This is a genomic window from Nocardioides litoris, from assembly GCF_006346315.1.
In the GTDB taxonomy this organism is placed as follows: domain Bacteria; phylum Actinomycetota; class Actinomycetes; order Propionibacteriales; family Nocardioidaceae; genus Nocardioides; species Nocardioides litoris.
This window is the reverse complement of sequence record NZ_VDMR01000005.1, coordinates 55,338-112,437: the sequence shown is the minus strand read 5'-3', so window position 1 is coordinate 112,437 and position 57,100 is coordinate 55,338. Positions and strand designations below refer to the sequence as shown.

51 protein-coding genes (2 of these 51 only partly in view) are annotated in these 57,100 nt (G+C 73.7%); 22 read left to right on the top strand and 29 right to left on the bottom strand.

Annotation, left to right across the window (positions count from 1 at the left end):
• Positions 1-1,917, top strand: the 3' portion of a protein-coding gene (locus FJQ57_RS16590; protein ID WP_139982461.1) for a serine/threonine-protein kinase. The gene continues 351 nt to the left of window position 1, outside the view; the window shows 1,917 of its 2,268 coding nt (coding positions 352-2,268); its start codon lies beyond the left edge, outside the window; the stop codon is at positions 1,915-1,917.
• Entirely contained in the window at positions 1,911-4,274 is a 2,364-nt protein-coding gene (locus tag FJQ57_RS16585) for a serine/threonine-protein kinase (RefSeq protein ID WP_139982459.1), read from the top strand. Before FJQ57_RS16590 ends, FJQ57_RS16585 begins: the two co-directional genes overlap by 7 nt.
• A 33-nt stretch (positions 4,275-4,307) precedes the next feature.
• On the opposite strand, the gene FJQ57_RS16580 is transcribed toward FJQ57_RS16585, so the two are convergent.
• Complete coding sequence (locus FJQ57_RS16580; protein WP_139982457.1) at positions 4,308-5,591, bottom strand: adenylosuccinate synthase; 1,284 nt, start codon at positions 5,589-5,591, stop codon at positions 4,308-4,310.
• Positions 5,592-5,709: 118 nt separating this feature from the next.
• On the opposite strand from FJQ57_RS16580, the gene FJQ57_RS16575 reads away from it, so the two are divergent.
• A complete protein-coding gene (locus tag FJQ57_RS16575; protein WP_246081865.1) occupies positions 5,710-6,624 on the top strand; it encodes a diacylglycerol/lipid kinase family protein in 915 nt (304 codons plus the stop codon).
• A gap of 29 nt (positions 6,625-6,653) precedes the next feature.
• Positions 6,654-8,357, top strand: a complete 1,704-nt coding sequence (lysS, locus tag FJQ57_RS16570; protein ID WP_139982455.1) for a lysine--tRNA ligase — start codon at positions 6,654-6,656, stop codon at positions 8,355-8,357.
• A gap of 153 nt (positions 8,358-8,510) precedes the next feature.
• Here lysS and FJQ57_RS16565 read toward each other — a convergent pair whose 3' ends face one another.
• From FJQ57_RS16565 to fbaA, 3 genes are all read right to left on the bottom strand, one after another.
• Positions 8,511-9,548, bottom strand: coding sequence for a type IV toxin-antitoxin system AbiEi family antitoxin domain-containing protein (locus FJQ57_RS16565; protein ID WP_139982453.1), 1,038 nt, complete (start codon positions 9,546-9,548; stop codon positions 8,511-8,513).
• A 196-nt stretch (positions 9,549-9,744) separates the two neighbouring features.
• Positions 9,745-10,161, bottom strand: coding sequence for a DUF3151 domain-containing protein (locus FJQ57_RS16560; RefSeq protein WP_139982451.1), 417 nt, complete (start codon positions 10,159-10,161; stop codon positions 9,745-9,747).
• 66 nt (positions 10,162-10,227) lie between these two features.
• Positions 10,228-11,259: a class II fructose-bisphosphate aldolase gene (gene fbaA / locus FJQ57_RS16555; RefSeq protein ID WP_139982449.1), complete on the bottom strand. Its 1,032-nt coding sequence runs from the start codon at positions 11,257-11,259 to the stop codon at positions 10,228-10,230.
• Between the two features lie 66 nt (positions 11,260-11,325).
• Between fbaA and FJQ57_RS16550 the strand changes: the two genes are divergently transcribed.
• Genes FJQ57_RS16550 through FJQ57_RS16540 form a run of 3 tightly spaced genes read left to right on the top strand, consistent with a single transcriptional unit; the run spans position 11,326 to position 12,866 of the window.
• Positions 11,326-11,811, top strand: coding sequence for a DUF2867 domain-containing protein (locus FJQ57_RS16550; protein ID WP_139982447.1), 486 nt, complete (start codon positions 11,326-11,328; stop codon positions 11,809-11,811).
• 33 nt (positions 11,812-11,844) lie between these two features.
• The gene (locus tag FJQ57_RS16545; protein WP_139982445.1) at positions 11,845-12,360 is read left to right on the top strand and encodes a hypothetical protein; all 516 of its coding nucleotides are present in this window, start codon (positions 11,845-11,847) and stop codon (positions 12,358-12,360) included.
• The gene (locus tag FJQ57_RS16540; protein ID WP_139982443.1) at positions 12,357-12,866 is read left to right on the top strand and encodes a SigE family RNA polymerase sigma factor; all 510 of its coding nucleotides are present in this window, start codon (positions 12,357-12,359) and stop codon (positions 12,864-12,866) included. Before FJQ57_RS16545 ends, FJQ57_RS16540 begins: the two co-directional genes overlap by 4 nt.
• A gap of 95 nt (positions 12,867-12,961) precedes the next feature.
• On the opposite strand, the gene FJQ57_RS16535 is transcribed toward FJQ57_RS16540, so the two are convergent.
• Positions 12,962-13,603 (bottom strand): TrmH family RNA methyltransferase, encoded by a 642-nt coding sequence (locus tag FJQ57_RS16535; RefSeq protein WP_139982491.1) that lies wholly within the window; start codon positions 13,601-13,603, stop codon positions 12,962-12,964.
• 111 nt (positions 13,604-13,714) lie between these two features.
• Between FJQ57_RS16535 and FJQ57_RS16530 the strand changes: the two genes are divergently transcribed.
• Positions 13,715-14,491 (top strand): DedA family protein, encoded by a 777-nt coding sequence (locus tag FJQ57_RS16530; RefSeq protein ID WP_246081864.1) that lies wholly within the window; start codon positions 13,715-13,717, stop codon positions 14,489-14,491.
• A gap of 38 nt (positions 14,492-14,529) precedes the next feature.
• Here FJQ57_RS16530 and pyrE read toward each other — a convergent pair whose 3' ends face one another.
• Positions 14,530-15,069 (bottom strand): orotate phosphoribosyltransferase, encoded by a 540-nt coding sequence (pyrE, locus tag FJQ57_RS16525; RefSeq protein ID WP_211349010.1) that lies wholly within the window; start codon positions 15,067-15,069, stop codon positions 14,530-14,532.
• An 18-nt stretch (positions 15,070-15,087) separates the two neighbouring features.
• On the opposite strand from pyrE, the gene FJQ57_RS16520 reads away from it, so the two are divergent.
• Positions 15,088-16,257 (top strand): pyridoxal phosphate-dependent aminotransferase, encoded by a 1,170-nt coding sequence (locus FJQ57_RS16520; protein ID WP_139982441.1) that lies wholly within the window; start codon positions 15,088-15,090, stop codon positions 16,255-16,257.
• A 501-nt stretch (positions 16,258-16,758) separates the two neighbouring features.
• On the opposite strand, the gene FJQ57_RS22635 is transcribed toward FJQ57_RS16520, so the two are convergent.
• The 3 genes from FJQ57_RS22635 to clpB all read right to left on the bottom strand — a co-directional run bounded on the left by FJQ57_RS22635 (position 16,759) and on the right by clpB (position 23,572).
• Complete coding sequence (locus FJQ57_RS22635; protein ID WP_170219476.1) at positions 16,759-19,590, bottom strand: lamin tail domain-containing protein; 2,832 nt, start codon at positions 19,588-19,590, stop codon at positions 16,759-16,761.
• Between the two features lie 134 nt (positions 19,591-19,724).
• A complete protein-coding gene (locus FJQ57_RS16505) occupies positions 19,725-20,891 on the bottom strand; it encodes a hypothetical protein (protein ID WP_139982439.1) in 1,167 nt (388 codons plus the stop codon).
• A gap of 86 nt (positions 20,892-20,977) precedes the next feature.
• Positions 20,978-23,572, bottom strand: a complete 2,595-nt coding sequence (gene clpB / locus FJQ57_RS16500) for an ATP-dependent chaperone ClpB (RefSeq protein WP_139982437.1) — start codon at positions 23,570-23,572, stop codon at positions 20,978-20,980.
• A 214-nt stretch (positions 23,573-23,786) separates the two neighbouring features.
• Between clpB and FJQ57_RS16495 the strand changes: the two genes are divergently transcribed.
• From FJQ57_RS16495 to FJQ57_RS16485, 3 genes are read left to right on the top strand one after another with little or no spacing between them, the layout of a single operon-like run.
• A complete protein-coding gene (locus tag FJQ57_RS16495) occupies positions 23,787-24,545 on the top strand; it encodes a hypothetical protein (RefSeq protein ID WP_139982435.1) in 759 nt (252 codons plus the stop codon).
• A gap of 54 nt (positions 24,546-24,599) precedes the next feature.
• On the top strand, positions 24,600-25,205 hold the full coding sequence (locus FJQ57_RS16490) for a hypothetical protein (RefSeq protein ID WP_139982434.1): 606 nt from the start codon (positions 24,600-24,602) through the stop codon (positions 25,203-25,205).
• Entirely contained in the window at positions 25,202-26,704 is a 1,503-nt protein-coding gene (locus FJQ57_RS16485) for an ATP-binding response regulator (protein WP_139982432.1), read from the top strand. Before FJQ57_RS16490 ends, FJQ57_RS16485 begins: the two co-directional genes overlap by 4 nt.
• Here the strand turns inward: FJQ57_RS16485 and FJQ57_RS16480 are convergent.
• Positions 26,647-26,925 carry a hypothetical protein gene (locus FJQ57_RS16480; RefSeq protein ID WP_139982430.1) on the bottom strand — a complete coding sequence of 93 codons (279 nt, stop codon included), beginning with the start codon at positions 26,923-26,925 and terminating at the stop codon, positions 26,647-26,649. The two genes, FJQ57_RS16485 and FJQ57_RS16480, sit on opposite strands and share 58 nt — an antisense overlap.
• A 50-nt stretch (positions 26,926-26,975) precedes the next feature.
• On the opposite strand from FJQ57_RS16480, the gene FJQ57_RS16475 reads away from it, so the two are divergent.
• The 3 genes from FJQ57_RS16475 (at position 26,976) to FJQ57_RS16465 (ending at position 30,984) form a co-directional block, all read left to right on the top strand.
• On the top strand, positions 26,976-27,647 hold the full coding sequence (locus FJQ57_RS16475; RefSeq protein WP_139982428.1) for a DUF2510 domain-containing protein: 672 nt from the start codon (positions 26,976-26,978) through the stop codon (positions 27,645-27,647).
• Positions 27,648-27,712: 65 nt separating this feature from the next.
• Positions 27,713-28,450 carry an HAD family hydrolase gene (locus FJQ57_RS16470; RefSeq protein ID WP_139982426.1) on the top strand — a complete coding sequence of 246 codons (738 nt, stop codon included), beginning with the start codon at positions 27,713-27,715 and terminating at the stop codon, positions 28,448-28,450.
• Complete coding sequence (locus tag FJQ57_RS16465; RefSeq protein ID WP_425465430.1) at positions 28,447-30,984, top strand: glycoside hydrolase family 65 protein; 2,538 nt, start codon at positions 28,447-28,449, stop codon at positions 30,982-30,984. Before FJQ57_RS16470 ends, FJQ57_RS16465 begins: the two co-directional genes overlap by 4 nt.
• Positions 30,985-30,997: 13 nt before the next feature.
• Here the strand turns inward: FJQ57_RS16465 and FJQ57_RS16460 are convergent, their stop codons facing one another.
• Together FJQ57_RS16460 and FJQ57_RS16455 are read right to left on the bottom strand one after the other, a co-directional pair.
• Positions 30,998-31,399 carry a sigma factor gene (locus FJQ57_RS16460; RefSeq protein WP_211349008.1) on the bottom strand — a complete coding sequence of 134 codons (402 nt, stop codon included), beginning with the start codon at positions 31,397-31,399 and terminating at the stop codon, positions 30,998-31,000.
• 455 nt (positions 31,400-31,854) lie between these two features.
• The gene (locus tag FJQ57_RS16455) at positions 31,855-32,796 is read right to left on the bottom strand and encodes a GlxA family transcriptional regulator (protein ID WP_139982422.1); all 942 of its coding nucleotides are present in this window, start codon (positions 32,794-32,796) and stop codon (positions 31,855-31,857) included.
• 108 nt (positions 32,797-32,904) lie between these two features.
• On the opposite strand from FJQ57_RS16455, the gene FJQ57_RS16450 reads away from it, so the two are divergent.
• Positions 32,905-33,216: a putative quinol monooxygenase gene (locus FJQ57_RS16450; protein WP_114332294.1), complete on the top strand. Its 312-nt coding sequence runs from the start codon at positions 32,905-32,907 to the stop codon at positions 33,214-33,216.
• Positions 33,217-33,849: 633 nt separating this feature from the next.
• A complete protein-coding gene (locus FJQ57_RS16445) occupies positions 33,850-35,175 on the top strand; it encodes an ISL3 family transposase (protein ID WP_139982420.1) in 1,326 nt (441 codons plus the stop codon).
• A 17-nt stretch (positions 35,176-35,192) separates the two neighbouring features.
• Here FJQ57_RS16445 and FJQ57_RS23045 read toward each other — a convergent pair whose 3' ends face one another.
• The 6 genes from FJQ57_RS23045 to FJQ57_RS16415 all read right to left on the bottom strand — a co-directional run bounded on the left by FJQ57_RS23045 (position 35,193) and on the right by FJQ57_RS16415 (position 42,175).
• Positions 35,193-36,161 (bottom strand): Abi-alpha family protein, encoded by a 969-nt coding sequence (locus FJQ57_RS23045; protein WP_211349006.1) that lies wholly within the window; start codon positions 36,159-36,161, stop codon positions 35,193-35,195.
• Positions 36,162-36,241: 80 nt separating this feature from the next.
• On the bottom strand, positions 36,242-37,126 hold the full coding sequence (locus FJQ57_RS16435; RefSeq protein ID WP_139982418.1) for a universal stress protein: 885 nt from the start codon (positions 37,124-37,126) through the stop codon (positions 36,242-36,244).
• Positions 37,123-38,607 (bottom strand): amino acid permease, encoded by a 1,485-nt coding sequence (locus tag FJQ57_RS16430; protein WP_139982416.1) that lies wholly within the window; start codon positions 38,605-38,607, stop codon positions 37,123-37,125. Before FJQ57_RS16430 ends, FJQ57_RS16435 begins: the two co-directional genes overlap by 4 nt.
• Positions 38,608-38,845: 238 nt before the next feature.
• On the bottom strand, positions 38,846-40,162 hold the full coding sequence (locus FJQ57_RS16425) for a DUF445 domain-containing protein (protein ID WP_246081863.1): 1,317 nt from the start codon (positions 40,160-40,162) through the stop codon (positions 38,846-38,848).
• Positions 40,163-40,262: 100 nt separating this feature from the next.
• A complete protein-coding gene (locus FJQ57_RS16420; protein ID WP_139982414.1) occupies positions 40,263-41,705 on the bottom strand; it encodes a hypothetical protein in 1,443 nt (480 codons plus the stop codon).
• Positions 41,702-42,175, bottom strand: coding sequence for a hypothetical protein (locus FJQ57_RS16415; protein ID WP_139982412.1), 474 nt, complete (start codon positions 42,173-42,175; stop codon positions 41,702-41,704). The genes FJQ57_RS16420 and FJQ57_RS16415 overlap by 4 nt, the downstream gene beginning before the upstream one ends.
• Before the next feature lie 116 nt (positions 42,176-42,291).
• Between FJQ57_RS16415 and FJQ57_RS16410 the strand changes: the two genes are divergently transcribed.
• Positions 42,292-44,148, top strand: coding sequence for a DUF6020 family protein (locus FJQ57_RS16410; protein ID WP_139982410.1), 1,857 nt, complete (start codon positions 42,292-42,294; stop codon positions 44,146-44,148).
• Here FJQ57_RS16410 and FJQ57_RS16405 read toward each other — a convergent pair.
• Entirely contained in the window at positions 44,030-44,464 is a 435-nt protein-coding gene (locus FJQ57_RS16405) for a GtrA family protein (protein ID WP_139982407.1), read from the bottom strand. The two genes, FJQ57_RS16410 and FJQ57_RS16405, sit on opposite strands and share 119 nt — an antisense overlap.
• Before the next feature lie 29 nt (positions 44,465-44,493).
• Positions 44,494-45,465 (bottom strand): glycosyltransferase, encoded by a 972-nt coding sequence (locus tag FJQ57_RS16400; protein WP_139982404.1) that lies wholly within the window; start codon positions 45,463-45,465, stop codon positions 44,494-44,496.
• A 931-nt stretch (positions 45,466-46,396) separates the two neighbouring features.
• Between FJQ57_RS16400 and FJQ57_RS16395 the strand changes: the two genes are divergently transcribed.
• A complete protein-coding gene (locus tag FJQ57_RS16395; RefSeq protein ID WP_139982401.1) occupies positions 46,397-47,683 on the top strand; it encodes an HNH endonuclease in 1,287 nt (428 codons plus the stop codon).
• A gap of 132 nt (positions 47,684-47,815) precedes the next feature.
• Here the strand turns inward: FJQ57_RS16395 and FJQ57_RS16390 are convergent, their stop codons facing one another.
• The 9 genes from FJQ57_RS16390 to FJQ57_RS16350 form a co-directional block, all read right to left on the bottom strand.
• On the bottom strand, positions 47,816-48,238 hold the full coding sequence (locus FJQ57_RS16390) for a heat shock protein transcriptional repressor HspR (protein ID WP_246081862.1): 423 nt from the start codon (positions 48,236-48,238) through the stop codon (positions 47,816-47,818).
• Positions 48,239-48,373: 135 nt separating this feature from the next.
• Positions 48,374-49,567, bottom strand: coding sequence for a molecular chaperone DnaJ (gene dnaJ / locus FJQ57_RS16385; RefSeq protein WP_139982395.1), 1,194 nt, complete (start codon positions 49,565-49,567; stop codon positions 48,374-48,376).
• Positions 49,568-49,608: 41 nt separating this feature from the next.
• Positions 49,609-50,241, bottom strand: a complete 633-nt coding sequence (grpE, locus tag FJQ57_RS16380; protein WP_246081861.1) for a nucleotide exchange factor GrpE — start codon at positions 50,239-50,241, stop codon at positions 49,609-49,611.
• Positions 50,238-52,103, bottom strand: a complete 1,866-nt coding sequence (dnaK, locus tag FJQ57_RS16375) for a molecular chaperone DnaK (protein ID WP_139982392.1) — start codon at positions 52,101-52,103, stop codon at positions 50,238-50,240. The genes grpE and dnaK overlap by 4 nt, the downstream gene beginning before the upstream one ends.
• A gap of 211 nt (positions 52,104-52,314) precedes the next feature.
• Positions 52,315-52,719: a GNAT family N-acetyltransferase gene (locus FJQ57_RS16370; protein ID WP_211349005.1), complete on the bottom strand. Its 405-nt coding sequence runs from the start codon at positions 52,717-52,719 to the stop codon at positions 52,315-52,317.
• 41 nt (positions 52,720-52,760) lie between these two features.
• Positions 52,761-53,183, bottom strand: coding sequence for a hypothetical protein (locus FJQ57_RS16365; protein WP_139982389.1), 423 nt, complete (start codon positions 53,181-53,183; stop codon positions 52,761-52,763).
• Positions 53,184-53,193: 10 nt separating this feature from the next.
• Positions 53,194-53,418 carry a hypothetical protein gene (locus FJQ57_RS16360; RefSeq protein WP_139982386.1) on the bottom strand — a complete coding sequence of 75 codons (225 nt, stop codon included), beginning with the start codon at positions 53,416-53,418 and terminating at the stop codon, positions 53,194-53,196.
• Positions 53,415-54,008 (bottom strand): hypothetical protein, encoded by a 594-nt coding sequence (locus tag FJQ57_RS16355; RefSeq protein ID WP_139982383.1) that lies wholly within the window; start codon positions 54,006-54,008, stop codon positions 53,415-53,417. Before FJQ57_RS16355 ends, FJQ57_RS16360 begins: the two co-directional genes overlap by 4 nt.
• 9 nt (positions 54,009-54,017) lie before the next feature.
• Positions 54,018-54,911, bottom strand: a complete 894-nt coding sequence (locus tag FJQ57_RS16350; protein WP_139982379.1) for a LysR family transcriptional regulator — start codon at positions 54,909-54,911, stop codon at positions 54,018-54,020.
• Between the two features lie 72 nt (positions 54,912-54,983).
• On the opposite strand from FJQ57_RS16350, the gene FJQ57_RS16345 reads away from it, so the two are divergent.
• The 3 genes in view from FJQ57_RS16345 to FJQ57_RS16335 are tightly spaced (at most 40 nt apart) and all read left to right on the top strand, a layout consistent with a single transcriptional unit that may run on beyond the window.
• Positions 54,984-55,700 carry an aspartate/glutamate racemase family protein gene (locus tag FJQ57_RS16345; RefSeq protein WP_139982376.1) on the top strand — a complete coding sequence of 239 codons (717 nt, stop codon included), beginning with the start codon at positions 54,984-54,986 and terminating at the stop codon, positions 55,698-55,700.
• 40 nt (positions 55,701-55,740) lie between these two features.
• Complete coding sequence (locus tag FJQ57_RS16340) at positions 55,741-56,715, top strand: M28 family metallopeptidase (protein WP_139982373.1); 975 nt, start codon at positions 55,741-55,743, stop codon at positions 56,713-56,715.
• On the top strand, positions 56,712-57,100 hold the start of the coding sequence (locus tag FJQ57_RS16335) for a CapA family protein (RefSeq protein WP_139982370.1). It continues 748 nt past the right edge of the window; only the first 389 of its 1,137 coding nucleotides appear in the window; the start codon lies at positions 56,712-56,714; its stop codon lies off the right edge, out of view. The genes FJQ57_RS16340 and FJQ57_RS16335 overlap by 4 nt, the downstream gene beginning before the upstream one ends.

The following is a 57,100-nucleotide window of genomic DNA, read 5'->3' as shown; positions in this document are numbered from 1 at the left end:
TGCGCGCAGGTCGCCGACGCCCTGCACGACGCCCACCGGGTCGGTGTCGTCCACCGCGACGTCAAGCCCACCAACGTGCTGGTCCGCGAGCGCGACGACCCGGGCGACGACCTGCACGTCTACCTGTGCGACTTCGGCATCGCCCGCACCGCCACCGACGGGCTGACCCAGGCCGGCGCCGTCGCCGGCACCTGGAGCTACCTCTCGCCGGAGTGCGGGCGCGGGGCACCGGCCTCCCCCGCCTCCGACGTGTACGCCGTGGGCTGCCTGCTCTGGGCCGCGCTCACCGGCCTGCCGCCCTACCGCGGCACCGACGTGCAGATCGCGGTCGCCCACCAGCGGGCCGCGGTGCGCCAGCTCCCGGCCGTCTCGCCCGCGGCCGAGGCCGTCAACGTCGTGCTGCGGCGCGCGATGGCCAAGGACCCCGCCGAGCGGCACCCCGACGCCGACGCCCTGCGCCGCGACCTGCTCGACGCCGCGGGTCGCCCCGGGGGCGACGCGGCCGCCCCGGCCGTGCCCGCCGGCGAGCCCGGCACCCTCGAGCTCCTGCCCACGCCGGTCCCCGGGCCGCCGCCGCTGCGCCCGCCGACCCCGACCCCCACCCCGACCCCGACGCCCACCCCGGGCATGCCGCCGCCGCCGTACGGCGCCCCCGCCGGCCCGGGTGGCTCCGGCGGGGCGAGCAGCCCCCGCCGCCGCCGTACGGCGCTCGTGGCCGGTGTCGCCGCGCTGGTGCTCGTCGGGGGCGGCACGGCGGTGGCGGTCGTCGCACGCGGGGGCGGGGACGATCCCGACCCGGGCCCGACGACGCCCACGACGGTCGGCGGGAGCGACGGTGTCCCGTCGCCGCCGCCCTCGTCCGCGGGCGCGCCGCCGGTGACGGCGGACGGGCCGATCGCCGGTGACCTCGACGGCGACGGGTTCGGCGACCTGAGCCTCGACGTGCAGCCGGCCACGGGCGACCAGCAGACCACCACCTGGCGCTCCAACGGCACCGACCGGTTCGTCGACCCGCAGACGCAGCCGCTGCAGGAGACGAGCCGGTTCACCCGCTTCTGGCGGCTGGCCGGGCAGCTCGACGACGACGGCACCACCGACGTCCTCCGGTTCGAGCAGCCCGACAAGGGGGCCGACGTCTCGGTGACCGGGACCCTGAGCGGGGGTGGCACCGTCGAGGCCACCCTGCCGGGTCGCGGGCGCCCCCTCGACGTGCGCGACGGCCTCGACGACGTCGACGGCGACGGGCTCGACGACCTCGTGGTCCGCAGCCTCGTCGACGACGACACCGGCACGGTCGAGATCACCACCCAGCTCTTCGACGGGTCCACGTTCGGCGAGCCCAGCGACCCGGTCACGGTCGAGGGCGAGGTCGCCTTCGCCCACGGCCAGCTCGACGACGACGGCCGGGTCGACCTCGTCAGCGTCCGCCTCGGTGACTCCGACTCGGTCACCCCGCTCACCGTGACGGTCCGGCCGGGCGACGGGGCGGGCGGGTTCGGCGACCCGGTGGTCGGCGAGGCCTCCCTGTCCGGCGGCAGCGGGTCGGTGCTGACCGGCGACATCGACGGCGACGGGCTCGAGGAGGTCGTCATCGGCGACCAGGACTCCCGGTTCATCACCATCTCGGCGCTGGACCTCACCGACGGGGTGATGACGACCCGCGCCGGGCTGGGCACCATCCGCTACGACCCGGCCACCTCGCTGGGCTCCGACCTGGCCGCCGTCGACGTCAACGGCGACCGGCGCGAGGACCTGGTGTCGGTGGGCCTGGTGCAACCCGGCAACAAGGGGCGCGCGATCGTCGCGGTCTCCGACGGCCAGAGGTTCGTCGCCAGCCGCTGGCTGGCCTGGGGACAGTCCCTCGAACCCGACGACGAGACCGGCAGGCTCGAGATCCTGGAGGAGACCAGATGGTGAACCCGGCAGCCCCGCCCCCCGGCGCGGGATCGACCTTCGGCCCCTACCGCATCGACTCCGTGGTCGGCGTCGGCGGCATGGGCGTCGTCTACCAGGCGACCGACCAGCGCCTGGGCCGACGCGTGGCGCTCAAGGTGGTCATCGGCCACCTGGCGCAGTCGTCGTCGTTCGTCGAGCGCTTCCAGCGCGAGGCCGCGGCGCTGGCCAAGCTGGAGTCCCCGCACGTCGTGCAGATCTTCGACCACGGCGTGCAGGACGGCACCCCCTTCATCGCCACGCAGTACGCCGCCGGCGGCGAGCTCGGCAAGCTGCTCGCCGAGCGGGGCGCCATGCCCCGCGCCCTGGCCGCCGAGCTGTGCTCGCAGGTCGCCGACGCCCTCAAGGACGCCCACCGGGTCGGTGTGGTCCACCGCGACGTCAAGCCGGCCAACGTGCTGCTGCGCGACGACCGGCTCGACCGCGTCCACGTCCTGCTGTGCGACTTCGGCGTCGCCCAGACCGAGGGCAGCCCCCTGACCGAGCCCGGCTCGGTGCCCGGCACGTGGAGCTACCTCGCCCCCGAGCGCATCGACGGCGACCCGGGGTCGGTCGCCTCCGACGTGTACGCCGTCGGGTGCCTGCTGTGGGAGACCCTGACCGGCCGGCCGCCGTACTCCGGCTCCGACGTCGAGATCGCGATGGCCCACCACGACGCCCCGGTGCCGCAGCTCGACGGCGACGACGAGTTCAGCCGCCGGACCAACGAGGTGCTGGTCAAGACCCTGGCCAAGGACCCCGCCGACCGCTACCCCACCGCCGCCGCGCTCCGCGACGACCTGCGGGCCCTGGCCAGCGCCTCGTTGCCCGGCGGCGCCAAGACACCCACCCCGACACCCACGCCGGTCGACCCGCGGCACAGCGAGCCCACCCGGCTGCCCGGCGCCGCGATGGCGCCGCCGCCCCCGCCGCCCCCGGGCCAGCCGGGCCAGCCGGGCCAGCCGGGCCAGCCGGGCCAGCCGGGCCAGTTCGCGAGCAGTGCCTACGGCAGCCCCTACGGCGGCCCGCCCCCGGCGCACGGCGGTCCGGGCGGCCCCGGCCAGGGCGGCCCGCCCCCGGGCTGGGGCGGCCCCGGCGGCCCCGGCGGCCCCGGCGGCTCGCGTGGCAAGCGGACGGCGATCATCGTCGGCGCGGTGGCCGCGGTGCTGCTCCTGGTCATCGGCGGGGTCGTCTTCGCCGCGACCCGCGGCGGTGACGAGCCGGAGGCCGACCCCACCGACCCGCCCTCGACGAGCGAGACCGAGGGCACCGACCCGAGCACGACCGAGTCGCCGACCGACGAGACCGACCCGACCGATCCGGCTCCCCCGACCGAGCCGCGCCCGATCACCAACGACGTGACCGGCGACGGTCTCGGCGACTTCGTGATGCTGACCCTGGACGGCATGTTCGTGCTGCCCTCCGACGGCTCCGCCCTCGGCCAGCCGGAGCGGCAGGGCGGGGTGCGGACCCTCGTCGGCGTCAGCGGCGACATCGACAACGACGACGTCCCCGACGTGCTCCGCGTGCAGGACGAGCCGCCGCTGATGACGGTCTCGATGACCAAGGCCGGCGCGCCCACCTCGCCCATCGCCACGCCCGAGAACGAGCTGACCAGCAGCGCGCTCGACCTCGGGTACGCGCTGGCCGACGTCGACGGCGACGGCAACCTCGACCTGGCGCTGCTGACCCGCACCTCCGAGACCGAGGTGCAGGTCGACGTCGCCGCGGGCGACGGCACGGGCGCCTTCGCGCCCCCGACCACCTGGTACGCCGGGCCGAGCGGCGAGACCAGCATGCTCGCGCTCGACGCCGACGGTGACGGCGACGACGACCTGGTGTTCCTGGTCTACGACCGCGACACCACCGAGCTGAGCGTCCAGCTGCTCGAGTCCGACGGCAGCGCCGCCTTCACCCCCGCCGGCTCGCCCCAGAACCCCGACGAGGCCGGCTCGACCATCCGCACGATGGACGTGGGCGACCCCGACGGCGACGGTCGGCTCGACCTCATCGGCTTCAGCGGGTTCGGGCCGGTCATCACGGTGCTGACCTGGAACGGGTCGTCGTTCGACGCCGCCATCTGGTTCGACGACACCGACAACTTCGAGGCCGACAAGGACACGGTCGGCGACGTGCAGATCACCGACCTCAACGGCGACAACGCCGACGACATCATCACGGTGGCCTCCGACGACAACTTCGACGAGCTGATCGGCCTGGCCTACCTCAGCGACGGGGAGGGCAGCTTCACCGAGACCGACTCGTTCTCGGCCGCCATCCCGCCGGGTGCGGCCGAGACGTCGCAGACGCTGGTCAACCAGACCTACAACCCGCTGCGCTGACCCGTCCTGGCCGTCCCGGGCCCGCCGGGACGGTCAGAGCAGGTCGTGCCGCACGATCGTCGCGGCTCGCGACGGACCGACGCCGACCACCGAGATGCGGGCACCCGACATGGCCTCCACGGCCTCGACGTAGGCCTGCGCGTTGGCGGGCAGGTCGTCGAAGGTGCGGCACTCGGAGATGTCCTCCCACCAGCCGGGGAGGTACTCGTAGATCGGCGTGGCGTGGTGGAAGTCGGTCTGGTTGACCGGCATCTCGTCGTGGCGGACCCCACCCACGTCGTAGGCGACGCAGACCGGCACCTGCTCGAGGCCGGTCAGCACGTCGAGCTTGGTGAGCACGAAGTCGGTGACGCCGTTGACGCGGGCGGCGTAGCGGGCGATGACGGCGTCGTACCAGCCGCAGCGACGCGGCCGGCCCGTGGTGGTGCCGTACTCGGCGCCGGTCTTGCGCAGGTGCTCGCCGCTGTCGTCGAACAGCTCGGTCGGGAACGGGCCCTCGCCGACGCGGGTCGTGTAGGCCTTGACGATCGCGATGACCTGGTCCAGGCGGCGCGGCGGGATGCCGGACCCGGTGCACGCCCCCGCGGACGTGCACGAGGACGACGTGACGAACGGGTAGGTGCCGTGGTCGACGTCGAGCAGCGTGGCCTGGCCGGCCTCGAGCAGCACGACCTCGTCGCGGTCGAGGGCCTGGTTGAGGAGCAGGCCGGTGTCGCAGACCATCGGCTCGAGCCGGTCGGCGTAGGCCAGCAGCTCCTCGACGATCTCGTCGACGCCCGGGGCGCGGCGGTTGTAGATCTTGGTCAGCACCTGGCCCTTGAGGTCGAGCGCGCCCTCGACCTTCTGGCGCAGGATCGAGGCGTCGAAGAGGTCCTGCACGCGGATGCCGATGCGGTTCATCTTGTCGGCGTACGTCGGGCCGATGCCGCGCCCGGTCGTGCCGAGCCGCCGCGAGCCGAGGAACCGCTCGGTCACCTTGTCGACGGCCTTGTTGTAGCTGGGGATGACGTGGGCGCTCGCGCTCACCTTGAGCCGGCTCACGTCGACCCCGCGGGCGGCGAGGTCGTCGAGCTCGCGGAAGAGCACCTCGACGTCGATGACGACGCCGTTGCCGATGACGGGGGTGACGTTGGGGCTGAGGATGCCGCTCGGCAGCAGGTGCAGGGCGTACTTCTCGTCCTCGATCACCACCGTGTGGCCGGCGTTGTTGCCGCCGTTGAACTTCACGACGTGGTCGACCCGGCTGCCGAGCAGGTCGGTCGCCTTGCCCTTGCCCTCGTCGCCCCACTGGGCGCCGATGATCGCGATGGCGGGCATGCACTGCTCCTCGAAGTTCCCTGGAGAAAACGGACGAAGGCCCCGGCAACAGCGTCCGGGGCCCTTGCGACGACACGCTACCAAGAACAGCCGGGAGGGTGTCGGCTACGTTGCACGGGTGGACCCCCTCCTGGTGATCGCCAACAGCGAGGCCGGCACGTCCGACCGGGAGCACCTCGAGGAGGCGCTGGCCGTCCTGCGGCCGCACGCCTCGGTCGAGGTCGAGGCCACCTCGTCGCCGGGCGAGCTCGACGGGGTGCTGCACCGGGCCGGGTCGCGGACCATCGTCGTGGCCGGTGGCGACGGCTCGCTGCACGCCGTGGTCTCCGCGCTGCACAAGCGCAACGAGCTCGGGCGCAACCACCTCGGCCTACTGCCCCTCGGCACCGGCAACGACTTCGCCCGCGGCGTCGACCTCCCCCTGGATCCGGCCGAGGCCGCGCAGGCGCTGCTCGACGGCACGCCGCGACCCATGGACCTGCTGGTCGACGAGACCGGCCAGGTGGTCGTCAACAGCGTGCACGTCGGTGCGGGCGCCGCCGCCAGCCGGCGGGCCGACCGGTGGAAGAAGCGGCTCGGCAAGGTCGGGGTGGGCAAGGTCAACCTCGGCAAGCTCGGCTACCCGATCGGCGCCGCGCTCACGGCGTACGACCCGCCGCTGCTGCGGCTGCGGGTCGAGGTCGACGGCGAGGTGGTCGTCGACGTCGACGAGCAGGTGCTCATGGTCGCGGTCGGCAACGGCACCTCGGTCGGCGGCGGCGCCGAGCTGACCCCCGACGCCGACCCCGGCGACGGCAAGGCCGACGTGCTCGTCTCGCGAGCCACCGGGCCCCTGGCCCGCCTCGTGTACGCCGCCAAGCTCGGCCTGGCCTCGCACACCGAGCTCGAGGAGGTCGCGGTGCTGCGCGGCACCCGCGTGTCGGTGAGCGGCGAGGAGTTCTGGATCAGCGCCGACGGCGAGATCGACGGGCCCGAGCGGCACCGATCGTGGGAGCTGCACCGGGCGGCGTACCGGATGGTGCTGCCCGCCTGAGCCGGCCCGCGGGTCGATAGCGTGGACCCGTGGCACGCTCCAGGGGCAAGAACGACGACGGCGACCCGACCGACTGGGTGACCCGGGCGGCCGACGCCGCGATCCGGCAGGCCGGCGAGGGCGCGGAGCTCATCACCTGCGCCTCGGGCGCGAGCCCGTCGGGGCCGGTGCACCTGGGCAACCTGCGCGAGTTCCTCACCGTGCACTTCGTGGCCGAGGAGGTACGCCGGCGCGGGCTGCCCGTGCGGCACCTGCACAGCTGGGACGACTACGACCGCTTCCGCAAGGTGCCCGCCGGCGTCGACCCGTCGTGGAGCGAGCACATCGGGCGGCCGCTGAGCGACGTGCCCGACCCGGGTGGGTGCCACGAGTCCTGGGCCGAGCACTACAAGGAGCCGCTGGTCACCTCGCTGCGCGAGATGGGCGTGGAGATGGAGGAGGTCTCGCAGACCTCGATGTACCGCGCCGGCCGCTACCGCGAGCAGGTGCTGCACGCCGTGCGCCACCGCGAGGAGCTCGAGGCCGTGCTGGCCCGCTTCCGCACCAAGGCGCCCGCGACCGGGGCCGACGACGAGGACGCCGCCGGCGGCGCGGGCCGCGAGGACGGTGGCGCCGCGGCGGGCTTCGACCTGGGACGCTTCCCCTACAAGCCCTACTGCCGCCAGTGCGGCCGCGACACCGTCACGGTCACGGCGTACGACGACGAGACGACCGACCTGTCCTACACCTGCTCCTCGTGCGGCTTCACCGGGGTCACCAACCTGGCCACGCAGGACGAGGGCAAGCTGGTGTGGAAGATCGACTGGCCGATGCGCTGGGCGTTCGAGCAGGTGCACTTCGAGCCGGGCGGTGACGACCACGCGACCCCGGGGTCGTCGTACACCGTGGGGCAGGAGGTGGCGCCGGTCTTCGGCTGGCGGGCGCCGTCGTTCGTCGCCTACTCCTTCGTCGGCGTCGCCGGCATGACCAAGATGTCGTCCTCGCGCGGCGGCGTGCCGACGGCGGCCGACGCGCTGCGGATCCTCGAGCCGCCGATGCTGCGCTGGCTCTACGTGCGGCGCCAGCCGCGCCAGAACTTCACCATCGACCTCGGCGCCGAGGTCGTCCGGCTGTACGACGAGTGGGACGCCCTGGGCCGCAAGGCCGCCACCAAGCGCGACGTGGCCACGCTCGCGTGGGAGCGGTCGGTCTCGACCGCCGCGGTGGGCACGCTGCCGACGGCGCCCGTGACGGTGCCGTTCCGGCTGCTGTCGTCGGTGGCCGACGTGACCGCGGGCTCTCCCGACCTGATGGCGCGCGCCGTGGCGGGGTCGGGCTTCGCGCTGTCGTCGCTCGACGACCTCGAGCCGCGGCTGTCGCGGGCCCTGGCCTGGGTGGCCGACCAGCCCGAGGAGGACCGCACCACGGTCCGCACCGAGCCCGACGCGGCCCGCCTCGCCGCCCTGACGGAGGACGAGGGGCGGTGGCTGGCCCAGCTGCTCGACCGGATGCCCGACGAGCTCGACCAGGACGGCATCACCACGCTGGTCTACGGCGTCCCCAAGCTCGGTCGCGGCCTCGGCCTGGACGACCCGCCGACCGAGGAGGTCAAGGCCGACCAGAAGGCGTTCTTCGGCCTGCTCTACGAGCTCCTCGTCGCCGCCGAGCGCGGCCCGCGCCTGCCCACCCTCTTCCTCGCCCTCGGCGCCGACCGGGTGCGGTACCTGCTCGGCGGGACTCCCCCGGGGGCCTGACCGGGCGGGCCGCAGGGTCGGAGGCCGGCCGGCAGCGCACTTACTGACCGTCAACAGCACTGGCTGACGGGTAGACCTGTCAGGTAGTGCTCCGGACGGTCAATAAGTGCGCCGGCGCCGGGGGCGAAGACGACGACGCCGTACGACGCCGGCTCACCTCTCCCGGTCGCGGCGGCCGTGCCGCTCGCGCAGCTCGGCGGCCTGGCGGGCCAGGCGCGGGTGCAGGTCACGCCCGAAGCGTCGCTCGGTCGTCAGGTAGTCCGCGCGGAGCCGCGCCTGTGCGGCGGCCCGTCCCGGCCCGAAGAAGTCCTCCCAGGTGATCTCGGAGAGCCCGAGGTCCTCGTCGCGGATGGCCCGCTGCCGCCGCTTGTCGTCCAGCGCGACCTCGGTCGGCGACCTGGTCGCCACACCCCCGTCCGCGACCGGCACGAGCTTGATGCGCCCGAAGACCTCGAAGACGTGGTTGCCCACCCGCAGGTCGCACCAGTACAGCCGCCCGCCGGGCAGGATCGGGAACTGCTGGTCGACCTCACCGATCCCCATCTCCTGGAGCAGGTCGCGCGCCAGGCTCTCCGCGGCGCTCTCGGCGCGCGGGTCTGCGCGCTGGATGGCCGATCGCACGCCGCAGATGCCCGGCCAGTGCGCCATCGGGAGGGAGGCCTCGATGAGGCGGGCCTTGGAGGAACCGTGGCGCAGCGCCCAGTCGGCTGCCACGAGCGCGGCCAGCTCTCCGTGCTCGCGTCCGAGGTCTGCGACCGTGCGCGCAGCGTCGAGGTGGCGCTCGCCGAGGCTCGTGGTCACGAGCTGGTGGTCGGCGTACGGCGCGTAGTGGTGGGCGATGCCGTGCCGCGTCCAGGCGGTGCCGTAGCCGGGGCGAGTCAGGTGGGCGTCGCTGCTGCGGGCGTCGATCAGCGGCATCCCCATGACGAGGGCCGCCGAGTCGTGGCTCATCACCCAGGTGCGTTGCTTGCTCATCAGCGCGGCGCGCGCTCGCAGGAGCGGCCGGCCGACGTGCTCGTCGAGGCTGCGCCACAGCTCGCCGTCGGCGTACACGCCGCGGACGAGCCGCACCAGGTCACCGCTCCGGCGCAGCTGGGTCGCCTGCGCAGGCCGCAGCCCCGACTCGAGCACCTGCGCGTGGGTGACCAGCCCGCCCTGCGCGGCCATCGTCGATCTCAGACGCGTGTTCACGCCGCGCACCCTGCCGCGCCCGGCGACGACCCACACCTTCCGTTGCGGCCCCTGTGGATGACGGGTCCGGCGCGGCGCTGCGGTGACCGGGCCGGGGGCAGACTTACTGACCGTAGGCAGCACTACCTGACGGGTGTACCCGTCAGGTAGTGCACCCGACGGTCAGTAAGTGCCCCGCCGTCCCGCCCGCCGGGGGTCAGCCGAGGAGCTCGGCGTGTGCCGTGGGGCTGGAGTCGCGCAGGAACTCCGAGCAGCGCTCCCACTCGTCGGTCTCGCCGATGGCGCGGGCGGCCTTGGCGAGCAGGGAGAGGCAGACCAGGAAACCGCGGTTGGGCTCGTGCTCCCACGGGACGGGGCCGTGGCCCTTCCAGCCGTTGCGGCGCAGCAGGTCGAGGGAGCGGTGGTAGCCGACGCGGGCGTAGGCGTAGACGGTGACCGGGTCGAGCTCGCTGGCCACGGCCTCGGAGGCCAGCGCCGCCCAGGCGACGGGCGAGGCGGGGAAGGCGCGGACGGCGTCGACCGGCGAGGTGCCGGACGACAGCGCGTCGGTCGCGGGGTCCGCGGGCAGGTGGGTGGGCGGCGGGCCGGCCATCAGGTCACCGAAGGAGCTCATGCCCCCATCATGACCGGCCGCCGCCTCCCGTGACCGGGGAGCCCCCGACGTCGGGTCAGCGTCGGGTCAGGACAGGGCCTTGCCCGCCGAGCGCAGGTTCTCGCAGGCCTCGACGACGCGGGCGGCCATGCCGGCCTCGGCCGCCTTGCCCCAGGCGCGCGGGTCGTACTGCTTCTTGTTGCCGACCTCGCCGTCGACCTTGAGCACACCCTCGTAGTTGCTGAGCATGTGGTCGGCGACGGGGCGGGTGAAGGCGTACTGGGTGTCGGTGTCGACGTTCATCTTCACGACGCCGTAGTCGACGGCCGCGCCGATCTCCTCGGCCGAGGAGCCCGAGCCGCCGTGGAAGACCAGGTGGAAGGGCTTGGAGCCCTCCTCGAGGCCGAACTCGCGCACGACCGCCTCCTGGGCCTCCTTGAGCACCTCGGGGCGGAGCTTGACGTTGCCGGGCTTGTAGACGCCGTGCACGTTGCCGAAGGTCAGCGCGGTCATGTAGTAGCCGCGGTCGCCGTGGCCGAGCGCGCGGGCGGTGGCGATGGCGTCCTCGGGGGTGGAGTAGAGCTTGTCGTTGATCGCGTTCTCGACGCCGTCCTCCTCGCCACCGACCACGCCCACCTCGATCTCGAGGATGATCTTGGCCGCGATGCACTTCTCGAGGAGCTCCTCGGCGATGGAGAGGTTCTCCTCCAGCGGCACCGCGGAGCCGTCCCACATGTGCGACTGGAACAGCGGCGCCTGACCACCCTTGACGCGCTCGGCGGAGAGGTCGAGCAGCGGGCGGACGAAGCCGTCGAGCTTGTCCTCCGGGCAGTGGTCGGTGTGCAGCGCGATGCGCACGGGGTAGTTCTTGGCGACCTCGGCGGCGTACGACGCGAAGGCGACCGAGCCGGCGACCATGTCCTTGACCGTGGGGCCGGAGAGGTACTCCGCACCACCGGTCGAGACCTGGATGATGCCGTCGGACCCGGCGTCCGCGAACCCCTTGAGGGCGGCGTTGAGGGTCTGCGACGAGGAGACGTTGATGGCCGGGAACGCGTAGGCGCCGGACTTGGCGGCGTCGAGCATCTCGGCGTACTGCTCAGGGGTGGCGATCGGCATGGCCCGACCCTAGGGCATCACCCCGGGTGGTCCCGGGCTGTCCGTGGCCGCCCGTAGCCTCCTCGCATGCGCCGAGGCCGGACCCTGCACACCACCCGCCGCTCGGCCGTCGTCACCCTCCCGCCCGAGGAGACCTGGGCCGTGGTGGCCTCCGGCGAGACCGGCTCGCAGTGGTACGTCGACGCACTGCCGCTCCGGGTCCGGCGGGCCATCGACCGGGTCGCCCTCGGTCCGGCGCTGCGCCGGCCGCCGCCGGGCCGGCCGCTGCTGCGGTCCGGCGACCTGGTGGGGTTCTGGCAGGTCACCGAGGCCGACCGCGCGACCCACCGGCTCGAGCTGGTGGCCCAGCTGCGCTCGCCGGGGCGGGTCACGATGCGGGCGCACGTCGAGCCGCACCCCGACGGGTCGCGGCTGCACCTCGCCGTCACCCTCGACCCGCGCGGCCTGGTCGGCCGGGTCTACGAGCTCATCGACCTCCCCGCCCGCGAGACCGTGATGGAGCTGCTCATGCTCCACCTGCTCACCGTGCTGCGACGCGCCGGCGGTCGCTGACAACCCCCGAGCCGCGGCTTCCGTACTCCAGGCATGAGCGACCATCGCCACGACCACGACAGCCGCGACCTGCGCGACCTCCTCGACGCCTCCTTCGGCGACGGCCCGCCCCCGCCCGCACCCGCCGACCGGCTCGTCCCCGCCCGTCGGGCGCTGCGGCGGCGTCGTAGGGCGCTGCTCGGCGGCGCGGCCGCGGCCGTCGCGGCCGCCGGGCTCGGCGCGACGCTGCTGACCGGACCCGGCGCGCCGACGGCGGCCGACCCCGCCTCGGGCACGCCCTCCGCGACGACCACCCCCAGCCCGGAGGCATCGACGGAGGACACCCCGGCGGCGCCCCCGACCATCCCGCTGCCGCCCGACGCTCCCCCGGGCACGGCCCTGGCGCAGTGCCTCGCGGCCCTGTCCACCCTGCGCGACCTGAACGGGGTCCCCTTCGAGTACGACGCCGATCGCGACCAGCTCGTCCTTCCCCGCGACCTGTCGCTCGAGGCGCTCCGCCTGGTGCAGGAGAGCGGCGTCGACCCCGACTGCGCGCGAGCGGAGCGGTGAGCACCGGCCGGCGCGACGCAGAGTTCACCGAGTTCGTCGCCGCCCGCCAGGTCCACCTGCGCCGGGTCGCCTACGCCGTCTGCGGCGACTGGCACCGCGCCGACGACCTGCTGCAGACCGCGCTCACCAAGCTGTACGTCGCGTGGCCGCGCCTGCGCCGCGACGGCCGCGAGGAGGCCTACGTGCGACGGATCATCGTGCGGGCCGACATCGACGAGCACCGCCGCCCGTGGCGCCGGGAGCGGGCCGGGCTCGACGGGCACGACGGCCCGGCGCGTGCGCCGCTGCCGGTCGAGGAGCGCTCGGCGCTCTTCGAGGCGCTCCAGGCGCTGCCGCCGATGCAGCGGCGCACGGTCGTGCTGCGGCACTGGCTCGGGCTCTCGGTCGAGGAGACGGCGGCCGAGCTCGGCATCGGCGAGGGCACCGTCAAGAGCCACACCTCCCGGGGCATGACCGCGCTGCGGGCGGCGCTCGCGACGGAGCAGGTGGACCAGACCGGCCTGTGAGCTCCGGGCGGCTGGGCCGTCGACAGGCGGAGCCCGGTGCCGCCGCTGACCCGCCGACCCGCCGACCCGCCGACCGACCGGCCGGCGACGGGCGGTCAGCCCCGCCAGGTCCCGCCGCCGTCGAGGTCGGCGTGCGCACGGACCCACGTGTGCATGGCGATCGCGGCGGCGGCGCTGGCGTTGATGGACCGCGTCGAGCCGAACTGGGCGATCGAGAACGTGCCCGCGCACGCCTCCCGTGCGCCGTCGGAGAGCCCCGGGCCCTCCTGGCCGAACAGGAAGCAGATCGAGCGCGGCACGTCCATCGTCTCCAGGTGCGCTGAGCCGGGGAGGTTGTCGATGCCCCACAGGGGCACGTCGCCGAGGTGGGCCGCCAGGTCGGCGACGGTCGGGTGGTGGCGCACGTGCTGGTAGCGGTCGGTGACCATCGCGCCGCGCCGGTTCCAGCGCCGCTCGCCCACGATGTGCACCTCGGCGGCCAGGAAGGCGTTGGCCGAGCGGACGATGGTGCCGATGTTGAAGTCGTGCTGCCAGTTCTCGATGGCGACGTGGAACCCGTGGCGCCGGGTGTCGAGGTCGGCGCGGATCGCCTCCAGGCTCCAGTAGCGGTAGCGGTCGACGACGTTGCGCCGGTCACCCTGCGCGAGCAGCGCGGCGTCGTACACCTCCGAGCCGGGGCCGGTCGGCCACGGTCCCTCCCACGGGCCGACGCCGACCTCCGGCGGGCCGTGCGGCATCGGGTCGTACGGCGCCCGGCCGGTCTCCCCGGCCTCGGGGTCGGATCCCCGGGAAGCACCAGGGTCGCGGCGGGGCACGCGCCAGACCCTAGGACAGGTACTGTCGGGCAGGTGAGCGTGCCGCCCTTGAGCACCACCCTGGTCCCCCTGCTGCTCGGGATCAAGTGGATGGAACCCGAGTGGCTCCTCGACAACTTCGGCGGGGCGCTGATCTGGCTCAGCCTGGCGATCGTCTTCGTCGAGTGCGGGCTGTTCTTCCCGTTCCTGCCGGGCGACACCCTGCTGTTCGCGCTCGGGCTGTTCATCGCCGGGCAGCAGATCCACGTCTTCGGCATCGACACCCCGATCATCGAGCTCTGCTTCGCGCTGCTGTTCCTCTCGATCGCCGCCTTCCTGGGCAATGTCGTCGGCTACGAGATCGGGCGCAAGCTCGGTCCACCGCTCTACGAGCGCGACGGCAGGATCCTCAAGCGCAAGTACATCGACAACACCGACCGGTTCTTCGACAAGCACGGCAACAAGGCCCTGGTCATCGGCCGGTTCGTGCCGTTCGTGCGCACCTACATCACGGTGGTCGCCGGCGTGACGGCCATGGAGCGCCGCCGGTTCTTCCAGTGGAGCGCCGTCGGCGCCGTGGCGTGGGTCTTCTCGATCACCCTGCTCGGCTACTTCCTCGGGCGCTCGTTCCCGCAGATCGGCGAGAACATCGACTACGCGATGATCGCCATCCTGGTCTTCACCGTCGCCCCGCTGCTCTACGAGGGCGTCAAGCACCGCCGTGAGCTGAAGCGCCACGGCGGGTCGCCCGAGGCCGAGTCGCCGTCGTCGCCGTCGTCGCCGTCGTCGCCGTCGCCCTCCTCGCAGGACGCCGACGGCGCCAAGGCCTGACGGACCGGGCCCTGGGCCCGGGGCCGACGAATCTCCGCCTACCGACCGCCCGCGACCGCGTCGAGGTCGGCGCGGGTGAGGACCGAGCGCACCTCGAGGCCGACGTCGGCCAGCGGGTCCTCGCCGGCGGGGCTGCGGTCGATCGCGCAGACCACGACCTCGACGATCGCGCCGGACTCCCGCAGCGCGCGGGTCGCGTCGCGCACCGCGCCGCCGGTGGTGATGACGTCCTCGACCAGGGTCACCCGCCTGCCGTCGTACGACGGGCCCTCGGCGAGCCTGCAGGTGCCGTAGGTCTTGGCCTCCTTGCGCACGAACAGCGCCGGGGTGCCGGTGATCGCGCTGACGACGGTGGCGATCGGGATGCCGCCCATCTCGAGGCCGCCGAGCAGGTCGGTGTCGTGCGGGAGCAGCTGCACCATCTCGCGGGCGACGCGGCCCAGCAGGAGCGGGTCGGCCTCGAAGAGGTACTTGTCGAAGTAGGTGTCCGAGACCTGGCCCGAGCGCAGGGTGAACTCCCCGTGCAGGCGGCAGGTGGCGTCGATGTCGGCGGCGAGCGAGTCGTCGGTCGTGGTCACCGGGCTAGTGTCCCAGGGGTGATCGCGACCCGCCTGCGAGGCATCCCGCCCACGATCTTCGCCGAGATGTCTGCGCTCGCGGTGCGCACCGGGTCGCTCAACCTGGGACAGGGCTTCCCCGACGTGGACGGGCCGGCCGAGGTGCTGGAGGCGGCCCGGCACGCGCTGGTGCACGGCGCCAACCAGTACGCCCCCGGCACCGGCATCCCGGCGCTGCGCCAGGCCGTGGCCGAGCACCAGCGCCGCCACTACGGCATCGAGCTCGACCCCGACACCCAGGTCGCGGTCACCACCGGCTGCACCGAGGCCGTCGCGGCGGCGCTGCTCGGCCTCGTCGAGCCGGGCGACGAGGTGGTCGTGCTCGAGCCCTACTACGACTCCTACCTGGCGATGATGCAGGTCGCCGGCGCGGTACGCCGCCCGGTCACCCTGCGCTGGCCCGACTTCCGCCTCGACGTCGACGAGCTGCGCGCGGCGGTGACGCCGCGGACCCGGTTCGTCCTGCTCAACACCCCGCACAACCCCACCGGGGCGGTGCTCTCGCGCGCCGAGCTCGAGGCGGTGGCCGCGCTGGCGCGCGAGCACGACCTCGTCGTCATCACCGACGAGGTCTACGAGCACCTGGTCTTCGACGGCCCGGGCGAGCCGGCCCACGTGCCGATCACCACCCTGCCCGGCATGGCCGAGCGCACGCTGACGCTCTCCAGCATCGGCAAGTCCTACTCCCTCACCGGCTGGAAGGTCGGGTGGGCCACCGGGCCGGCCCACCTCGTGCAGGCCGTGGTCGCGGCCAAGACCTGGCTGACCTACACCTCCGGCGCACCCCTGCAGCCGGCCGCCGCGGTCGCGCTGCGCGACCACGGCGACTGGCCGCTGGCGCTCGCCCGCGACCTGCAGGAGCGCCGCGACCTCCTGCTCGACGTGCTCACCGCGGCCGGCCTGCCGACCTCGACGCCCCAGGGCACCTACTTCGCCACCTCCGACGTCTCCGCCCTCGGCTGGGACGACGGGATGGCCTTCTGCCTCGCCCTGCCCGAGCGGGCCGGCGTGGTCGCGGTGCCCGCGCAGGCCTTCTACGACGACCCGCACGGCGCGGGCCGGCACCTGGTGCGCTGGGCGTTCTGCAAGCAGCGTGAGGTCATCGCCGAGGCCGGCGACCGCCTGGCAGCCGCCGACCTCCGCGCCTGAGCCTCGCGGCACCCCGCCGTCGGCATGGTCGCGACCGACGGTGGTCGAGGAGGGACTAAGTCCCGTCTCGAGACCACCTGACCGCAACGGCCCGCCTGGTCTCGAGACAGGCGCCAGCGCGCCTTCCTCGACCACCGTGGGGCCCGGCGCCGCCGTCCTCGACCCCGTGGGGCCTGGTGCCGTGGACCCGACCGACGGTGGTCGAGGAGGGACGGAGTCCCGTCTCGAGACCACCTGACCGCAACGGCCCGCCTGGTCTCGAGACAGGCGCCAGCGCGCCTTCCTCGACCACCGTGGGGCCCGGCGCCGCCGTCCTCGACCCCGTGGGGCCTGGTGCCGTGGACCCGACCGACGGTGGTCGAGGAGGGACGGAGTCCCGTCTCGAGACCACCTGACCGCAACGGCCCGCGTGGTCTCGAGACAGGCGCCAGGGCGCCTTCCTCGACCACTGTGGGGCCCGGTCAGGGCGCCTTCCTCGACCGCCGTTGGGCTGGATCGACCTCAGCGGACGACACGCAGCCGCACGACGACGCGGCGCGGGCCGACCTTGACCACGACCTTCTGGTCCCGGGCGGGCGCCTTCGCGCGGACGGCGGCGTTCCACGTGGTCAGGCCGCCGGCGAGGGCGCCCGGCTTCATCGCCCGGCCGCGGGCCGTGGCGTTGACCGACGCGCGGAGGGGGCCGACGACGCGCGGCCGCGGGGAGGCGGCGAGCAGGGCCTCGAGGCGGTAGCGGTCACCGCGGCGCACGACGTACCGGCCGTCGGCGGTCAGGCCGCGGGCCCCGACGACGCGGACGGCGGGCACCCGCCAGCTGACCGACGTGCCGGCCTCGTGGCCCGCCACGTCGGTGGCGTACGCCGTCACGGTGGTGACCAGGCCGCGGCGGACGACCTCGAGGTCGCAGGACGCGACGCCCGACAGGGCGTCGGAGGCGACGCAGCGCGGGGTGGGCGCGGCGAGCGGGTAGGTCGCGCCGGGGCGGACGCCGGTGATGCGCACCGTCGGGTCGTCGAGGTCGACCATCACGTCGTCGACGACCACGGTGGTCGCGCCGCCGTCCTCGGCGGTCACGGTGCGGGTGACCCCGGCGCTCTCGTCGGAGCGGTCGAGCACGACGGGCTCGGGGCAGGTCACCGGCGAGCCCTGCGGGGTGCAGGTGAAGGTCACCGTCACCGGCTCGCTCCACCAGCCCTCCGCGGTCGGCGGCACCTCGGAGGACAGCACGAAGCGGGCCAGCGGGTCCTGGCGCTGCACGGTGGCCGCGCTGCCCGCGAGCACCTCGCTGCCGGCGTACGTCGCGACGACGGTGCGGGTGGCGCCGGGCGGGACCGTGTGGGCGAGCGTCGCCACGCCGCCGACGAGCGGCGCCGTGCCGACCGCGGTGCCGTCGACGGTGAAGGCGACCTCACCGGTGACCGGGGCCGCGCCCTCGGCGGTGGGGGCCACGGTGGCCCGCAGCACGGCGGGCCGGACGACCAGCGTGGTGGTGGAGGCCGCGGGGGTGGCCGAGCACGTCAGGGTGCCGCGGCGCAGCGCGTGGCCGCCGGTGCTGGCGTCGTCGGACCAGAAGACGGGCTTCAGGCCGTCGACGCACTCGGCATCGGGGGTGGTGGTGAAGCCCTCGTTGTTGAGGTCGGGCATGCCGGCGGGGCGCTCGACGTACCGGGTGGCGGCGAAGGCGCCGTCCTTGACCTCGAACAGGCCCGACCGGCCGGCGCAGGTGTCGTCGCAGACGACCCACAGCCGCTGGGCGCCGGCCTCCCAGTGCAGCTCCATGACGGCCTTGAAGCCGCTGGCGAAGGAGGTCACCCGGGTGAAGGCGTTGCTGCGCTGGTCGAGGGCGTAGGCGATGACCTGGCCCGTCTGCTCGACGCCGACGAGGAACAGGCCGGTGCCGTGGCCGGCGTAGCGCGACGGGTCGTAGGCGGCGCCGGTGGCCTGGTCCCGCAGGCCGCGGGCCACGAGGTAGGAGTCGGGCACCCAGGCGATGGCCTCGAGGCCGGCGTTGGCGCCGAGGCCGGGGAGGTCGGCGGAGAGGTCCCAGTCGTTGGTCGGACGCAGGTCGGTGCCGGTGCCGGTGGTCTCGTAGCGCAGCACGGCGGGGCGGCTGGTGCCGCTGACGCTGTTGTTGCGCTCCGAGGCGACGTACGCCCCGCCGGCCGGGCCGGCCGCGGTGAAGGTGAGGCCCTCGGCGTCGACGTCACCGGTGCCGTCGGCGTAGCGGAGCAGCTGGCCCGTGGGCCGGTCGCTCGCCGGGGCGTACCCGCCGTCGCCGGTCGGCGCGAGGCGGAACAGCGCACCGGCCCCGTTGCGGACCGCCCACAGGGTGCCCGGGGCCCTGGTGCCGCTGGGCTCGTAGGCCAGGCCGCTCAGGTTGGAGGCGAAGGTGCCCTGCGGGTCGGCCGTGGTGACCGACGGGCCGCCCGGCCAGGGCTGGGCGTCGATGTCGCCCGGGCAGAGGTTGGCCGCGCCCCGGGTGGGTCGCTGGGTGGTGGCGAACGGCCCGGTGCCGCTGGGGCAGCGCCCGTACGACGTCGGGGCGTGGCTGGTCCACGTGTAGGAGTCCAGCAGCGTGGTGCCGTCGGCGGCGTGGAGCCGCACGCTGTCGGAGGCGCCCAGGCCGAACCCGCCCCCGACGCTGTCGACGTCGACGACCAGCAGCCCGCCACCGCCGGCGACCGTGGTGCCGGCGGGCAGGGCCAGGCTGTGGCTGTCGTCGCTGTCCCGCAGGCGCAACCCGCTGGCGTCGTACGCCGCGGCGCCGGTGTTGACCAGCTCGACCCAGTCGCCGGGCGTGCCGCCGTCGGACTCGACCTCGTTGATCTTCAGCAGCGACGAGCAGTCGTTGGCCGCGCCCTTGGTCGAGGACGTGGTGGTGCGGAACGCGCCGGTGCCGTCGGGGCAGCGGCCGTAGGTCGTGCCGGTGGCGTGCGCGGTCCAGATGTGGCTGTCGATCAACGTCGTGCCGTCGCTCTCGAGCAACCGGGCGGAGTCGGCCGAGCCGAGGCCGAAGCCACCGGGCACGTCGACGTCGATCGCGTAGAAGGCGCCCGGGGCGATCGTGGTGCCGTCCGGGATGGCGAGGGTGCGGGAGTCGTCGTTGTCCTTCAGGCGCAGGCCGCTCGCGTCGACCGGCTGCGTGCCGGTGTTGACCAGCTCGATCCAGTCGACCGGCGTGCCGCCGCTCGACTCGACCTCGTTGATCCGCAGGTCGGTGACCGCGGCCGAGGCGGGCGCAGCCACGCCGACGCCACCGACGACGGCGAGGGTCGCGCCGGCCAGGGCCGTCGCGAGCAGGGTGGGCAGGACAGGACGGCGTGGTGCGCGCACGTGGGTTCCTCAGGCTCAGGGGGCCGCCGAGTCGGCACAGGAGGTCGGGCCGGGGTGGAGCGAGAGGAGCCTCGGGGCAAGCGGCGACCGGTCGGTGAACGGGTCGCCAACGAGCGGCGGAGCCTGGGCGTCGGTCAGGCGCCGGGCGGCGGGGGCGGCGGCCCCTGCTGGTGACCCTGCTGCTGGTGGCCCTGCTGCTGGTGCTGCTGGTGCTGCTGCCAGGCCGGGACCCGGTGGCCGGTGAACCAGTGCACGACCTCGCCGCGCAGCAGCACGACGGCGACCCAGACGGCGGCGACCCCGACCACCAGCGGGACGACGAGCAGGAGGCCGATGAGGCTGGCCGCCGCGGCCGCGAAGGAGGAGACGACCAGGCCGATGCGGGCGGCGTTGCTGCCGCGCAGGGTGCGCACGGCCAGCACGATGGCCACCACGGCCCACACCGCGAAGACCCCGAGCATGGCCAGCACGGCGACGACGACCGGGCCGGGCTCGAGCTCGGCGTACATCCGGTTGCGGGCGATCTCGTCGCGCACCTGCTCCTCGAGCGCGGAACGGTCGGCGATCGCGCCCAGCGCGGCGGTGAGCATGGCCACCGCGACCGCGGCGGAGCAGGAGATCGTCACGACCGCCGCCGCGACCACCTGGGACGGGCGCCGGGTGGGGTCGGGGGCGGTCGCGCCCCCGGTGGCGCCCGGGGGCGGGGGCGGCCACGCCTGGCCAGCGGGGGCCGACGTCGGGGCGGCAGGAGTGGATGGGCTGGTCGGGCTGGTCGGGCTGGTCGGGCTGGTCGGGCTGGTCGGGCTGGTCGGGCTGGTCGGGCTGGTCGGGGATGCCGTCGAGGGGGTGGCGAGGGCGGCGGGCCGGGGCGCCTCGCGCCCGGCGAACCAGTCGCGGGCCGGCTGGAACCACAGCATCGTCACCGCGACGGCGACGATGATCGGGACGACGTCGGCGGCCGGGACCGCCGTGGCGACGAGGAGCGGCGCCAGGATGCTCAGGGCGAGGCGGGCGCTGCGCTGGCGCTGGAGCACCTGCCAGCCCAGGATCGCCGCCGCCATGCCCGCGCCGCCGGCGACGACCGCGAGCACCCGCAGGAGCGACTGCACCTGGTCGGCGTCGATGCCGAGGCCGTCACCGGGTGGGGTCGAGACGAACTCGCGGGCCGCCTCCTGGGCCTCGATCGAGCCGAGCCCCGCCATCTCCTGGAACGCCATGAGCACGATGAAGACCGATCCCGCGAGGATCGCCCCACCGCACAACGTCACCTGCGGGGGGCGCGGCAGTCGCTTGTCGGCCATGCCGAGCAGTCTCCCAGAGGGGTGTGCACCGACACTGACCCGTCGTGGATCCACGACGGGTCAGCGCTGGGGTCAGGCGGAGCGGGTCAGGCGGAGAGGGTCAGGCCCCCGCCCTCGGGCGCCAGGTCGACCGTGACCGTGGCGCCGTCGGCGACCTGGCCGCCGATGAGGGCCTTGGCCAGCGGGTCGCCGATCGCGCTCTGGATGAGCCGCCGCAGCGGCCGGGCGCCGTACGCCGGGTCGTAGCCGGTCTCGGCGAGCCACCGCTTGGCCGCCTCGGTGACGTCCACGCCGACCCGGCGGGCGGCGAGGCGCTTGCCGAGCAGGCCGAGCTGGATGTCGACGATGTGGGTCAGCGCCTCCTGCGTCAACGCCTCGAAGACGACGATCTCGTCGAGCCGGTTGAGGAACTCGGGCTTGAAGCTCTGCCGGACCGTGGCCAGCACGGAGTCCTTCTTCTTGTCCGGGTCGAGCAGCGGGTCGATCAGGTAGGTCGCGCCGAGGTTGCTGGTCAGGATGAGCAGCGTGTTGCGGAAGTCGACCGTGCGGCCCTGGCCGTCGGTCAGCCGGCCGTCGTCGAGCACCTGCAGCAGGATGTCGAAGACCTCGGGGTGGGCCTTCTCGACCTCGTCGAGGAGGACGACGCTGTAGGGGCGACGGCGCACGGCCTCGGTGAGCTGGCCGCCCTCGTCGTACCCGACGTAGCCGGGAGGGGCGCCGACGAGGCGGGCGACCGAGTGCTTCTCGGAGTACTCGCTCATGTCGATGCGCACGATCGCGCGCTCGTCGTCGAAGAGGAAGTCGGCCAGCGACTTGGCCAGCTCGGTCTTGCCCGTGCCCGTGGGGCCGAGGAACAGGAACGAGCCGGTGGGGCGGTCCGGGTCGGCGATGCCGGCCCGCGAGCGGCGCACGGCGTCGCTGACCGCGACCACGGCGTCGCGCTGCCCGATCAGGCGCTCACCGATGACGTCCTCCATGCGCAGCAGCTTGGCCGTCTCGCCCTCGAGCATCCGGCCGGTCGGGATGCCGGTCCAGGCCTCGACGACGTCGGCGATCTGCTCGGCGCCGACGGCCTCGCCGACCAGCGGGTCGACCTCGGTCTCGGCCTCGGTTGCCTCGGCCTCGGCGATCTGCTTCTCCAGGGCGGGGATCCGGCCGTAGAGGATCTCGCTGGCCTTCTCGAAGTCACCGATGCGCTGCAGTCGGTCGGCCTCGATGCGCAGCTCGTCGAGCTGCACGCGCAGCTCGCCCTCGCCCTCGCGGGAGGCCTTCTCGCGCTCCCAGCGGGCCTCGAGGGAGCGCAGCTCTTCCTCCTTGTCGGCCAGGTCGGCGCGCAGCACCGCCAGCCGTTCGACCGAGGCGGCGTCGTCCTCCTTGTCGAGGGCGAACTCCTCCATCTTGAGCCGGTCGACCTGGCGGCGGAGCTGGTCGATCTCCTCCGGGGACGACTCGATCTCCATCTTCAGCCGCGAGCTGGCCTCGTCGACGAGGTCGATGGCCTTGTCGGGCAGCTGGCGGCCGGTGATGTAGCGGTCGGACAGGGTGGCCGCGGCGACCAGGGCGGCGTCGGTGATGCGGACCTTGTGGTGCGCCTCGTACTTCTCCCGGATGCCGCGCAGGATCTGGATGGTGTCCTCGACCGACGGCTCGCCCACGAAGACCTGCTGGAAGCGGCGCTCGAGCGCGGGGTCCTTCTCGACGCGCTCGCGGTACTCGTCGAGCGTCGTCGCGCCGATCATGTGCAGCTCGCCGCGGGCCAGCATCGGCTTGAGCATGTTGCCCGCGTCCATGGCGGAGTCGCCGCCGGCGCCCGCGCCGACGACGGTGTGCAGCTCGTCGATGAACGTGATGACCTGGCCACCGGCGTCCTTGATCTCCTCCAGGACGGCCTTGAGGCGCTCCTCGAACTCGCCGCGGTACTTCGCGCCGGCCACCATCGCGGCCAGGTCGAGGCTGAGCACCCGGCGACCCTTGAGGCTGTCGGGCACGTCGCCGTCGACCACGCGCTGGGCCAGGCCCTCGACCACGGCGGTCTTGCCGACGCCGGGCTCGCCGATCAGCACCGGGTTGTTCTTCGTACGACGCGAGAGCACCTGCACCACGCGGCGGATCTCGCTGTCCCGGCCGATGACCGGGTCGAGCGCGCCCTCCTCGGCCAGCTGGGTGAGGTCGACGGAGTACTTCTCCAGCGCCTCGTAGGTCGACTCCGCGTCCTGGCTGGTCACGCGCCGGTTGCCGCGGAAGGCGGTCAGTCCCTCGCGCAGGCCCTGCTCGGTCAGCCCGGCGTCGGCCAGCAGCCGCTGGGCCGGGGACTCGGTGCCGGCGAGCGCGATGAGGAGGTGCTCGGTGGCGACGTAGTCGTCCTTGAGGGAGGCGGCGAGGTCGATGGCGCCCGCCAGCACCCGGGTGAGCGCGGGCGAGGCCGTGGGGGTCTTGACGGTGGAGCCGCTGGCGCGCGGCAACGAGGCCAGGGCCGACTCGGCGGCCGCGGCGAGCGGTCCGGCGTCGATGCCGGACTTGGTGACGAGGGTGCGGGCGGCGCCCTCGGGGTCGCGCAGCAGCGCGACCAGCAGGTGGAGCGGCTCGGTCGCGCTGTGGCCCGACGTCGTGGCCGCCAGCTGGGCGGCCTCGATGGCCTCGCGGCTGCGGGTCGTGAACTTCTCGGCCGAGAACTGGGACATGGGCACTCCTGCGGAGGTGGAACGGATGCGTCGACAGGTGCAACGTCAACAAAGTTGAGCCTGTTCCGCTCAAGTCTGCCTCATGCATGCCCGCGGGGGTGATTTCGGCGGAAAACCCCGCGGAGCGGCGTGGGGGCGCCCTACCGTCGACCCCGGGACCACGCCACCGGGGAGGGTGGCGCGGAGGGAGACCCTGCCGGAGGGAAGGGACGCGGTGACAGCGATGTCGGCCGCGGTCGGCGCGAGCCTGCTCGCGCACGGACTGCACGTGCTGATGGTGCTGCTGGGCCTGTGGGGCCTGGCCGCGCTGCTGGTGCCGCACGCCCTCGCCCGGCTGGGAGCGGCTCCTGCGCCGGTGGCCGACGAGCACCGTCACCGCGTCGACGCACTGCGGGCGGCCGTCACCGCCGGCGCCCCCGGGCTCCCGCTGGGCCCGCTCTCGGACCCGGCCGCGCCGGGCCCGTCCGCCACAGCGCCGCGGACGGGACCCGGCCGGGTCGGGACGCTGCACGTGCCGCTGGCCGTGGTGGCCTCGGCCGCCGCTGCGGGCGTGCACGCCGCGGTGGCGCCGCCCCACCTGCGCGAGCAGGCCGCGCTCGGCCTGCTCTTCCTCCTCGCGGCCGCGACCCAGCTGGCCTGGGCCGCCCTGGCCCAGCGCCCGACCGTGGGCCTGCTGCGCGCCGGCGTGGTGCTGCAGCTGGCGATGGTCGCGACGTGGCTGGCCAGCCGCACCACCGGCCTGCCGTGGGAGCCGCTCGCGACCCGGCACCCGGTCGGCCCCTGGGACGTCGTCTGCGTCGCCTGGGAGCTCCTCGCCGCCGCGGCCTGCCTGCGGGCGGTGGCCGCGGCCGAGGGCGGTCCGCTCCCCCGGCACACGGCGGGATGGTGGGGCTGGCACCCCGCCGTCCGGGCCGCGGTCGGCGCGGCCGGCGTCTCGCTGGCCCTGCTGTCGCTCCTCGGAGCGCCCTCATGACCCCGCGCACGACCCTGTGCGCGGCCCCCCACCCCCACACCGGCAGGACCCCTCATGACCTGGCAGATCGGGATGGCGGCCAACGCCACCATCATGGTCGCGTACCTGTTGATCAGCTTCGCGATCGTCGTCCCCCTCGCGCGCAGCGGACAGCTGCGCTCCAACCCCCTCGGGGCCGCGACCGCGGCGATCTTCTTCACCTGTGCCGTCCACCACGGCACCCACGCCGTGCACATGCTGATGCCGACGTTCGTCGCCGGTGACGAGCGGGGGCTGGCCATGCGGGCGGCGTGGGGCTGGCCCCTGACCGTGTGGGACATCGTCGGCGCCGCCGTGGCGCTGTACTACTGGTCGCTGCGCCGCAGCTACGCCTCGATGGTCAAGGGCGCCGCGCTCTTCGAGGACCTGCGCAAGCGCGAGCAGCAGGCCCTGGAGCTCAACGACTCCGTGCTGCAAGGCCTGGTGGTGTCCAAGATGGCCCTCGACCTCGACGACGTCGACCGGGCCCGCGAGGCCCTCGACAGCTCGATCGCGTCCGCGAGCCGGATGATCACCGACCTGCTGGGCAGCGAGCACTTCTCGATCAAGCTGCTCCGCAGCTCGGCCGCGACGGTCGAGGGAGCGGTCGACGGCGCCCCACCGGGTGGTGACCGCGGATGAGGCCCGAGCCGCGCACGCAGCCGCTGACGGTCGTCATCATCGACGACACCCCCGACCTGCGTGACCTGCTGCGGATCGCGCTGACCCGCGGCGGGTTCGAGGTCGTCGGCGAGGCCGGCGACGGCGCCCAGGGCATCGACGCCGTCCGGCTGCACCGGCCCGACGTCGTGCTGCTCGACCTGGCCATGCCGGTCAAGGACGGCATCGAGGCGCTGCCCTCGATCCGCCGGCTGTGCCCGCAGGCCAAGATCGTCGTGCTGTCGGGGTTCGGCGCCCAGCAGATGTCGGCCCGGGCCGTCGCCGCCGGGGCCGACGGGTACGTCCAGAAGGGGGCCCCGCTCAACACCATCCTCGACTACGTCCGCGACATCGCGGGCGACGCGCGCCGCCCCGTCCGCGGGTTGACCGTCGTCCCGGCCTCCGACCCGGACCCCGCCGTCCCGCACGCCGACCTGCTCGACGCCCCGTCCGAGGTCGCCGGCGCCGCGGCCGGGGCCGGCGGTCGCGGTGTCGCCAGCGGCCCCGGGCCCGACGCGGGCCCGGTCGTGCCGGAGGGCGCGGCCTCGGCCTTCGAGGTGCTCCGCATGGCGCCGTACGGCGTCGTGGAGGTGGCCGACGAGCCGATGTTCCGGGTGGTGCACGTCAACCCCGTCGGCGCCCGGCTGGTCGGCACCGACACGCCGGGGACCCCCCTCAGCGCGGTGGCGCCCGAGCTGGCCGCCCTCGTCTCCTTCCACCGGCTCGACGCCGATGCGACGTTCGAGACCTCGGTGCCGGGCGGGCGGGTCAAGGCCTCGCTGCGTCGTACGGGTTGGTCGGTGATCGTCTACCTCGACTCCACGGCCGAGGACGTCGGCCTGCTGCGCCGCGCGATCGCGACCACCGCCCACGAGGTGCGCGGCCCGGTCGCGGTGCTGTGCGGCATCGCCGAGACGCTGTCGTGGGAGGGCGGCGAGGGCGTCACGCCGGAGCAGAACCAGCGCCTCCTCGGCTCCGTGGCCCGCCAGGCGCGCATCCTCGACCGGATCACCGCCGACCTGCTCACCACCGCCCAGATCCAGCGCGGCACGCTGCGCGTCGACGTCCAGGACGTCGACCCCCGCGTCGTCGTCCAGGGCGCCGTCGACGACCGGTGGGACGTCGACGTCGTCGTCGACGACTCCCGCAAGGTGCGGGCCGACCCCCTCCGGCTCGAGCAGATGGTGACCAACCTGCTGAGCAACGCCCACAAGTACGGCGCCGAGCCCTACACCGTGCACGTGCGGCCGCACGGCGCGCAGGTCGCGATCGACGTGGTCGACCACGGCGACGGCGTCCCGCCCGAGTTCGCCGGACGGTTGTTCTCGGAGTTCGCGCGCGCCCAGGGCGCCGTGGCCACCGGCACCGGGCTCGGGCTGTACGTCGTCCGCACCCTCGCGCAGGCCCAGGGGGGCGCGGTGACCTACGCCCCGCTCCCCGAGGGCGGGTCCGTCTTCACCATCACGCTGCCGGCCGCCTGAGCGGCGGCCTGGGCGGCGGCCTGGGCGGCGGCCTGGTCGACTGCGGGGGCAGTCCTCGTGAAGCCCGCCCGGAGCCGGCCACCGACCGCGTCGAGCACCCCGTCGGCGCAGGCGACCAGCCGACCAGGTCGAGGTCGGACGTCGCCGTCCTGCGGGAACCGCTCCAGCACCAGCTCGCGCGCCGCCTCGTCCGGCGCCGTGCGGCCCGCCTGGTCGTCCACGTCCGTGATCCTGCCGCACGCCGTCACGCCCGACCTGCCACCCTGGACCCATGGACGCGGCCTGGCACCCTGACCCCGGCGGACGACACGAGCTGCGCTACTGGGACGGAGCATCGTGGACCGACCACGTCTCCGACCAGGGCCAGGTCAGCAACGACCCGCTCCCGCCCGCCCCCGGGCAGGCCGCGCAGCAGGGCCAGGCCGGCCAGCAGCACCAGCACGGCCAGCAGGGCCAGCAGCACCAGCCGTCGTACGACGCCTACGCTGGGCAGCACGCCGCCTCCCCCGCCCACGGCGAGCCGACGGTGGGCCCGGGGTCGTGGAGCTCCACCTCGTCGTCCGCGCAGGCCTCCCCGTCGTCCCCGTCGTCGCAGCCGTCTCAGGCCGCCCAGGCCGCCCAGCCCGGGCAGGCGTCCGCCACCCCCGGCGCCACCGCGACCCCTGACTGGGCCCGCCCCCTCCTCGCCGACGGCGAGCAGGTCGTCGCGACCGCCGGTGACGACCTCGTCCTGGTGGCCACCGACCGCCGGCTGGTCGTGCGCGAGTCGTCCGGCTCCCGCGTCGTCGCCGCCCGGGCCCGCATCGACCACGTCACCCTCGCCGAGTCCGACGGCGACGGCCCGACCCACCGGGTCGAGGTCGTCCTCGCCGGCGGCGCCACCTTCGCCGCCCTGGCCGACGAGGCCACCGCGGCCGCCCTCGCACGCGCCCTCACGGCCTGAGGCCTGCTGGCGCCGAGGCGTGCATCACGTAGGCCGGGGCCTGCGCGGTCACTAGGGTCGAGGTCATGACCGTCGACCTGACGACGTACGGCGCTGTCCTCTTCGACCTCGACGGCGTGATCACGCCGACCGCCGAGGTCCACATGCGGGCGTGGGCGCAGATGTTCAACGACTTCCTCGAGACGCGCAAGGGGCAGGCGCCCTACACCGACGCCGACTACTTCGAGCACGTCGATGGCAAGCCCCGCTACGACGGGGTGCGCGACTTCCTGGCCTCGCGCGGGATCGAGCTGCCGCAGGGCGACCCGGGCGACCCGGCCGACCAGCCGGTCGGCGAGGAGACGGTGTGCGGGCTGGGCAACCGCAAGAACGACGCGTTCGGGCAGGTGCTGCGCGACGAGGGCGTCGAGGCCTACCCCGGGTCGCGGCGGCTGCTCGACCGGCTGCGGGAGGCGGGCACCCCGATGGCGATCGTGTCGTCGTCGAAGAACGCCCCCGACGTGCTCGAGACCGCCGGGGTGACCGACTACTTCTCCGTCGTCGTGCACGGCGGCGTTGCGGCCGAGCGGGGCCTCGCGGGCAAGCCCGCCCCAGACACCTACCAGGAGGCGGCCCGCGAGCTGGGCGTGGAGGAGGGCCGGTCGGTGGTGGTCGAGGACGCGATCAACGGCGTCGCCGCGGGCGCGGCCGGCGACTTCGCGCTGGTCGTCGGGGTCGACCGGGGAGCGGGCCACGACGCGCTCACCAGGGCCGGGGCCGAGGTCGTCGTCTCCGACCTGGCCGAGCTGCTGGGTGAGGCGTGAGCACCGTCGACCCGCTCCTGGAGGAGCGCCACGGCGCCAGCCACGTCGCGCCGCAGGCGGTCGACCCGCTCGACCGCACCCGTTTCCCGGTCGAGGAGTGGAGGCTGGTCGAGACGCGCTTCGACCCGACCGACCTCGGCACGACGGAGTCGATCTTCAGCGTCGGCAACGGCTACCTCGGCCTGCGCGGCAACTACGAGGAGAGCCGCGACTTCGCCAGCAACGGCACCTTCGTCAACGGGTTCCACGAGACCTGGCCGATCCAGCACGCCGAGGAGGCGTTCGGGTTCGCCAAGGTCGGCCAGACGATCGTCAACGCGCCCGACCCCAAGGTCATCCGCGTGTACGTCGACGACGAGCCGCTCGAGCTGTCGACGGCCGACCTGGTCGAGTACGAGCGCACCCTCGACCTGCGCACGGGCGTGCTGTCGCGCCACGTCGTGTGGCGCACGCCGAGCGGCAAGCGGGTGCAGGTCGACAGCACCCGGATGGTCTCCTTCACCCAGCGCCACGTCGCGGTCATCACCTACGAGGTGACGCTGCTCGACGAGGGCGCGCCGGTCATCCTCAGCTCCCAGGTCATCAACCGCCAGGACGCCGACCGCGGCGCGTCGGTGGAGATGGCCAAGGCCGCCGCCGGGTTCGACCCCCGCAAGGCCGAGAGCTTCGCCCACCGGGTGCTGCAGCCCCAGCACGACCAGGACAGCATCCCCGACGACTGGCCCGAGGACCGGATGGCGCTGCGCTACAAGTGCGCCAACTCCGGGATGACCATCGCGATGGCCGTCGACCACGACCTCGAGTGCCAGGACCCCGTGCACCGCGACGTCGAGCGCGGCGACGACCTGCTGCGGGCGACGTACCTCGTCGACGCCCACCCCGGCCACACGATCCGGCTCACCAAGACCGTCGCGGTGCACACCGCCCGCGTGGTGCCGACCCGCGAGCTGCTCGACCGCTGCGAGCGCACCCTCGACCGGGTCCGCCGCTACGGCCTCGACGACCTCCGCGAGGAGCAGCGCGACTGGCTCGACGACTTCTGGGCGCGCAGCGACGTGCAGATCCTCGGCCAGCCGGCACTGCAGCAGGCCGTGCGGTGGAACGTCTTCCAGCTCGCCCAGGCCGCCGCGCGCGCCGACGGGCAGGGCGTCCCGGCCAAGGGGGTGACCGGGTCGGGGTACGGCGGCCACTACTTCTGGGACACCGAGATCTACGTGATGCCGTTCCTGACCTTCACCAACCCGTGGGCGGCCCGCAACGCGCTGCGCTTCCGGCACAGCCTCCTCGAGTCGGCCCGGCGCCGGGCCCGCCAGCTGGCCCAGCGCGGCGCGCTCTACGCCTGGCGCACCATCAACGGCGAGGAGGCCTCGGCCTACTACGCGGCCGGCACCGCGCAGTACCACATCGACGCCGACATCGCCTTCGCGCTCAGCCAGTACGTCGGCGCGACGGGCGACTACGAGTTCCTCGACCGCAGCGCGGTGGACGTGCTCATCGAGACCGCTCGCCTGTGGGCCGACCTCGGGTTCTGGCGCGACGAGGCGGGCGGGACGTTCCACATCCACGGCGTCACCGGGCCCGACGAGTACACGACCGTCGTCAACGACAACCTCTACACGAACGTGATGGCGCGCTACAACCTGCGCCGGGCGGCCGAGGCGGTGCGGTTCGTCGAGGAGAACCGTCACGACAACTACCTCGAGATGAAGGCCCGTGTGGGCCTGCGCGACGGCGAGGTCGCGGAGTGGGAGCGGTGCGCCGACGGGATGTTCATCCCCTTCGACGACCACCTCGGCATCCACCCGCAGGACGCGCACTTCCTCGAGCGCGAGATGTGGGACCTCGGCAACACGCCGGTGGCGAACCGGCCGCTGCTGCTGCACTACCACCCGCTGGTCATCTACCGCTTCCAGGTGCTCAAGCAGGCCGACGTGGTGCTCGCGCTCTACCTGCGCGGCGACGAGTTCACCCTGGAGCAGAAGAAGGCCGACTTCGAGTACTACGACCCGATCACCACCGGCGACTCCACGCTCTCGGCCGTGGTGCAGGCGATCATCGCCGCCGAGGTCGGCTACCACGACCTCGCGCTGCGCTACTTCCACGCCGCCCTGTTCGTCGACCTGGCCGACCGCCACGCCAACACCTCCGACGGCGTGCACGTGGCCTCCACCGGCGGCGTCTGGAACGCGCTCGTCGCCGGCTTCGGCGGCTTCCGCGACGTCGACCGCGGCCAGTGGCACCTCGACCCGCGCCTGCCCGACGGCTGGGACGCCCTGGTCTTCCGGCTGACCCTGCGTGGCACCCGCGTCCGGGTCACGGTGCGCGAGGACGAGCTCGAGCTGCTCGTCGAGGACGGCACCGGCTCGCTCACCTTCCGGGTCCGCGGCGAGCCCGTCACCGTCTCCCCCGGCACCCCCGTCACCGTCGCCCTCGACGGCCACGGCCCGCGCATCGAGGGCGAGCCGCCCAACCCCGCCGGCACCCGCCGCGCCGACGGCACGGTCATCACCGCGACCGTCCCGTCCGGCGACTGAACCGCGCTCCGCGCTACCGGCGTACGACGGGCACGTCGGCCTCGGGGGCGCGGCGACGTGCCGCGTCGTCCGACCGCCTCGGCCTCGGCTCGCCGGCGCCGCTCCCACAGCAGCACGGTGAGGGTGACCATGGCGCAGTCCTTCTCTGAGCGGCCGGGTCGCCACCGCGCTCGCGGCGGTGCCAGGCCCGGCGGGACTCGTCGACCAGGATCCGCACCGTGGTGCGGCGGGCGTGGGCCAGCAGGCCCTCGCGGCGCTCGATCCGCGGCCAGGCCTGGTAGAGCCGGACCAGTGCCTCCTGGGCGGCGTCCTCGGCGCGGTGCCGGTCACCGCACAGCAGGTAGCCGGTGGAGCGCAGCGGCGCCAGCGCCGAGGCGGCGAACGCCCGGAGCTCCCCGTCGTGCCCGCGTGCCACGAGCGCCTCCCCTCTGCCGGTCCGTCGTGAGCAGACGGGTCGAGGACACCGATCGGTTGGGGGCTCTTCCCAGATGAGGGTGTAGGTCGGCCGGGCGCGTCGGTCCGCAGATAGACGTTGAGGTTTTCCGACGATGGAGGTTCCTACGCCATCCATCCGAAAGACCTCGACGTGACCGACGCTACCCCGCCGGCCGGCTTCGGCCGCCCTGACCTGACCGCCTTCGCGTCTCATCCCAATCGACCCTGATCGAGTCTGCTGACCCCCTCGACGAGAACGCAGCGACATCACAGCCACCCGACCCCGACCGTCCGGGAAGCCGGGGCACGTCACATGGCCTGTGCTGCGGGCGTGTCGAGTGGGTCGTCCAGGGGCGACGCAGGGGCGTCGACGCGACGTGCTGAGAGGTGGTTCCAGTCGAGCGCTAGGACACCGGCTACAGGCATGGCGATAGGTCAGGAACGGCGTCGCTCCCTGCGCAGGAGGGAGCGCAGAGTCTCGGCGTTCGCGTAGCCGACCCGTAGCGCGATCTCGGCGGAGGTGAGGTCCGTGGTTGCTGAGAGGTGCCGAGCTCGTTCGATGCGAAGCCGTTGGGCGAAGCCGAGCGGAGTGAGGTTGAGCGCCGCACGGACTCGTCGTTCGAGGGTGCGCCGGCTGGTGCCGAGCGACTGCGCGACGAAGGCGACGTTGAACGGTTCGTCCAGGCGGGCGCGCACGAAGCGTTCGAACTCGACGACGATCGGGTCCTCGTGCCGGAGATGTTCGTAGGCGACGAAGGCCGCCTGCGACGGGCGCTCGTCGATGATGAGGAGCTTGGCGACATGTTGGGCCAGGTCGGGGCTGATCGATCGCACAAGTGAGAGCGCGAGGTCGATGTGGGCGAAGGCGGCGCCGGCGGTGACGAGGTTCCCGTCGACCACGACCATGGTGTCGAGATCGAGGGCGACGGTCGGATAGCGCTTCAGGAACTCCGGCCCCAGGAACCAGCTGGTCGTCGCCCGCCGATGATGCATCCGTCCGGTCTCGGCGACAGCGAATACGCCGGTGCACGCCGCGGCGATCCGGGTGGTCGCGTCGTCGAGGCGCCCGAGCGAGGCGATGACCGAACGAGCATCTCGGCTCTGGAGGGCGTCGTTGGTAGCGGCGGCCGTGAGGGTTCCAAGCGCAGGGACGACGACCACGTCGAACTCTGCGGACTCCGACAGCGGGTGGTCCACCGACAGGGTCATCGATGCCGTCGTGGTCACTCGCCGTTTCGGTCCGAGGATGGCGAGTTCGATCGGGTCGATCCGCGGGTCGACATCGCCGCGGGCTCCGTCGGCCACCCGCACGATGTCGATGACCGACGCGACCGCCGAACCGAAGCAGCCGTCGATCGCGATCAGTCCGATACGCATGGCGCGGACAATAGCAACACTGCCGTATACGCCACTTCTCACATGCCCTTGCTCGCCATACGCTGAACTCGCTTCACCAAGAAACCTCGACACCTAGGAGAACCCCTCATGTCCACACCCGCATCACTTCCGTATGCCTTCGTCGCCAAGATCGTCGCGGCCGATGGACAGCACGACGCGCTCGCCGATCTGCTCGCCGGCGCTGTCGCGCTCGCCAACGAAGAAGTAGGAACGATTGTCTGGTTCGCGGTCAGGACCCACGCCGACACCTTCTGGATCTTCGATGCATTCCCCGACGAGGCCGCTCGCGACGCCCACGCCAACGGCGCCATCGTCGCAGCCCTGACGGCCAACCAGCACCTCCTCGGCGCAGCACCCGAGATCCTGGCGGCCGACGTCCTCGCGTCCAAGCTCCCGTAGTCCGCCAACGCACGAGACGATCGCGCCCCGCCGAGCCGTCGCCAGGTCGCGACGCAACGCCACGCTGCGTTGCCGAGCGGTGCGAGGCCTATCGGCACACGGAAAGGATGCCGGCCGCGAGCGCTTAGCCGGCGAGGGGTCCGTCGCAGAGGAGAGCGACGTCGGTGTCGGGCAGAGCCGTGAGGCCAGCGCATCGCGCGACCACCAGAACCGAACCGCCCCTGCCCTGCGTTTGCGCAGGTCAGGGGCTGTTCGCCGGAGCCGCCTGTCGGAAACGAATCGACGACCTAATCACGTCGGCTCTGCGTCTATCGCTTGATGCGCCCACTGGGCGAACGAGCCGCTGACCTGCGCAAACGCCGAGCGTGGGGGACGCCGCCATCCGGTGGTGACCGACGACGACCGACCAGTACCGGACCGTTTCACCGGAGCTTGCGGCGGCGTCGAAGCCGAGCAAGCTCCATTCCTTTAGCTCACCGCGCCCTCCTCCTCGCCGGTCCCGTCGTCGTCGAAGACGTTTCAGGGGTCTTCTCGGATGACGGTGTAGGTCGGCCGGGCGCGTCGGTCCGCAGATAGTCGTCGAGCTCTCCCAACGACGGAGGTTCCTACGCCATCCATCCGAAAGACCTCGACGTGTCCGACGCTACCCCGCCGGCCGGCTTCGGCCGCCCTGACCTCACCGCCTTCGCTCGACTCGACGGCCTCGGTCTGAGCGTGACCGGACAACGACTTGAACCGGATCGTGCGGTCCTCGCGTGCCGCGTGGTGGCACCAGATCAGTGGTGCCGACGGTGCGGCAGCGAAGGCGCTGCTCGTGACACCGTGATCCGGCGGTTGGCCCACGAGCCGCTGGGCTGGCGACCGACCGTGCTGAAAGTTGTAGTGCGCCGCTACCGCTGTGCCGACTGCGGACACGTGTGGCGCCAAGACACCAGCGCCGCGGCGGAGCCACGCGCGAAGCTCTCGCGCACCGGGCTGCGGTGGGCGCTGGAAGGGATCGTGGTCGCACACCTCACCGTCGCCCGTGTCGCCGAGGGACTCGGGGTCGCGTGGGAAACCGCCGACAACGCGGTCCTGGCTGAGGGCAAGCGGCTGCTGATCAACGATCCCACGCGGTTTGAGGGCGTGAAGGTCATTGGCGTCGATGAGCACGTCTGGCGCCACACCAGGCGTGGCGACAAGTACGTCACCGTGATCATCGACCTCACCCCGGTCCGCGATGGCGCCGGCCCAGCAAGGCTGCTGGACATGGTCGAGGGCCGGTCGAAGGCGGCGTTCAAGACCTGGCTCGCCGACCGCGACGACGCCTTCCGTGACGCGGTCGAGGTGGTCGCGATGGACGGCTTCACCGGGTTCGAGACCGCCGCTGCAGAGGAGATCCCGGACGCGGTCACGGTGATGGATCCCTTCCACGTCGTGCACCTGGCCGGTGACTCCCTCGACAGGTGTCGGCGCCGGGTCCAACTCGCGATCCACGGGCACCGTGGGTTCAGGGACGACCCGCTCTACAAGTCGCGGCGCACGCTGCACACCGGCGCGGACCTGCTCACCGACAAGCAGAGCGACAGGCTACGCGCGCTGTTCGTTGATGACGCTCACGTCGAGGTCGAGGCGACCTGGGGTGTCTACCAGCGCATGATCGCCGCCTATCGCCACGAGGACCGGCAACGTGGACGCGAGCTCATGGAGAAGCTGATCACCGACCTCAGCGCCGGCGTCCCCAAGGTGCTCACCGAGCTCACCACCCTGGGCCGGACCCTGAAGAAGCGAGCCGCTGACGTGCTCGCCTACTTCGAACGACCCGGCACCAGCAACGGGCCGACCGAGGCGCTCAGCGGACGGCTCGAACACCTGCGCGGCTCCGCACTCGGGTTCCGCAACCTGACCAACTACATCGCCCGAAGCCTGCTCGAGACCGGCGGCTTCAGACCCCAACTCCTACACCCCCGATTGAGATGAGCCCGGTTGGGCGCGACCTAGAGGTTGGGGCCGACGGCCTCGCCGTCGCCCGGCGTGCCGTGCTCGGGGAAGGTCGCGTCGGCGTCGACCTCCTCGACCAGGCAGGTGCGGCAGAAGTCCTCGCCGAAGGGCGTGAGGTGGATGGAGCGGCGCACGACCTTGGCGAACTTCACCGAGTGCATCGCGGCGAGCACGTCGGGCTGGGCCTCGACGACCTGGTACTCCATCGGGTCGCGCAGCGCCTCGCGGCTGAACCAGACCAGCCCGAGCCGGAAGAGGTTGTTGAGGTAGGACGGCACCTGGTCGACGTAGCGGCAGCCGGCCCGCGGGCCGATCATCGTCAGGCCCGGCGCGATCAGCTGCGAGCTGACCATGCCGACGGGCCCGCCGGTGCGGACGTCGACGCTGGGCTGCGGGCCGTTGTTGAGCAGCAGCATGAGGATGCGCGCCTCGTCGGGCGCGAGCTCGGTGAGGATGCGCTCGAACGCCGGGTGGCCGGTCTCGGTGCTCCACACGTCGCGCGACTGCTTGAGCAGCTCCTGGCCGCGCTCGCGCAGCGTCGGCTCGGCCGGCCTGGCGGGCACGGCGGTGGTCGAGGCGTGCACGACCTGGCCGTTGATGACCTCGGTGACCGGCTCGGGCACCAGGCCGCCGAGGGTCGCCCCCGCGTTGACCAGGGCCTTGCCCATGGGGGTGCCGGCGGAGGCGGCACGGGCGATCTCACCGACGGTCGAGATGGCCGCGCCGGCGTCGCGGGCCAGCGCCACGGCCTCGTCGCGGTTGGTCGCGGCCCGGCTCACGCGCAGCGCGGTGCGGGCCGACGTGCGGGCGCCCCACCCGGCCGTGTGCCAGGCCGCGGACGCCGCGACCCGGGCCAGCCCGGGCAGCGACTCGGCGGCCGGGGCGAGGTCGGGGAGCAGCGGCTCGCGGCGCACGTTGCCGCCGTCGGTCGGGCCTCGGCCGCGGAACCGGTCCGGTCGCGCCATCGGTCGTCGTACCTCCGGGGGATCACTGTGGTCGGGACGGGCGGGTGCGCCCCCAGCCTGCCACCTCGGTCCGCGCCGCGTCAGGGCACCACGACCACCGGGACGGGCGAGGCCCGCAGGATGCGGGTGGCGGTGGAGCCGAGGAACAGCCGCGCCACCACCCCGGCCGCCGAGGAGCCCACGACGAGCACGTCGGTGCGCTCCCACGCGACGCCGTCGAGGGCCTCGGGCCAGGTGCGGCCCGTGGCCACGGCGGTCTCGACCGGCCGCGGCCCGGTGCCCGCGAGGTCGCCGAGCGCGGCGACGGCCGCGCGCTGGGCCGTGACGGTGTGCTCGACGTAGGCCTGGAGCACCTCGGACTCGCCGTCGACCTCGGGCGGGTACATCGTGCGGCCGCGCACGGCGAAGGTGACCACGCGCAGGGCCGCGCCGACCGCGCGGCAGATCGCGGCGGTGCGCTCGAGCACCTGCCCCGACGCGTCGTCGCCGCGGAACGCGCAGGTCGCCCGGGTGACCGTGGCCCCGGCCGGCACCCGGAACCCGCGCGGTGCGACCGCGACCGGCACGGGCGAGGAGTGCAGGAGCCGGTCGGCGGTGGAGCTGACGACGACCCCGCCGAGCGGCCCGTCGGCGCCCGAGCCGACGACGACGAGGGCGGCCCCGGTCTCCTCGGCCACGCCGAGCAGGGCCGCGGCCTCCTTGCCGGGACGGGCCACCGCGCGGCTGGGCACGTCGGGGCACACCTCGGCCAGGAGCCCGGTCACGGTGGCGACGGTGCGGTCGCCGTGGTCGCGGGCCCAGGCCTCGAACTCGCGGTCGGCGGCCCGGGCCAGCGGGGTCGGCCAGGGCGCGGGCACCGCGGTGACGACGACCAGGTCGTGGCCGGCCGAGCGGGCCAGCATCGCGCCGAGGTGGAGCGGGGCGGCGTCACCCTTGGCGGCGGCGTACCCGACGACGATGGTCACCGTGGGCCCCCGGCGTCGGGCACCTCCGTGTCGGCGACCTCGCCCCGCTCGAGGGCGGCGTGGCGGCGGCCCCACAGCAGGTAGAAGCCGAGCACGACGGCCAGCCAGGTGCCGAAGATGACCCAGGTGACCGCGGCCAGGCCGGAGAGCACGTAGACGCAGGCCACGATGGTCAGCACCGGGGTGACGGGGTAGCCCGGGACCCTGAACGGCCGCTCGAGGTCGGGCTGGGTGCGCCGCAGCACCAGCACGGCGGTGGCGACGACGATGAAGGCGATGAGGGTGCCGATCGACACGGTGTCCCACAGGTAGTCGGCCGGCACGAAGCCGCCGATGAGGGCCACCACGACCGCGACGACGACGGTGTTGAAGGTCGGGGTGAGGGTCAGCGGGTTCACCGAGGAGAAGCGCCGGGGCAGCATGCCGTCGCGCCCCATCGCGAACAGGATGCGGGTCTGGCCGTAGAGGGTCACCAGGGTCACCGAGAAGATCGAGATGACCGCACCCGCGGCCAGGATCGTGCCGGGCACGGAGGAGCCGGTGATGTCCTGCAGGATCACCGACAGGCCCGCGCTCTGCTGCTCGGGGCTCTCGAACTCCTCGGTCGGCTGGGCGCCGACGCCGGCCACCGCGACGAGCACGTAGATCGCGACGACCACGACGAGCGCGCCCATGATCGCCCGCGGGAGGGCGCGCTGCGGGTCGCGCACCTCCTCGCCGGCGGTCGAGACGGCGTCGAGGCCGATGAAGGAGAAGAAGATGGTGCCTGCGGCGGCACTGATGCCGGCCGCGCCGGCGTCCCAGAAGCCGCCGAAGTGGTCGGCCTCGAACGCGGTGAACCCGATGACGGCGAAGAGCACGAGCACGCCGAGCTTGATGAGCACCATGACGGTGTTGACCCGCGCCGACTCGCTGGCCCCGCGCAGCAGCAGGACCATGCACATGAGGACGAGCACGACGGCCGGCAGGTTGACCAGGCCGGTGGTGTTGTCCTCGTAGGGGACCGGCGAGTAGGACAGCGCGTCGGGCAGGTGCCAGCCGAGGAGGTTCTGCAGCAGCTCGTTGAAGTAGCCGCTCCACCCCACCGCCACCGCGGCCGAGCTGACGCCGTACTCGAGGAGCACGCAGGCCGCGACGACCATCGCCACGAGCTCGCCCATCGAGTGGTAGGCGTAGGAGTACGTCGACCCGCTGACCGGGATCGCGCTGGCGACCTCGGCGTAGCAGATCGCCGAGAGCCCGGCCGCCACGCCCGCGACGAGGAAGGCCACGACGACGGCGGGGCCGGCGTCGGGCACCGCCTCCTGGAGCACGAAGAAGATCCCGGTGCCGACGGTCGCGCCGACGCCGAACAGCATCAGCTGGAAGGTGCCGAAGCTCCGGCTCAGCTCGGGCCCGGCGTGCCCGCCGCCCGGCGCCGCGATCGGCTTGCGCCGCCTCAGCTGGTCGCCCAGGCCCGGCCGCACCTTGATGTCGCTCATCGCCACCCTCCCTGACCGGCGCGTGCGCACCGGTGCCAGGAGGCTAGACCCGGGCCCCACGGTGGTCGAGGAGGGACGGAGTCCCGTCTCGAGGCCACCTCACCGCAGCGTGGTCTCGAGACAGGCGCCAGGGCGCCTTCCTCGACCACCGTGTGGCCCGGTGGTCGAGGAGGGACGGAGTCCCGTCTCGAGGCCACCTCACCGCCGCGTGCACCGTGCGGTGACGTCGTGCGCTGCGTCAGCCGCCCTGGACGCCGAAGACCAGCAGGTGCAGGGCGCCGCCCGCGGCGCCCATGATCGCGCCGTGGGCGTAGAGCATCCACTCGTCCTCCTTGATGGCCGAGCGCATCATGTCGACGAAGTCCCGGGGCGGGAGCTCCTTGGTGCGGCGGGCGACGAGCAGCCGGATCTTCTCGGCCTGCTGCGCGCTGAACTCGGGGTCCTTGAACGGCGTCAGGGTGCGGCCCACGGCCTCCTGGGCCACCGAGTCGCGGATGTGGTCGAAGCGCTGCGGGCCCATGGCGACCCGCAGCGCGCCGCGGGCGGGGCCGGCGGCCAGGTCGATCGCGGGGCGCAGGGCGGTGGCCAGCATCTGGCGGGTGCGGTCGCCGCGGGGGCCGTCGAGCAGGAAGTCGCCGATGCGCTCGAGGGTGATGACGTCGTCGGCGATGATCTGGGCGTAGACCTCGGCCGCCTCGTCCTGGCGCTTGAGGAACAGCCCGTGCCAGGTGATGCCGAGGATCCGCTTGGGCTCCGTCGGCTCGAAGATCAGCCACATGCCGAGGGCGTTGGTGATCCACCCGACGACGACACCGAGCACGGGCAGCATCCACGCCTGGTGGAAGATGCTGTCGACCACGGCGACCGGGATGCCGAGCAGGAACCCGAAGATGAAGCCGAACCTCACCATGAGGTCGAGCTCCTTCTGGCCGAAGTCGCGGAAGATCCGGACCACCAGGTCGGGGTTGTCCTGGAAGTGGTCGATGACCATGATCTTCGGGTCGAGCAGCTGGTCGATGTGGATGCCGATCTCGGTGGTGACCTGGCCGACCACGCTCGGCAGCTGCGCCTGCACCCGGTGGTAGACCGCCTCCTTGACCGCCGGCGGCAGGTCGCGCCACAGCCGCGGGTGCTCGGCCGACATCACCTGGTCGACGAGGTCGGGCACCTCGGGCCGGAACACGGTGACGATGTGCTCGGCGATCTGGTCGGGCTCGAGCTGCTGGTAGAACTCCCCGGGCGTGCCGAGCTTGGCGATGGCCTTATCGACCGCGATGCTGCCCATCTTGGCCGCCCGCGCCGGCACGATGCCCTGCCAGCCGATGCCGCCCTGGAGGACCCCGGGCACCTCCTGCACCTTGCGCGGCAGCACCGACGACAGCTCCCGCATGCCCGGCACCGTGACGCCGTGGAAGCGCACCGGCGCGAAGAGCATCCACAGGCCCGACCAGTTGATGAGCCAGCCGACCACACCGGTGAAGAGCGGGATGGTGGCGAAGTGGACCCAGCTGATCTCGCTGAACCAGGTGCGCACCGGGTCGAGCAACCAGTCCACGTGCACCTCCGCCGCCCCACGACGACGCCGTTGCCGCCACGCGCAGACTAGTGGCAAGCAGACACCTGCGACACGGGGTCGCACACAGATCGGCCGCAGGTCACACGGCGAGCAGGGCCACCGCGACGATCACCGCCGCGAACCCCACCCCGAGCGCCACCTGCGCCGCGTGCAGCACGCGGACGACGCCCGCCGGCTCCGCCTCGTCGAGACGCGCGTCGGCGCGCCGGTCGGCCCGCAGCCGCCACAGCAGCGCGGCGCCGAGGCCCAGCAGCGGCGCCATGGTCGTCCAGTAGCGGGGGCCGGCGATGTGCACGAACGGCTGCACGAGCAGCGCCAGCACCGCGACCTTGAGCAGCACGAGCTGCAGCGCGTCGTCGAACCTGCGCCGCCCGACCGCGCCCAGGAGCACCAGCATCACCACGATCGCCGGGTAGAACAGCGCCCACGTCAGCACCGCGGCGACCGGCACGACGTCGTACGGCGAGCCCGGCCAGCGCAGCAGGGTGACGAACCGCGAGGGGTTGACGAGGTAGCGCCCGGTGTTGATGCCGACGTCGCGGGCGTAGGACTGCGCGGTGACGTCGCGCCGGGCGTGGGCCGACATCTCGTCGGCGACGACGGTCTCGCTCACGCCGGCGGCCCGGCCCTGCTCGCGGGAGTAGCGCAGCGGCGAGAACCAGATGCTGGTGCCGACGTCGCACTCGCCGAAGCAGACCCGGTCGCGGTCGCCGAAGGTGTTGGCCCGCACCGTCGGCACCGAGACCGTCGTGACGACCCGCGCGTCGAGCGCGGCCGACGCGCCGAGGCTCCACGGGGCGAGCAGGCCGAGGAAGCAGACCCCCGCGACGACGTACGCCGCCACGACGCGGCCGCTCCCCCGCCGCCCGGCCAGGGCGAGGGTGACCAGGAACGTCACCCCGAGCACGCCCAGCACCACCAGGACGACGCTGGAGCGGAAGTAGACCGCTGCGATGGCCCAGGCCCCGATCGCCGCCCCGCGGCGCAGCCCGACGGCCTCGCCGGCGCGCACGTCGCGCACCGACTCGACGGCGTGGCAGAGCACGACCACCAGCGCCAGCCCGGCGGCGCTGTCGCCCCACGCGGCCGCGCCGAAGGCGGCGTACGTCGGCACGAGGCCGGGGAAGACGAGCACGGCGCCGGCGGCCACGTCGCCGAACGTGCGCCGCACCCGCAGCACCGCCACCGCCAGCAGCCCGGTCGAGGCGAGCAGCAGGTAGCCGCGCACCAGCGCCACCGGGGCGTCGGGCACGAGGAGGAACAGGGGCGTGAGCACCGCCGACATGCCCGGCATGAACCAGCCGCTGCCCACGGCGATCCGGTCGAGCTCGGCGGTGTCGGGGGCGCGGAGGGACGCCAGGTCGCGCACCGCGTTGGACACGGCGCGCGCGGCGTCGACGTAGTAGGACTCGTCGCCGACCAGGCCACCGCCGGCGACGCCGACGTGGACGAGGACCCGGACGAGCACCACGGCCCCGGTGAGACCGAGCAGCACCCGGCCGGCGCGGGTCGCCGGGGTCACGAGCGGTCCACGAGGTCGGGGGCGAAGCGCTTGGTGGAGTTGGCGTCGCGGCAGGTCGGCTCGTCGCGCTGCCGGGCGACGACGGGCAGGTCGAGGACCATCTCGCCGCGGACGACGCTGTCGGCGGGGACGTCGAAGTCCTCGGTGGTGATGGTGACGGGCTCGTCGACCCCGGCCGCGGCGAGCTGCTGCTCGAGGACCGCCGTCGCCTCGGCACCGCTCACCCGGTCGTAGTGCAGCACCGCCCGGCGGCGCAGCCCGTCGACCGAGAGCATGTCGCCGTCGCGGCGGAGCACGTAGGCGAACTCGGGCACCACCCCGCCCGGCAGCGGGTAGCAGCCCGAGGCGAGGCCGTCGGGCGGCAGCAGCGGGCGGTACTGGCCCGACACGTCCGCCCGCCCGAGGAACGGGCTCACGACCACCAGCGCCACCGCCGCCGCAGCGGCGGACAGGACGAGGAGGCGGCGCATGGCGGGCTCATCCTAGGGACCCGGTCGGACGACCGGCCGCACCACACGGTGGTCGAGGAGGGCGCCCTGGCGCCCGTCTCGAGGCCACTCCCCCGCCGCCTCCTAGACTCCGCCCCATGTCCGGCGGGTTCCGGCGGGGGATCTCGCTCGCGACGTGCGGCGTCGTGGTCGCGGTCGTCTCGCTCGCCACCTGGGCCGGGCTCGTGCACCGCTACCTCACCCCCGCCGACGCGCCCTGGCTGCTGCTGACCCGCGACGTCGCCGACCACCCGGTGCGCGCGGCGCTGCTGCTGGTGGCCTGCCTGGCGGCGTACACCGTGCTGGTGGTCGGCGCGGCCCGGCTGGCCGACCGGTGGCGCCACGGCGCGCCGGACGCCGGCCCGCGCGAGGGGCGCGTGCACGACCGCGTCGCGTGGGCCTACGCGCGGTGGTGGCGGCTGGCCCTGGTGCTGGCGGTGCTGTGGCTGCCGTGGTTGGCGACGTCGTTCCCCGGCCAGCCGAGCCCCGACCCGTCCAACATGATCACCGAGTGGGTCTCGACCCGCGCCGACTTCGCCCAGGCCCCGCCGCTGGCCGGGCCCGACCAGACGGCGCCGTACGTCGACTACCCGACGTCGACCTACCTGCTCACCGACTCCGACTCGCTGTGGTCCAACCACCACCCCTTCTACCTCGTGGTGGCCTACGGGTCGCTGGCCTCGGCCAGCATCGCGCTCTTCGACAGCCTGGTGCCGGCGCTGCTGCTGGCCTCGGCCTTGTCGGCGCTGTTCACCCTGGTCGCGTTCGGGCGGGCGCTGCACGTGCTGGGGTCGCTGGTGCCCAGCCCGCGGGTGCGTCTGGGCGCGCTGGTCGTGCTGGGGCTCTCGCCGCTCGTCCCGCTCTGGAGCCTGGCCGAGCACAAGAACCAGCTGTTCTGCGCGGCGTTCGTGTGGTGGCTGGCCCTGCTGGCCCGGCTCGTGCACACCGACGGACCGCCCACCCGCCGCTGGTACGTCGAGACCGGGCTCGTCTCGCTGCTGATGGCCGCGACGGTCCAGTTCGGCTCCTACGTCCTCCTCGCCCAGGCCGTGGCCCTGCTCCTGCTGCGCGGACGCCGGCTCGCCGGACTGCTCGCGGTGGCCCTGCCCGCGGTCGTGGTCACCGGCAGCCTCGCCGCCCTCACCTCGGCCGGCCTCCTCATCCCCTCCGACCCGGTCGAGACCAAGGGCGCGCAGATGCAGGTGCTGGCCCTGGTGCTCACCGAGCACCCCGACGCGCTGACCGCCCAGGAGACCGCCGACCTGGGGCGGATCTTCGACCTCGAGGCCTTCGTCGCCAGCTTCGACCCGTCGAGCTCCGACCCGCTGAAGTCGACCGGTCCGCTCTCGCGCAAGACCGCGAGCTTCCGCTACGAGACGGTGCAGCCGGAGGACTGGGACACCTTCAACGGCATCGTCCTCGACGTCGCCCGCCGCCACCCCGCCACCGCGCTCGACGGGCTGTTCCTCAAGTCCTACCGCTACCTCGACCCCACCGACCGCGGCACCGACTGGTACCCGCCGTGGAACCCCGCCTACGAGCGCAGCATCGAGGGCCACCAGGTCGCGCCGCTCGAGGTCAACGCGACGCTGCGGGCGGCCGTGCGCGACGGCGCCAACGGGTGCTACGAGGTCTCGGCCTGCCGGCCGCTGGTCTCGCACGGGCCGCGGACGGTGGCGATCGTGCTGCTGCTGGCCGGGGCGATCGCCTGCCGCCGGCGCCTGGCGTGGTTCTGGGCGCTGCCGTTCGCGCTGCAGCTGGCCATCGCCGGCGTCTCGCCGCTCAGCGCCGGCGGCCGCTACGTGCTGGCCTGCACCTACGGCCTGGCGATCGTGCTCATGCTGCTGGCGATCGACGACCGTCGGGGCTCCCCGCACGAGCGAACACCCAGCGGTAGCCGAGGAAGTTCGACACCATCCCGACCCCCATCGCCAGCACCTTCGCCCCAGGCGTGACCAGCCCGTCGGGCAGGCCGGGCGCGAGCGCGCCGGCGGCCGCGACGGCACCGAGGATGACCAGCGACTGCACGACCAGGCCGGAGAAGAGCGTCACCGCGACGAAGCCGGCGTAGGAGCGCCAGCCGGCCTGCTCGGCGCGGAAGACCCACGACCGGTTGAGGAAGAAGCTGATGGTCATCACCACGATCGTGGAGACGACGTTGGCCGCGACCGGCGCGACGTCGAGGCCCACGGCGAGCGCGGTGAACAGGGCCAGGTCGAGCGCGGTGTTGGCGAGCCCGACGACGACGTACCGGCTGGAGCTGCGCTCCATCAGGCTGCGCTGCCCGGACGGCTGGTCGTTCAGCGGGTCACCCGGGCGCCGGTGGCGTCGACGTGCTCGAACGCCGGGAACTGCAGGTAGAACAGCCGCCGCTGCTCGCGGGTGCTGCGCAGCACGCTGCTCATGATCATGCCGACCCCGACGAGCAGCACGCCGAGGATGACCAGCGACGAGGCGAGGATCGCGGTCGGGAAGCGCTCGACCAGGCCGGTCTCGGCGAAGTCGAGGACCACCGGCACGCCGAGGGCCAGGCCGAGGAGCGTGCTGAGCAGGCCCAGCCCGCCGAGCACGAGGAACGGCCGCTCGTGCAGCATCAGCCGGGCCAGCAGCCCCAGGATCTTGAAGCCGTCGCGGAACGTGCGCAGCTTCGACTCCGACCCCTCGGGCCGGTCCTTGAACGCGATCGGCACCTCGGCCTGCGGCACCCGCAGGTTGGCGGCGTGGATCGTCAGCTCGGTCTCGATCTCGAACTCGTAGGAGTTGGCCGGGAACGACTTGATGTAGCGCCGCGAGAACGCCCGGTAGCCCGAGAGCATGTCGCTGACCTGCTCCCCGAACAGCAGCGTGGTGACGGTGTTGAACGCCTTGTTGCCCGCCGCGTGCCCCGGCCGGTAGCTGCCGTCGCCCTCCGCGTCGGTGTCCACGCGTACGCCGACGACGTGGTCGAGCGGGCCGCTGACCAGCGCCTCGATCAGCCGCGGCGCCGCCGAGGCGTCGTAGGTGTCGTCGCCGTCGATCATCAGGTAGACGTCGGCCTCGATGTCGGCGAACGCGCGTCGTACGACGTTGCCCTTGCCCTTGCGGGTCTCGGTGCGCACGATCGCGCCCGCCTCGGCCGCCACCTGGCTGGTGCGGTCGGTGGAGTTGTTGTCGTAGACGTAGACCTCGGCGTGCGGCACCGCCGCCTTCAGGTCGCGCACCACCGTGCCGACCGTCAGCTCCTCGTTGTGGCAGGGGACGATGACCGCGACGCGGTGCTCCTCGAGCGTCATGGGGGCTGTCGTTCCTCTATCTAGGTGCCGGCTGGGGCTGGTCGGGGACCCGCCACTGTAACGATCGGCTACGTCTGCGCCCGATTCCGCGGCGGCGTCGGCTCGGCCACGTCGCTCGTCGGCGCCCCGGATCGCGCGACGTCCGAGTGGCCGCTCGCGCTGCACGCCCCGCCGTCGCCGACGCTGGGCGAGGAAGGCCGTGCGGCGGCGTGTCTCGAGGTCACCACGCGTCCGCTTGGGAATCGGGGCGGTCGTGATGCGCGAGCGCTCAGCGCGACATGATCGGGCGGAGCCCGTGGTGCGGCATGGTCGGGCGGAGCCGTCAGCAGTGGCGGACCTGCCGGATCAGCATCAAACGGCCGACCAGCTCCCCTCCGGACGAGATCGAGGCCTCCAGGAACGCACCCTGTACCCGGGGAACCTCAACGCGGCCAGCAGAGCGTCCACTGGGGCCGACCCGCAGGGACCTCCACGTGTCGATGCTGGCGCCAGAGTTCCTGGCGCGCACGACAACCTTGCCCCTCACGACGCGTTCGTCGTCGTTTACGAGACGAGCGCGGATGCGCCAAACGTCAGGTCCTGCTTCGACCTTGCACATCCTCAACTGGATCTGTCCGTCATTCATCTCGACCCCATACGCGGGGTTCGAGAGGTCGTCGGCCAGGGCCAGATCGTCAGCCCCAGATCCACAGAGGACTGCGGTAAGCGCGACGCAGGCCGCCAGGCGTCGTTGACCGGTCATGGCGGACAGTATGGGTCCTGCCACTTAGAGGTCGCAGACTTACGACGATCGTAGGAGTGATCGGGTCGGCATGGTCGGGCTGCGCCCACACGTCGGCATGCTGGGGCGCATCGCGGCCTCGCGAGAACGCGTCTCGCGGTATCGAACACACTGGCGGTAACTGTCGGTGGTCGCGTCTAGTCTCATCACATGACCAGCCGCCACCTCACCGACCCGGCCCTCGCCGCGGTCGCCGACGCCTGCCGCGGCAAGCGCCAGATGGAGGTGAGTGAACTCGTGGCGGTACTCGCCTGGTGCGCTGCCCACGAGGTCACCGAGGCCGAGGCGTCGCTCCACACGATGACCCCGGGTCTGCAGCTCGGCGGGCCCGGCTGCCCGTGGGTCAGCGAGTTCGAAACCCACGACCTGGCCTGCGTCCTCGGCCGTTCCCCTGATTCGTGTGCCGTGTACGTCGGCAATGCGCTCGAGCTGCGCCACCGGCTGCCCCGGCTGTGGGCTCGGGTGGTGGCGTTGGAGGTTCCGGTGTGGAAGGCGTTCCGGATCGCCGAGCAGACCCAGCAGCTCCCCATCGCCGGTGCCGCGGACGTCGATCGGGCGCTGGCGCCGACGGCGCACTCGTGCACCTTCGCCCAGGTCGACCGGACCGTCGCCTCCGCCCTGGCCACCCACTGCCCCGACGAGGTCGAGCGACAGCGGCGGGAGGCCGAGGAGCGGCGCTGCTTCGACGTCCACCTGGGCCACGTCCGCTCCCTCGACGGGGCCGTGGAGGTGACCGGGACCCTCGACCTGGCCGACGCCGTCGACCTCGACACCGCCATCAGCAGCGTGGCGGCGCAGCTGGGTGAGCTGGGGTCGACGGAGTCCTGGGACGCCCGCCGGGCGCTCGCGGTCGGTGAGATCGCCCGCGCCCAGCTCGCGCTGGACCTCGAGCTGCCGACCGGACGGGGCGTCACTGTCTACGCCCACCTGCGCTCGGACTCCGACGTGGTCGAAGCGGCAGGCGCCACGATCACGACCGAGCAACTCGCCTCCTGGTGCCGGCAGCCTGGCACCCGCGTGACGATCAAGCCCGTCGTCGACCTCCCGGGCGGCGATCCCGCTGCAGCGCAGGCCCTGGCCGAGCAGGTCGCGGCCTGGCTCGCCACCGGTGCCCACATCAAGCCGGTCATCGACCTGTCCGCCGATCTGACCTCGGGCGGCTACACCCCGTCCCCGGCCCTGGTCGAGCAGGTCGACCTCCGCGACCACCGCTGCGTCTTCCCGTACTGCAACAGGCGCCGCACCGACCGCGACCACCAGATCCCCTATGACGCAGGCGGCCAGACCAGGTCGTCCAACCTCGGCCGGCTCTGCCGCGGCCACCACCGCGCCAAGACCCACAGCCGGTGGAGCTACACCCAGCTCAGACCCGGCGTGTTCGAGTGGCACAGCCCCGCCGGCGCGACGTACGTCGTCGACCGCAGCGCCGAACCCTGACCACCACGCCCCGCACCCCGCCCACCACCGGTGAGCGGGACCACCGGCACGCCCCGGTCTCTGAGGTGCCCCACTGGCACACCCCACCACTGACCCGTCGTAGATACACGACGGGTCAGCGTGCGTCTGGGGTCAGCGGAAGGCGCCGCCGCGCCGCCAGACCACGATCTCCCGGGACGGCGTCGGGGTGAAGATCGCCGGCAGCCGCTCCGGCGTGCGCCGCCCGGCCCGGTCGGCCAGGGCGGCGCGCAGGGCCTCGCGGGTGGCCTCGAGCTCGGCCTGGAGCTCCTCGTTGCGGGCGCGGAGGGCGTCGGCGCGGTGCTCGAGGTCGAGGATGCGGCGGACGCCCTCGATGCCGATGCCCGAGGCGGTCAGGTCGGCGATGGAGCGCAGCAGCTCGACGTCGCGCGGGGAGTAGCGGCGCCCGCCGCCGCCGGTGCGGCCGGGGGTGATCAGGCCCATCCGCTCGTAGGTGCGCAGGGTCTGCGGGTGCAGCCCGGTCAGCTGCGCGGCGACGGAGATGACGTAGATCGGGGTGTCAGGTCCCGGCGTCATGGTCATGACGGCACCACCGTGGCGGGGTCCCCGCGGCGTCGTCCGGTGGAGGAGCGAAGCGGGGGAGCCGGGGGGCGTCGTGGGGTGCACTGGATCGGGGTGTCAGGGCCCGGGGTCATCGCGCTCACGGCCGCCTCACGCCTCCTCGAACAACCCCGCCCGCAACGGCTTGTCGGCCGTCGCGGCCCGGTAGGCCTCGACCGCCTCGCGGGCGGCCTGGTCGAGCACCGCGGGCACCTGCACCTGCACCGTGGCCAGCAGGTCACCGCGGGTGCCGTCGGCCTTGGTGGCGCCGCGGCCGCGGACCCGGAAGGTGCGGCCGTTGGGGGTGCCGGCGGGCAGCCGCAGGGTGACGGGCGCGCCGCCCAGGGTGGGCACCGTGACCTCCGCGCCGAGGGCGGCCTCGTCGAAGGAGATCGGGACGTCGAGGGTGAGGTTGTCGCCCGCACGCCCGAAGACGCGGTGGGGCCGGACCTTGACCGCGACGTACAGGTCGCCGGCCGGGCCGCCGCCCTCTCCGGCGCCGCCCTTGCCGCGCAGCCGGATCCGCTGGCCGTCCTTCACCCCCGCGGGGATGCGGGCCTGGATGGTGCGGGCCGACGTGCCGCGGCCGCTGCCGTGGCAGGTGGGGCACTTCTCGTCGTAGACCAGCTGGCGGCCTCCGCACGCCGGGCAGGTCTCGTTGATGGAGAACGCGCCGCCCATCGACTGCACGACGAACCCGGCGCCCTCGCACTCGGGGCAGATGTGCGGCTTGGTGCCGGGCTTGCCGCCCGTGCCCGAGCAGGTGGGGCACGCGGAGTCCGAGGTCAGCCGCAGCGAGATCGTCACGCCGTCGAGGGCGTCGGTGAAGGAGATCGTCGCCGAGGTCTCGACGTCGGCACCCTTGGTGGCGCGCCGCGCCTGCTGCTGGGTACGACGACCGCCGGCCCCACCGCCGCCGAAGAGGTCTCCGAACATGTCGCCGAAGCCGCCGCCCCCGCCGCGGGCGCGGTCGCCGAGGAGGTCGTCGAGGTTGAACGACCCACCCCCGGCACCACCACCGCCGCCGCCGAAGCCGCGGAACCCGCCGCCGGAGCCGTAGAGCTGGCGCATCTCGTCGTACTTGGCGCGCTTGTCGGGGTCGCCGACGACGTCGTAGGCCTCGGCTACCTGCTTGAACTTCTCCAGCTTGGCCGGCTCGTCGGGGTGGGCATCGGGATGGTTGTCCCGCGCCAGCTTCTTGTAGGCCTTCTTGACGTCGGCGGCCGAGGCGTCCTTGCCCACGCCGAGCACGGCGTAGAAGTCCTTCTGGGCCCAGTCGGGCCGGAAGCCCTGGTCGTCAGCCATCCCTCCTCCTCTCCCTGTCTCTTCCTGTCCGGTCCCGGGGTCTACTCCGGGTCGACGACGAGCACCTGCGCCGCGCGCACGACCCGCTCGCCGATGGCGTAGCCGGCCTTGGCGACGACCTTGCACGTCGTCACGGTGACCTCGGGGTCGGTGCCGAGGTGGCTCAGCGCGTCGTGCCGGGTCGGGTCGAAGGCGTCGCCCGGCTCGCCGTACTTGACGAGGCCGGCGGCCGCGACGACCCGCTCGAGCTGCTCGGCCACCGACTTGAACCCACCCTCGACCTCGCCGTGCTCGCGGGCCCGGTCGATGTTGTCGAGGACCTCGACGATCGGGGCCAGCGCGCTGAACTTCGCGTTCTGGACGACGACGTCGCGGTCGCGCTCGGTGCGCCGCTTGTAGTTGATGAACTCGGCCTGGGTGCGCTGCAGGTCGGCCAGCCGCTCCTCGGCCAGTCGCTCGGCCAGCACGAGCCGGTCGCCCGGTGACTCGGGCACCGCGGGGTCGAGCGGGGCCTCGACCTCGGTCTCGGCCCCGACCTGGCCCTCCGGCACGCCGGTGGCCGCCGACCCGTCCGGAGCGGTGGCGGCCGCCTCGGCCGCCGCCACCGCCTCGTCCTGGAGCGACCCCTCGACCGGCTCGGGCTGCTGCTCGGGCTGCTGAGGGGTCTCGGTCACTTCTCGCCCTCGGCCTTCTCGTCGTCGACGACCTCGGCGTCGACCACGTCGGCGTCGACGACGTCGTCGTCGGCCTCACCGGTCGCACCCGTGGTGCCCCCGGCCGCGGCCTGGTCGGCCTCGGCGGCGGCGTACATCGCGGCGCCCATCTTCTGGCTGGACTCGTTGAGCTTGGTGACGCCGGCGTTGATGGACTCCGGCGACGCCTCGGCGTCCTCGAGCGTCGTCTTGAGGGCGTCGACGTCGGCCTGGACCTCGGTCGTGACGTCCTCGGGGATCTTGTCGCCGTTGTCGGCCAGGAACTTCTCGGTCGTGTAGACCAGCTGGTCGGCCTGGTTGCGGGCCTCGACGGCCTCGCGACGCTTGGCGTCCTCCTCGGCGTACTGCTCGGCCTCGCGGACCATCCGGTCGATCTCGTCCTTGCCCAGCGCCGAGCCACCGGAGATGGTCATCGACTGCTCCTTGCCGGAGCCCTGGTCCTTGGCCGAGACGTGCACGATGCCGTTGGCGTCGATGTCGAAGGTGACCTCGATCTTCGGCACGCCGCGCGGGGCCGGCGGGAGGCCGGTCAGCTCGAAGTTGCCGAGAGGCTGGTTCTGCGCCCACATCTGGCGCTCGCCCTGGGCGACCTTGATCTCGACCGACGGCTGGTTGTCGTCGGCGGTGGTGAAGATCTCCGAGCGCTTGGTCGGGATCGTGGTGTTGCGCTCGATGAGGTTGGTCATCACGCCACCCTTGGTCTCGATGCCCAGGGAGAGGGGGGTGACGTCGAGCAGCAGGACGTCCTTGACCTCGCCCTTGAGGACGCCGGCCTGGAGCGCGGCACCGATGGCCACGACCTCGTCGGGGTTGACGCCCTTGTTGGGCTCCTTGCCGCCGAGCAGCTCCTTGACGACCTCGGTCACCGCGGGCATGCGGGTCGAGCCGCCGACGAGGACGACGTGGTCGATCGCGGAGACCGCGACGCCGCCGTCCTTGAGGACCTGCTGGAAGGGCTTCTTGGTGCGCTCGAGCAGGTCGGCGGTGAGCTTCTGGAACTCGCTGCGGGTCAGCCGCTCCTCGAAGTGCAGCGGGCCGGACTCGCCGTGGGTGATGTAGGGCAGGTGGATCGTGGTCTCCGAGGAGGAGGACAGCTCGATCTTCGCCTTCTCCGCGGCCTCCTGGAGGCGCTGCTTGGCGATCTTGTCGGCGCCGAGGTCGACCCCGTTGGAGTTCTTGAACTTGGTGACCATCCACTCGACGACCTTGTTGTCCCAGTCGTCGCCACCGAGGTGGTTGTCGCCCGAGGTCGCCTTGACCTCGACGACGCCCTCGCCGATCTCGAGCAGGGACACGTCGAACGTGCCGCCACCGAGGTCGAAGACGAGGATGGTCTGGTCGTCGCCCTTGTCGAGGCCGTAGGCCAGCGCGGCCGCGGTCGGCTCGTTGACGATGCGGCTCACGTTGAGGCCCGCGATCTCGCCGGCCTCCTTGGTGGCCTGGCGTTGGGCGTCGGAGAAGTACGCCGGCACGGTGATGACCGCGTCGGTGACGGTCTCGCCGAGGTAGGCCTCGGCGTCGCGCTTGAGCTTCTGCAGCACGAACGCGGAGATCTGCTGGGGGGTGAACGACTTGTCGTCGATCTTCTGCGACCAGTCGGTGCCCATGTGGCGCTTGACCGACCGGATGGTGCGGTCGACGTTGGTGACGGCCTGGCGCTTGGCGACCTCGCCGACCAGCACCTCGCCCGACTTGGCGAAGGCGACGACGGACGGCGTGGTGCGTGCGCCCTCGGCGTTGGCGATGACGGTGGGCTCGCCGCCCTCCAGGACGGCGACGACGCTGTTGGTCGTGCCGAGGTCGATGCCGACAGCTCGTGCCATGGTGTGTCCTCCGTGCTTCCTACGTGATGGGGAGTCAGACAAGTTGAGTCTGGATGGCTCAAGTCTTGCACAGGGCACAACGGGTGGTCGGTCAGGGTTGTTCCGGTCGTGGTGGGACCGCGAGGTGTGGTCTTCGTCATACGTGGCGGCGACCGGAGGCACCCAGGCGCATGACGTCCCCGACGTCCCCGACCGGAGCGGAAGACCCCGCTCAGGCGCCCGGGTAGATCCGGAACCCGCCCATCCGCGTGTGCTCGAACCGCTCGTAGAACCCCTCCGCGTCGCCGGCGGCGTCGGTGACGAGGTCCATCCGCAGCGTCCCGGTGGCCTGGAACGTCGCCACGACCAGCAGCCGGGCGATGCCGCGGCGACGGTGGTCGGGCCGCACGGCCAGGAAGGACAGGTGCGACTGCAGCACCCCGTCGCCCAGGGCCTGCGCCCAGCCGACCACGCCGTGCTCGCCGCAGGTCGCGACGTGCGCCGCCGACCCGGGCGCGGTGCACACGCGCGCGACCACCTCGGGGTCGGCCAGCGAGGGCCACTGCACGGCGATGGCCAGGTGCGCGACGGCCGGGGCGTCGTCGTCCTCGAACGGGCGCACCTCGACCGTGCTCACGACCTGCACGGTACGGACGGGGACCGCCGCACTCCCACCCCTCAGGCGAGGTACTCCCGACGACGCCGGGCCAGGCTGCCCGCGACGACCAGCACGGCACCGCCCGCGAGTCCCGCCTGCAGGGCCACCGCGGTCCGCCGGCCCCGCGCCTGGTCGCAGGAGGCTGCGACCGTCGAGCCGAAGACGTCGCGGCTGATCCGCGGGTCGCCGTCACCCTCGACGTCGAGGTCCGGATCGACCACCTCGCCGTCACGGCGGGTCTCGACGACCCCGCCGTCACCCGGGGAGGCCATCACCGCCGCGCACGTGGCCTCGACCCGCTCGTCGGGAGCGGCGCCGGTGACGCGGTCGACGGCCGGCGAGGTCCACAGGCCGACGACGCCCCAGCCGAGGACGAGGAGGCCGACGACCGCCACCACGGCGATCGCGGTGCGGGAGACGGGGGCGGGGTCGTCGAGAGCCACGTGTCCCGACCTACCCCGCCGCCGGTCGGCCGACACGCACCGCAGTGACCAGGCGGCGGACGACCTCGGCGGTCGCGGGCACGCCGTCGGCCACGGGCCGGTGGACGAGGCCGACGTGGCGGCGGCCGAGCGAGGCCATCGGTTCGGTCAGCGAGGGCCACTGCACGGCGGTGGCCACGCGCGCGACGGCTGGGGCGTCGTCGTCCTCGAACGGGCGCACCTCGACGGTGCTCACCCCCGGCCCACGCCCCGCCCGAACGCCGCGAGAAGGCGCTCGAGGGACCGGTCGGGCGAGGTGTAGGCGCGCACGGCGCCGTCGGCGAGCCGGACCGTGGCGACCCGGTGGTCGCCGCGGGTCGGGTCGTCGGCCACCGTCACGTCGACGACGTCGGCGGCCGCCACCGTGGTCACCCCGACCAGCCAGGAGCCCATCTCGGCGGCCGATGAGGCCCGCTTGAACACCGGCGCCCCGGGAGCCCTCCGCGGCCGCTCGCCCCGGGCGCGCTCGGCCCGGGCCTGCGCGGCGTCGTCCAGCGCCTGCTGGTCGTTGCGCCAGCGGGCCCGGTAGGCGTGGAAGGCGCCCCACCCCAGGGCGACCAGGGCGACGGCGTACGGCACGACGGCGAGCTCCGGATGGCCCGTCCTGCCGAGCAGGCTGCCGAGGCCGAAGCCCACGGCGACCACCGCGAGGGCCAGGACCGACCGGCGCAGGTTGGTCCGGGTGTCCGAGAGCGTCCGCGCGAAGCCGGGCAGCTCGTCGAAGACCACCACCCGGACCCACCGTTCCGGACCCACCTCGGCCGAGACCCACCCACGACGCGCCACGCCGCGACCCTAGGCCGTGTCGCGGGCCGCCCGCCGCACCTCGGCCACCAGGGCGGCCGTCGCCGGGACACCGTCGGCCCCGGGCCGGTGGACGAGGCCGACGTGGCGGCGGCCGAGCGAGGCCATCGGCACGACCTGCACGTCCGGGTGCCGGTAGGCGGCGAGGGCGCTGGCGGGCAGCACGGTGACGCCGAGGCCGCGGGCGACCAGGGCCTGCACGACCACGTAGTCGTCGGTGGTGTGCCGCACGGTCGGGGTGAATCCCGCCGCCTCGCAGCACTCGACCAGGTGCGTGCGGCAGCGCACGCAGCCGCCGATCCAGTCGTCGGCGGCCAGCGCGGCCAGGCCGCGGCGGCCGGGCCCCCGCCGCCCCGGGGGCACGACGAGGTGGACGGCCTCGTCGAGCAGTCGCTGCCACACCAGCGGGCCGAGGCCGGCCGGCGGTCCGTCGTACCCGAAGACGAGCGCGAGGTCGGCGTCGCCGCTCGCCACGGCCGCGAGGGCCTCGGGGGGCTCGGCCTCCTCCAGCCCGACCGTGACGTCGGGGTGGGCCGCGGCGAGGGCGCCGACGGCCTCGGGCACCAGGGTCGCGGCGGCCGACGGGAACGCGACGAGGCGCACCCGCCCCGCCCGCAGCTGGGTCAGCGCGGCGAGCTCCTCCTCGGCGGCGTGGAGCTCGGCGGCGACCACGTCGGCCCGGCGCAGCAGCAGCTCACCGGCCTCGGTCGGGGTGACGCCGCCCGGGCCGCGCAGCAGCAGCGGGGCGCCGGCGTCGCGCTCGAGGCGGGCGAGGTGCTGGCTCACCGCCGGCTGGGTCCAGCCGAGCGTGCGGGCGGCCGCGCTGATCGACCCGGCGCGGGCGACGTCGCGCAGGATGAGGAGGCGGCGAGGGTCGAGGGCCACAAGCTCAGGTTATGCCTTCTCCTACGAGGTCGGGGATTCCTTCTGGCCCCGCGGTCCGCCAACCTGGGGGACATGCAGACCATCGGCCTCGTCGGCGGCATGTCCTGGCACTCCACCGCCACCTACTACCGGATCGTCAACGAGGTCGTCGCGGCCCGGCTCGGCGGCCACGCCTCGGCCCGCGTCTCGCTGCAGTCCCTCGACTTCGCCGAGGTGCGCGACTGCCAGGTGCGCGGCGACTGGGAGGGCTCGGCCCGGCTCCTCGCCGAGGCCACCGGGCGGTGCGTCGCCGGCGGCGCCGACGTCGTCGGGCTGTGCACCAACCTGATGCACAAGAACTTCGCCGCCCTCGAGGCCGCCGCCACCGCCCGCGGCGCCCGGGCCGTGCACATCGCCGACGCCGTGGCCGCGGTCGCCCAGCGCCACGGGTGGACCACCCTCGGCCTGCTCGGCGCCCGCTGGGTGATGGAGGAGACCTTCTACGCCGACCGGCTCGCCCGCCACGGCATCACCGTCGTCGTCCCCGACGCGGCCGGCCGCGAGCTGGTCGACCGGGTCGTCTTCGACGAGATCACCCAGGGCGTCTTCCGCCCGGAGTCGCGGGCGGCGTACGTCGAGGTGATGCGCGACCTGCAGGCCCGCGGCGCCGACGCGGCCGTGCTCGCCTGCACCGAGATCGGGCTGCTCGTCGGGGCCGAGGACGCCCCGCTCCCCCTCGTCGACTCCGCCGTCGCGCACGCCGAGCTGCTGGCCGAGCTCGCCCTCGCCGACGCGCTGGTGCCCGCCTGAGCGGTCCCCACCGCTTGACCAGGGTTGCGACCATCGGCGCATGCGCCGCGCCGCAGGTCTCGTCCTCGCCCTCGGGTTGACGGCGTCTGCCTGCTCCGGCCCCGACGACGATCTCGACGGCTTCCCCGTCGCCGGACCACCGAGCGGGCTCGCGACACCGACGACGACCCCGACGACGCCCCCCGCACCCGAGCCCGCTCCGCGGCCGACCCGGGTCTCCCCCGACGACCTGCGACCCGCCACGGCGGTGGCGGCGGTCGCGCACCTGGCCGGCGAGGTCGGCCCCCGACCGGGCCACACCGCGGCCTACCGCCGCGCGGCCGCCTGGGCCGAGGGCGAGCTGGCGTCGTACGGCTGGACCGTGCGGCGGCAGCGGTTCTCCACCCCGGCCGGGGTGTCGTGGGGCGTGCCCGTCGAGGCCGGGCCGTCGGTCAACCTGGTCGCCACCCAGGGCGAGGCGCGTCCGGGTGGGCCGTGGCTGCTCGTCGGCGCCCACCTCGACACCGTGCCGCAGGCCCCGGGCGCGGAGGACAACGCCTCCGGCGTCGGGCTCGTGCTCGCCGTGGCCGAGGCGCTCGAGCAGCGCCGGGCACGGCTGCCGGTGACGCTCGTGCTGTTCGGGTCCGAGGAGCCGCGCGGGCCCGGCGACGCCCACCACTACGGCTCGAAGGCGTACGTCGCCTCCCTCTCCCCCGCCGAGCGACGCGGGCTGCGCGGGATGGTCTCGCTCGACCGGGTCGGCGTCGGGTCGGTCGTGCCCGTGCAGACCGTCGGCGAGGCCAACGCGGTCAGCCGCGAGCTGCTCGCCGCCGCCCGCCGGGCCGGCGTCCCGACCGAGGAGCAGGCGTTCGAGACCTCCAGCGACCACGAGTCGTTCACCGACGACGGGCTGCCCGCCGCGCGCCTCGGCTCCACGCCGTACGCCGGCTACCACAGCCCCCAGGACGTGCCCGCCGTCGTCGAGCGCGAGCAGCTGGCGCGGGTCGGGCGGATCGTGCTGGGCTGGCTGCGATGAGGCGTCGCGGCGCAGCCGCCGTCCTGGTGGCCGCCGCCCTCGCCGGCTCCTGCTCGACCGATCCCGCGCCCGACCCCGACGCCGGTCCGAGCCCCACCGCCACCCCGAGCCCGGGCCCGAGCACGACGCCGGCCGCGCCCCCGACGCCCCAGCCCCGCCCGCGCCCGTTCACCCTGGCCGTGGCCGGCGACGTCCACCTGGAGGGCCCGCTGCGCGCCCGGCTCGAGGCCGACCCCGCCACCACCCTCGCGCCGGCGTTCGGCGCGTTGGCCGAGGCCGACCTCGCCGTGGTCAACCTCGAGACGTCCGTCGGCCGGGGCGGGCGTCCCGAGCCCGGCAAGCGCTTCGTCTTCACCGCTCCTCCGGCGGCGTTGACCGCCCTCGC

Excerpts from the sequence above, each read along its gene's own strand:
- FJQ57_RS16585 (WP_139982459.1), top strand. The coding sequence starts at position 1,911 with ATGGTGAACCCGGCAGCCCCGCCCCCCGGCGCGGGATCGACCTTCGGC.
- FJQ57_RS16580 (WP_139982457.1), bottom strand. The coding sequence starts at position 5,591 with ATGCCCGCCATCGCGATCATCGGCGCCCAGTGGGGCGACGAGGGCAAG.
- FJQ57_RS16560 (WP_139982451.1), bottom strand. The coding sequence starts at position 10,161 with ATGAGCTCCTTCGGTGACCTGATGGCCGGCCCGCCGCCCACCCACCTG.
- fbaA (WP_139982449.1), bottom strand. The coding sequence starts at position 11,259 with ATGCCGATCGCCACCCCTGAGCAGTACGCCGAGATGCTCGACGCCGCC.
- FJQ57_RS16550 (WP_139982447.1), top strand. The coding sequence starts at position 11,326 with ATGCGCCGAGGCCGGACCCTGCACACCACCCGCCGCTCGGCCGTCGTC.
- FJQ57_RS16545 (WP_139982445.1), top strand. The coding sequence starts at position 11,845 with ATGAGCGACCATCGCCACGACCACGACAGCCGCGACCTGCGCGACCTC.
- FJQ57_RS16535 (WP_139982491.1), bottom strand. The coding sequence starts at position 13,603 with ATGCCGCACGGCCCGCCGGAGGTCGGCGTCGGCCCGTGGGAGGGACCG.
- FJQ57_RS16505 (WP_139982439.1), bottom strand. The coding sequence starts at position 20,891 with ATGGCCGACAAGCGACTGCCGCGCCCCCCGCAGGTGACGTTGTGCGGT.
- clpB (WP_139982437.1), bottom strand. The coding sequence starts at position 23,572 with ATGTCCCAGTTCTCGGCCGAGAAGTTCACGACCCGCAGCCGCGAGGCC.
- FJQ57_RS16490 (WP_139982434.1), top strand. The coding sequence starts at position 24,600 with ATGACCTGGCAGATCGGGATGGCGGCCAACGCCACCATCATGGTCGCG.
- FJQ57_RS16485 (WP_139982432.1), top strand. The coding sequence starts at position 25,202 with ATGAGGCCCGAGCCGCGCACGCAGCCGCTGACGGTCGTCATCATCGAC.
- FJQ57_RS16475 (WP_139982428.1), top strand. The coding sequence starts at position 26,976 with ATGGACGCGGCCTGGCACCCTGACCCCGGCGGACGACACGAGCTGCGC.
- FJQ57_RS16470 (WP_139982426.1), top strand. The coding sequence starts at position 27,713 with ATGACCGTCGACCTGACGACGTACGGCGCTGTCCTCTTCGACCTCGAC.
- FJQ57_RS16455 (WP_139982422.1), bottom strand. The coding sequence starts at position 32,796 with ATGCGTATCGGACTGATCGCGATCGACGGCTGCTTCGGTTCGGCGGTC.
- FJQ57_RS16450 (WP_114332294.1), top strand. The coding sequence starts at position 32,905 with ATGTCCACACCCGCATCACTTCCGTATGCCTTCGTCGCCAAGATCGTC.
- FJQ57_RS23045 (WP_211349006.1), bottom strand. The coding sequence starts at position 36,161 with ATGGCGCGACCGGACCGGTTCCGCGGCCGAGGCCCGACCGACGGCGGC.
- FJQ57_RS16430 (WP_139982416.1), bottom strand. The coding sequence starts at position 38,607 with ATGAGCGACATCAAGGTGCGGCCGGGCCTGGGCGACCAGCTGAGGCGG.
- FJQ57_RS16415 (WP_139982412.1), bottom strand. The coding sequence starts at position 42,175 with ATGCGCCGCCTCCTCGTCCTGTCCGCCGCTGCGGCGGCGGTGGCGCTG.
- FJQ57_RS16410 (WP_139982410.1), top strand. The coding sequence starts at position 42,292 with ATGTCCGGCGGGTTCCGGCGGGGGATCTCGCTCGCGACGTGCGGCGTC.
- FJQ57_RS16405 (WP_139982407.1), bottom strand. The coding sequence starts at position 44,464 with ATGGAGCGCAGCTCCAGCCGGTACGTCGTCGTCGGGCTCGCCAACACC.
- FJQ57_RS16400 (WP_139982404.1), bottom strand. The coding sequence starts at position 45,465 with ATGACGCTCGAGGAGCACCGCGTCGCGGTCATCGTCCCCTGCCACAAC.
- FJQ57_RS16395 (WP_139982401.1), top strand. The coding sequence starts at position 46,397 with ATGACCAGCCGCCACCTCACCGACCCGGCCCTCGCCGCGGTCGCCGAC.
- FJQ57_RS16390 (WP_246081862.1), bottom strand. The coding sequence starts at position 48,238 with ATGACGCCGGGACCTGACACCCCGATCTACGTCATCTCCGTCGCCGCG.
- dnaJ (WP_139982395.1), bottom strand. The coding sequence starts at position 49,567 with ATGGCTGACGACCAGGGCTTCCGGCCCGACTGGGCCCAGAAGGACTTC.
- dnaK (WP_139982392.1), bottom strand. The coding sequence starts at position 52,103 with ATGGCACGAGCTGTCGGCATCGACCTCGGCACGACCAACAGCGTCGTC.
- FJQ57_RS16345 (WP_139982376.1), top strand. The coding sequence starts at position 54,984 with ATGCAGACCATCGGCCTCGTCGGCGGCATGTCCTGGCACTCCACCGCC.
- FJQ57_RS16340 (WP_139982373.1), top strand. The coding sequence starts at position 55,741 with ATGCGCCGCGCCGCAGGTCTCGTCCTCGCCCTCGGGTTGACGGCGTCT.